We start from the raw sequence: 57,671 nt of genomic DNA on the forward strand, positions 1-57,671 counted from the left end.
CGCCCACATGCACAACCTCGCCCTCGCCGCATGATCAGGCCGGCACTAAATCCGAGTCTGACCTGCCCAGACACAGCCTTCTGCAACGCGCTTTAGCCAACTGACCAGCAGTGCTGCACCGACCCCATGCCGATGGTGAGGGGGACGGAGCGAACCCGGCGAAGGTACCGGCCCGCTGTCCTCACCCGAGTGCAGCCGTCCGGTCGGCACACATGAGCGCCGCACCCGCCCGTGTTTCCCACCCGCGCTGTGCGGGCCAGATGGTCCTCACTCACGGACCGGATGCCTCCAGCCCCGACGGGCTGGAGGCATGCGCTCGTCACCACCACACGACGAGGAACCCGTCGCCGCCCGGCTGTCCCGGGAGACCTGGTTGGCCCGGGGCTCCGCCGTCGCCACCGTCTCCGCCGTCTCCGCCGTTTCTGGGCGGGTCGATAATGCCATCGGCCGCCGCGCCGCCGGCTCCGCCAGGCCGGGCCTCTGCGTTGAAGCCGTTCTCGCCGGCCAGGGCCACGCCGGTTGTCCCGAGGCATACGACGCCTCCGCCTGCGCCTCCGGCGCCCGGTGCACCGTCGGCAGCGGTGCCTGCTCCGCCTCCCTGACCGCCCTGCCCGCCGCCTGCGTCTACGGGCACGGAGTTGTCCGGCGTGGTGAAGGTCGTGGAGGTTCCCGGATCGCCGTCGTCGCCGTCTGCTCCGACGGCTCCGCCGGTTCCGCCGGTTCCGCCGTCCCCGACATGCACGGTGTAGGTCTGCAAGGCCTTGACTGGCACGAGACACCAAGTGAAGCCGCCTGCTCCGCCCCCGCCTCCACCTCCGCCGTTGCCGGTCGCACCGCCTGCGGCGCCTCCGCCTCCGCCTCCGCCACCGCCTCCGGCTCCCCAGGCCTGAATGAAGACAGAGTTGACGCCCTTGGGCGGGGTGAAGGTTCCGTCCGAAGCGAACGTCGCGAGTCCGTGGGGGAACTGGCCCTGCTGCTTCGGAGGCTTCGGCCGGTCTGAGTGGGACGCCTGGGCGACCGGGGCCAAGGCAAGGATGTGGCCGGTAAGGGCTGCCGCCACCAGGGCGAAGGCCCTGCGGGTACGAGCCCGGTGCCGGTGCGGGGCGCTGCTGTGGCTCCTCATGATCACGCTTTCCTCTCTCCCCGTCAGGCCGTCGGCCGCCGCGGAGGGTATGGCGAGTCGATCTGCGGACTGAGCGGTCTGCGAGGCTCATTCCATCGCCGACTTGGCGGCCCGCCAGTAGCCGCGCCGCACATTGATGCGCCCGGGTGAGGCTATTTGCCGGGCCGGCCGAGTGCGCGATCGTGCCTCGCGTCGACCACGCAAGACGCTCGACTGGGAAACCCCAGCCGAGCGCCTGTCCAAACTGCTCGCGGCTTGATCAACCGACCACAGTGTTGCAACGACCCCTCGAATTCACCCCGCGGGGCCCCTTCACCGCGTGCGCGTCCGACGACGCGACTCCGTCAGTCCAGGTCGCGCCGCATCACCCAGCGATAGCGCTTGTCGCTCTTCGCTTCCGTCCTGCGCACCCGGCGGAAGCCCGCCCGCTCGAACATCTCCATCGTTCCGACATACGCCAGCGTGGGGTTCACCTTGCCGCCCTCCGGGTCGACGGGGTAACCCTCGACCGCCGGAGCGCCGTTGGCCCGGGCGTGGGCCACCGCGCCCTCCAGCAGGCCCGAGGCCACACCCTTGCCGCGGAAGTCCTTGCGTACGACGAAGCAGGTCACCGACCACACCGGCGCGTCGTCGACCGGCGTGATCGTCTTCGACGACGTGAGGCGGTCCAGATGCTTGCGCGGCGCCACATTGCACCAGCCCGCCACCTCGCCGTCGAGGTAGCCCAGCACCCCCGGCGGGGGATCGGCCGCCTCGACGAGGGAGCGCATGTGCTCGCCCCGCTCGTCCGCGGTCATCCGCCCGTAGTCGCCGGTGGACAGCCGCCAGGCCATGCACCAGCACGTGTGCGCGCTCTTCTTGGGCTGCAGAACCGACTGCAGGTCGTTCCAACGCTCGGCGGTCGCCGGCAGAACTTCCAGACTCATGCTGCTACTTCGCTCTCTTTCCATTGCTGTGTGTGCTCTGCGGCCGCGGTCCCGTTCGTTCCGCGACGGCCTTCACCCATAACGGCCGTCAGTACCTCCACGGCACGGAGGCACGCCTGTCGGCCGACATCCAGATGCGTGACCAGCCGGACAACGCCCGGGCTCGGGGCGGTCACCAGCACTCCTTCCCGCGCCGCCCTCGCCACGACGTCCTCGGCGCCGGGTGTGTCGACGAGGACGATGTTGGTCTGCCGGGGCCGTACAGGGAACCCCGCCTCCCGCAGCCCGTCCGCGAGCAGCGCTGCGCTCTCGTGGTCCTCGGCGATGCGCTCCAGGTGATGGTCGAGGGCGTGCAGTCCGGCGGCGGCGAGAATGCCCGACTGCCGCATGCTGCCCCCCAGACCATGCCGCAACGACCGTGCCCGCGGCAGGTGTTCGGCGGATGTCAGGAGTAGGGATCCCACCGGCGCGCCCAGGCCCTTCGACAGGCACACCGCGAGGGTGTCCGCGACCGGCGCCCCGTACTCGGCGAGGGGTGTGCCCGTCGCGGCGTGCGCGTTCCAGATCCGCGCGCCGTCGATGTGCAGCGCGATTCCGGACCGGGAGGTGAGCCCGCGCACCGCGCGCAGGGTCTCCAGCGGGTACACCGTCCCGCCCGCCCGGGTGTGGGTCTGTTCGAGAGCCACCGCCCGGGTGCCGACGGTGTACGCGTTGCCCGGCCGCAGGATCCCCGCCAGCGCCTCGACGCCCACCAGTCCCCGTTCGCCGGACACCGTCCGCGTCTGGATTCCGCCGTAGCGCGCGGGTGAGCCCTCCTCGTGGGCCAGGATGTGCGCCTCGGCGTCGCAGACGACCTCCTGTCCGGGCGCGGCCAGCAGCCGCAGCGCGATCTGGTTGGCCATCACGCCCGACGGGACGAACAGCGCGCCGGGGAAGCCGAACAGTCCGGCGACCCGTTCCTCCAGCGCACGGACGGTCGGGTCCTCGCCGAACAGGTCGTCGCCGACCTCCGCGGTCGCCATCGCCCTGCGCATGCCGGGTGTGGGCCGGGTGACGGTGTCGCTGCGCAGATCAACGGTCTCGGCAGTCATGACGATGCGTCAGCTCCCTTGGTCTCGGGGGTCCGGGGCCGCGGTGTCAGCCCGCGGACCGCCGCCCAGTCCAGCAGCGGCCGCACCAGCTGCCAGGTCTCCCGGACGAAGTCCGCCGCCCGGTCCGAGGACAGGTCGGGCCCCGGCCCCAGACGCCGGCCGGCGTCGATCCTGCGGTGCCGCAGCAGGTCCAGGCGGGGATGATCGGCCGGCACACCGCGCGGCCGGGACTTCAGCCGGTCGCCGCCGATCGTGAAGCCCTCCCGCTCCAGACCGGCCACGACGGCCGCCAGTTCCGTGCCGCCGTCCTCCTCGCCGACGGCGGCACGGTACCGGGCGACCTCGTCGCCGCCGTACGGGTAGTAGCGCCCGGAGGCGTACAGCCCGTCGCGGTCCAGATGGACCCAGAAGCCCAGACAGGGCAGCACATCGAGGTAGCCGCCCTGGTACGTCTTGTACGGGGACTTGTCGTGGGACATCCGGGTGTCGCGGACGGGGCCGAGCACGCGCACCCCGTCCGCACCGCCGTACTCCGCGAAATCGGCGGACAACTCAGCGGCCAGTTCGTCCATCGGCGCGCGCACGTCACGCTCGTACACCGCGCGGTGACGCCGCCGCCACGCCTCCTTGGAGTTGTCGTCCGCCAGGTCCTCGTACAGGCGCGGCGCCGACGGGGGGAAACCGCTGAACGTCACGACAGATACCCCGGCAAGGGGTAGCGGGCGCACAACTCGGTGACGCGGGCCCGCGCCGCGGCGCGCACCGCCGGGGGGAGCACCCCCGAGCCGGCCCGCAGGGCGTCGAGCACGTCGGCCACCAGGTCCGCGCAGGCGGTGGCCGCGCCGCGGTCCATGCCGCGGGCGGCCAGCGTGTTGCTGCCCAGCCGCAGGCCGCCGGTGGTGCGCACCGGTGTCGTGTCGCCGGGAACGCGGTTGCGGTTGACGACGATCCCGCAGGACTCCAGGGCCTCTTCGGCGACGTCGCCGGTCAGTCCCGTGCCGCGCAGGTCGATGAGCACCATGTGGGTGTCGGTGCCGCCGGTGACCAGCCGCATTCCCCGCTCCAGGAGCCGTTCGGCGATGGCCTGGGCACCGTCGGCGAGCCGTTTGGCCAGCTCGGCGAAGTCGGGTCCCGCCACGAAGTCGAGCGCCCGCGCCTTCGCCGCCACCGATGCCAGGTCCGGGGTTCCCTGGGTGAAGGGGAACACGGCCCGGCGCATGGTCGCCGCGAGCGTGCCGCGCTCCGGCCCGGCCTTGCGGGCGTCGCGGCCGAGCAGGATCAGCCCGCCGCGCGGCCCGTACAACTGCTTGTAGGTGCTGGTGGTGGTGATGTGGGCGTGGTCGATGGGGCTGGGGTGCAGCCCGGCCGCCACCAGGCCCGCGATGTGGGAGATGTCGGCGAGCAGGTAGGCGTTGGCCTCGTCCGCGATCTCCCGGAAGCGGGCGAAGTCGATGCTGCGCGGGTACGCGCTGGCACCGCACACGATGAGCTTCGGCCGGTGGGTGAGGGCCAGTTCGCGGATCTGGTCGTAGTCCAGCAGGCCCTCCGGCGTGACCCGGTAGCCCACGGCCCGGTAGTAGCGGCCGCTGACCGAGGCGGGGGAGCCGTGGGTGAGGTGACCGCCGCAGTCGAGGTCCAGTCCGAGCAGGGTGTCGCCGGGGCTGAGCAGCGCGGTGAGCACCGCGAGGTTCGCGGACGACCCGGAGTGCGGCTGGACGATCGCGTCCCTGGCTCCGAACGCCGCGCAGGCCCGTTCGATGGCGAGTTGCTCGATCTCGTCGGCGACGCCGCAGCCCGCGTGGTACCGGCCGCCGGGATAGCCCTCGGCGGTGAGGTTCCCGAGGGCGCTGCCGCCGCAGGCGAGTACCGACGGGTCGGCGACGCTGGAGGCGGCCACCATCATCAGGGTGTCGTTCTGGCGGGCCGACTCCCGGTTCAGCAGGTCGTACAGGGCGGGGTCGGTCCGCCGGAGCCGGGCGGCCGCACGGCCGGCGAAGTCGGCGAGGTCGGTCCCGTGGGGCGCGGGCCCTGCGGCCGGCCGGGCGCGCTCCCCGGCCGGCGCGTCGAGCGGTGCGGGCAGGGTGAAGGTCATGACTGTCCCTTCCTGGATCTCCTGGAGCCGTCCGTCAGGTCCGCGGCGGACCGGCCGGCCCGCCCGTCCCCGCGGCTTCGGATGGGTCGTCCGGGCTGTCGGTGTCGTCCGGTGACATGGCGGCCAGCGCCTCCGCGGCCGCCACCGCCCCGGCGCCGTACTCCTCGTCGGCGGCGATCTTCCCGGCGAGCTCCGCGACGACGGGGGTCTGGAACACGGTCTTGACCGGCACGGGCACGCCCAGCAGCTCCTGGAGCAGTCCGGCGAGCCGGGTGCCGCTGAGGGAGTCCCCGCCCAGTTTGAAGAAATTGTCGGCCGGGCCCACGTGGTCGAGGCCGAGGATGTCGCCGACCGCCGCGCAGAGCACGAGCGACAGCGCGTCGTCCGGCTCCCCGCCGCCGTCCGCGGCGGCCGCGTCCCCGGTGGGCTGCTGCGCGCCTGCGGTCTGCGCCAGCAGCAGCCGGTCCACCTTGCCGTTGCGGGTGAGCGGCAGCTCGTCGAGGACGGTGACCGCGGACGGGACCATGTAGGACGGCAGCTGCTCGGTGAGCCGGGCGAGGATCTGCTCGCCGGAGGCGCCGTTCCCGGCGACGACGTAGGCGTGCAGCCGGCGCACGCCGTGGGAGCTGGCCGGAGCGACCACCACGGCCGCGTCGACCCGCTCGTCCTGGCGCAGCGCGGCCTCGATCTCGCCCAGCTCGATCCGGTGGCCCTGGACCTTGACCTGGAAGTCGTCGCGGCCCAGGATCTCGATGCTGCCGTCGGGCAGGTAGCGGCCCAAGTCTCCGGTCAGATAGGCGCGTTCGCCGGTCTCGGGCAGGCGGACGAAGCGGCTGCGGGTGCGCTCCTCGTCGCCCCAGTACCCGAGTGCCAGACCCACGTCGCTGGCCACGGCCATCTCGCCGACCACGCCGAGCGGGCGCTCGTGGGCCGTGCCGTCGACGATGTAGTAGCGCTGGTTGGTGATGGGCGTTCCGTACGGGATGCTCGTCCACGCCGGGTCGATCTCGCCGATCGGCTGGAACAGCGACCAGCAGATGGTCTCCGTCGGACCGCCCGAGCCGACGACCTGGATCCGCGGGCTCTGCGCGCGCAGCCGGTCCGGCAGCGTCAGCGGGATCCAGTCGCCGGACAGCACGGACAGGCGCAGGGACTCCAGCGGACGTCCGCCGCCCCGCCGTTCGCGTACCTCCGCCTCGCCGACGAGGAGTTCCATCAGGACGGGCACCGAGTTCCAGAGGGTGACCCGCTCCGCGGCCACCAGATCGGCCCACACGTCCGGCTGCGCGTGCTCGAACGGCGGGGGGATCACGACCGTCCCGCCCTGGGTCAGCACGCCGAATACGTCGTAGATGGAGGCGTCGAAGTGCAGCCCCGAGACGGCCAGCAGCCGGTCGGACGCGTCGACGCCGAACCGTTCGGCGACATCGCGGATCAGGTTGACCACGCCGATGTGGTCGACCATGACGCCCTTGGGCTCGCCGGTCGAACCCGAGGTGAAGATGGTGTACGCGAGGTCCGCGGGGGTCTGCGCGGTGTCGGGCCTGGTGGCGTCGCCGACCTCGAAGTCCTGGTCCACACGGTAGCGCTGGGCGTTCGGCGGCCAGGCGATCCGGGTCTCCAGCGAGGACTGGGTGAGGATCTTGTCGACACCGGCGTCCGACAGCAGCCGGCGCAGCCGCTCGGGGGGCACGGAGGGGTCGAGCGGGAGGTAGGCGGCGCCGGACGCGAGAATGCCGTAGACCGCCGCGTACTGCTGCCAGCCCTTCTCCATCACGACGGCGACCAGCTCGCCGGGCTTCGCGCCGTGCTGCCGCAGCCGGTGGCCGATGCGCCAGGCGTACGCGGCGAGTTCGGCGTACGACAGCCGGCGCGTGGCGTCGACGACGGCCTCGGCGTCGGGGGTGCGCGCGGCCTGCTCGGCGAACAGCTCGTGCAGGGTGGTGTACGGGATCTGGCCCGCCGTGTCGTTGATCCGGCGGCGCAGCTCGCGCTCGGCCGGAGGGATCAGGTCGAACCGTTCGGTGCGCAGGGAGTTCGGATCGTCGACGAGGCGCTGGAGCAGCGCGACGTACACGCCGAACGCGGCCTCGGTGAAGCCGGGGGCGAAGGCCCCGTCGACGTAGTCCCAGATGATCCGCAGCTCACCGTCGAGTTCGCGCAGCTGGACGTCGAGGGACACCTGCGGGGTCTGCGAGATCGAGTAGACCTCCCGTCCCAGGTCGGTGACCGGACGGCGGACGGGGTAGTCGAGCAGGCTGGTGACGACGATGGGCATGCCGGCCTGGTCGCCCACGCCGTGCAGCCTGGTCAGCTCGCGCAGCACCCGCACGCCGTTGAAGGCGCCGTGCTCCGTGTCGCGGTGCAGCTGGTCGCGCAGGGCGTGCGCGCGGTCCAGGAACGTCCGGCCGGAGCTGTCCGCGGCGAGCAGGACGGCGTTGGTGAAGTCGCCGAGGACCTGGCCGATGTCCTCGTGCACCCGGGGCCGCTGGAAGACCGGGTAGTTGAGGGTGAAGTCCGCCTCCTGGGCCCAGCACCGCACCACCTCGGCGAACGCGGCGGTGAGCAGCACGGACGGGGTCAGCTCCGCGTCCGCGGCCACGCGCCGCAGTCGCTGCCAGTCGCCGGGGGAGAGCCGGTGCTCGTGCCGCTCGAAGCGGACGGCGCCGTCACGTGCCCCTCCGGCCGGCAGCGAGGGGGCGGGCGGCAGTTGCGGCACCCGCTCCAGCCAGTAGTCCCTGGCCGCGCGGAACGTCTCGGTGTGGGGCATGTCGTCGGCACGCCAGCGCGCGTACTCGGCGAAGGTGATGCCGGGCTCCGGCAGTTCGGCACCCGGGTTCTCGTACAGGTCGATCAGATCGGGGAAGAGCACCTGGAAGGCGCTGGACGCGTCCAGCACCTGGAGGTCGATGCCGAGATGGATACGGCTGAGGTTCCCCTCGCCGGGCAACAGGATGATCCGCAGGTCGAACAGCGGCCAGCTGCCCACCGCGAACACCTGGTGGCTCATCTCCGCCCGCAGCGCCGTAAGGCGCCGATCCGCGTCCGCCGCGTCCAGACCTCGCAGGTCCACCACCGGTATGTCGTACGGCGGCGGGTCCGTGAGCACCTGCTGGGTACCGTCGGCACGGCCGACCGCGCGGAGCATGTCGTGGCGGGCGACCACGCGGCGCCAGGCCGTCGCCAGCCGCTCCGGGTCCAGATCGGCGCGTTCCCACTCGAAGTAGCCGTAGCAGCCGATGCTGCCCAGCTCGACCCCCTCGCCCCGCCCGATCATCAGCGCCTGCTGCGTCTCGGTCATGGGGAAGGGGGCGGCGCTGTCGGCGCGGCCGTGCAAGAGCTCGGTCATGGTCCAACTCCACTCGCAGATGACGGAATTCATAAGGCCGGGGCCACAAGGGGGTGCCGCGCGCTGCTGGGCACGGCGAGGCTAGGGGCGGCTGGTTAGCCACCGGTTACGCGCCACGGGAACCTCCTCCCGGTCCGCGCTGTCGCACCGCTCCGGCAGGGAGAGGGCGAAGAGGCGTACCAAGGGGTGGAACAGGTAGCAGGGCCGGCCCCACTCGTCGGCTCCGCTGACCTCCAGCAGCGCGGCGTCGGCCATCGCCTCCAGCAGCAACTCGGCGTCCGGCTCGGGCAGGGCGAGCAGGACCGCGGCCTCCAGCGCGGAGAACGGTTCGGGGCCGAGGCCGGCCAGCGCGGGCAGCGCCCCGCGCGCCTGCGGCTCCAGCGCCCGCCAGGACGGCAGCAGCGCGCCGTGCACGTCCAGGTCGCCCGAGTGCAGTTCGCGCAGCCGGGTGGCGGGATCGGCGAGTCGCCGGGCGAGCCGGTCCGGCGTGAAGTGCGGCCGGGCGGCGATCCGGGTGCCCACGATGCGCAGCGCCAGCGGCAGCCCGGCGCAGTGCTCGACGATGACGGCCGCCGCACCGGGGGCCGCGGCGATCCGGTCGGGGCCCGCGGCGGCGGCGAGCATCTCCAGTGCAGGGCCCTCCTCCAGCGGGTCCAGGGCGACGGTGTGCGCACCGGCCACGGTGGGCAGGGCGGTGCGTCCGGTCACGAGGACCGCGGGCTCAGGGGTGTTGGGCAGCAGCGGGCCGAGCTGGGCGGCGCTCTCGGCATTGTCGAGCAGGATGAGCAGGCGTCTGCCGCCGGTTCTCTCGCGGTAGAGACGGACCAGCTCCTCCGGATCACCGGCCGCGGCGGCGCCCACGGGGCGGCCGAGGGAACGCAGCAGGTGCAGCAGGACCTGTCCGGCGGGCCGCGGGGTGCCGTCCGGGGCGCGCAGGTCGGCGTACAGCTGGCCGTCGGGGAAGTGCTGCTTGCAGCGGTGTGCCGCGTGCACGGCCAGCGTGGTCTTGCCGACCCCGGCCATGCCGGTCACCAGGACGCGGCGCGGGCGGTCGGGCGCGGCGGCGTCCGGCGCGAGCGCCCGGTGGAGCACGTCCAGCTCGCGCTCCCGGCCGGTGAAGTCCACCGTGTCCGGGGGCAGGGTGGCGGGGGCGCCGTGGGGCTCGTCCTCGGTCCGCTCCGACGGGCGGGGGACGGCGCGCGCCCGGATCCGCGGCTGCGGCAGGCGCACGAGCGAGCCGTCGAGCAGGGCCTGGTAGGTGGCCTGCAGTTCCTCGCCGGGGTCCACGCCGAGCTCCTCGGCCAGGACCTCGCGGCCGTGGTGGTACAGGTGGATCGCGTCGGCCTGCCGGCCGCTGCGGCACAGTGCGGTCATCAGCTGGCTGCGGAAGCGCTCGCGCAGGGGGAACTCCGCCACCAGACCGGTGAGTTCGACGGTGATCTGCTCGTGCCGGCCGAGCGCCAGGTCCGCCGCGATCCGGTGCTCCAGCGTCGCCGCGCGGGCCTCGGCCAGGCAGGGCGCCTCGGCGTCGAAGAGGTGCTCCGTGGTGTTCGCGAGAGGGCGGCCGTTCCAGCGCGCCAGCGCCTCGCCCAGAAAATCGCCCGCCTTGTCGAAGTCGCCCGCGAACAGAGCGTCCCGGCCTTTGCAATCAAATTCTTCGAATTCTGTCAGGTCGAGGCTGGAATTCCCGATGGACATGACATAGCCGGGGGGTCTGCGGTCGATGAGGACGCCGTCGCCGAGTATTTTCCGCAGCCGTGAAATGTAGGTGTACAGCTGTGCGTTCGCGGTGGCCGGCGGCGCCCACCCCCACAGCAGACGGCTGAGCCGCTCGTCGGACACGACCTCTTCGCGGGCCAGTAGGAGAGCAGCCAGCACCGTGTGCAGCTTGGTGCCGGACAGCGGCGCCCTGCATCCCTGGTCGCGCACCTCGACCGGCCCGAGAACTCGGAATTCCATGGGCACCCCCGTTCGTGATCCATGTGACGAATCTACGGACGAAGATATGGGCTCGCGCTGTCACCCCGTTATCGTTTTGATTTCACGAGGTCCCGGCACGGAAAACCGTAGGGACAGGACGGGAAAAGGGCGCGTCCCTACTGTCCGTCGGACCGCAGCAAGCGGCAATGAAGGTCGACGGACGAGGCGGAATCGATATGCGCATCACGATGACGGGAAAGCGGGCGACGATGGCCGGTCTGATCGTACTGGCGGGACTGATCGCGGGCTCCGGCGCGGCCGGAGCGGGCACCACGACGCACACGGACACGGTGGCGGGCGACGACGACATGCCGTGGGGCGTGGTCGAACCGGTCGCGCTGCGGACCGCCTCCGACGACGACATGCCGTGGGGCTGATCTCCCGACGGTGAAACGCCCCCGATTCCGCACGCCGATGAGTACGGGCCGGGGCCCAGTCCTGCGACGACGCGGCCGTGGGCCCGCTGCGGGCCCAGGCGGCGGGTCAGTCAGGCCGGTCCGCCAGCAGGAGTTGCAGCGCCTGCGGTGTGAGGGATCGCTCCCCCTCGCTGCCGGCAGGACCGCCGCCGTCGCCGCGTACCCGTGCGAGCAGCCGCGTCACCCGCGCCCGCCAGGGCTGGGCCCCCACCTCGCCCAGCGCCGCATGGGCCCGCTCGAACCTTTCCGCCGCGGCCGCGTGGTGGCCGCCGATCGCCTCGACGCAGCCGAGGTCGGTCTCCACGCGCGCGTAGAGAAAGCGGTCGGCCAGCTCCTCGGTGATCTCCAGTGCCTCGTTCAGCGTGCGCTCGGCCGCCGGGAGCAGACCCTGGGTCCACTGCGTCTCGCCGAGCCCGCGCAGCGCATGGGCCTCCCCGATCCGGTCGCCCTCCCTGCGGGACAGCTGCAGCACCTCGTGGAAGGACTCGGCGGCCAGGTCCAGATCGCCCGCCCGCAACCGCACTTCGGCCAGCCGGTAGATGCTCTGCGTCTCGGCACGCACCGACCCGGTCCGCCGGCTCAGCGCCAGCGCCTCGACGGCCAGCGGCAGCGCCCGCTCCACCTCACCGCGGTCCAGTTCGATCTGGGCGAGGTAGCCGAGCAGATGGGCCTCGTTGCCGGTGTCGCCGGCCTCGTGGAAGCCCTGGAGCGCCGCCCTGCAGTACTCGAGCGCCCGGTCCCAGTCGCCCTGGAAACGGGCGCACATGGCCAGGTTCCGCTGGGCGAGCGCCGCTCCGGGGACGTCGTCGCTCTCCGCGAGCAGCCGCAGCGCGGCGAGGTTCCAGCCCTCGGCCTGCTCGTAGCGCCGCTGGTAGATGGCGAGCGAGCCCAGCACCCGCAGCATGGTGGCCTCCCCCGTCCGGTCGCCGGTGCGCCGGGCCGACGACAGCGCGGCCTCGGCGCAGCGCTGCCAGTCCTCCAGGTAGTTCCTGGTCTCGAAGTGGGGCACGGCGCTCTCGGTCAGCGCCCAGGCGTACCGCGCCCGGCCCGTCTCGGCCGCGTGCACCACCATGTCCGTGACGGTGGCGCGCTCGGAGTCGAACCACTCCAGCGGTGCGGCCAGCAGTTCGTCCGCCGTGCCCCGCAGGAAGCGTGGTGCCGGCTCCGGCGCATGGCCGACGGGGAACTGCCGCCCATCCAGCCGGCGGTGGGCCTCCTGCGCGAGCCAGAGCCAGGCGGCGAAGATCCGGTCCAGCGCCGCGTCGCACTCCGCCTCCGTCTCGTCGGCCTCGGCGCGCTCGCGGGCGAACAGCTGGAGAAGATCCTGGAAACGGTAGCGGGCCGCGCGGCCGGGCACCGGTTCGACCGTCTCCAGCAGCTGGGCGTCGACGAGCTGGTCGAGAAGCTGCTCGGCGTGCCACACGTCGGTCCCCAGTGCCGCCGCCCCGACCCAGGCCGCGAAGTCCACGGTGCGCAGCAGCCCCAGCCTGCGGTACATCCGGGCCGCCTCGGGGGACAGATCGCGGTACGTCAGCCGGAAACCGGCCCGCACCCCGCCCTCCGAGGGGCTCAGCTCGTCCAGCCGCCGGCGCTGGTCGCTCAGCCGTTCCACCAGCCCGCGCACGGTCAGGCCGGGCTTGGTGGCGAGCCGCGCCCCCGCGATCCGCAGCGCCAGCGGCAGACAGTCGCACAGCGCGCTCAACTGCTCCAGCGCCACCGGGTCGCTGCCGAACCGGTCGGCGCCGGCGATCCTCGTGAGCAGCGTCGTGGCCTCGGCCGGCGGGAGGACGCGCAGCCTGATCCGCAGGGCCGTGTAGTCGCCGGTCACATCGTCCAGGGCCTCGCGTCCCGTGGCCAGCACGACACTGCGGCCACCGCCCGGCAGGAGGGGTCTGAGCTGGGCGAAGGACCGCACGTTGTCGAGGACGACAAGCGCCTTCCTGGTGCTGAGCAGACTGCGGAACAGCGCCGCGCGCTCGTCCGGTTCCGCGGGGATCTGCGGGCCCGGCGTCCCGAGGGCGCGCAGAAAGCGGTCCAGCACCACCGCGGGGGAGACCGGCGGGTTCTCCTCGTCGTAGCCGCGCAGGTCGGCGAAGAGCTGGCCGTCGGGGAAGCGGTCGGCGGCCTGGCTCGCCCAGTGGACGGCGAGGGCCGTCTTGCCCACCCCGCCGACGCCGACGATCGTCGCCAGGGCGGGTGCGTGCGGCTGGTACGGCTCCTTCAACAGCCGGTCCAGCAGTGCCAGTTCCTCCTGGCGGCCGGTGAACCGCATGACATCCGCGGGCAGTTGGGCCGGGGTGGTCTGGACGGCGACCGGGGCGGCGGGCGCGGCGGCGACCGGCCTGGTCAGCTCCGGCGAGTCGTGCAGGATCAGTTCGTGCAGGTGCTGGAGCGCGGGACCGGGCTCGATGCCCAGCTCCTCGTTCATCAGCGAGCGGCCCTGCCGGAACACCTCCAGGGCCTCGGCACGCTGCCCCGAACGGTAGAGCGCCAGCATCAGGTGTTCGCGCGACTGCTCGCGCAGCGGGTGCCGGGCCACCAGCTCGCCCAGTTCGCCGGTCAGGAGCCGGTGCCGCCCCAGCTCCAGCATCAGCCCGGCGCGCTCCTCGATCAGGTCGAGCCGCAGGAGTTCCAGCCGGGCCGCCTCCGCCTCGATCCGCGCCCCGGACAGTTCGTCGAGGGCCGCGCCGCGCCACTTGCTCAGCGCCTCCTCCAGCAGGGCGCACGCCTCCTCGGCCCGGCCGTGCCGTGCGGCGTCCCGCCCGCGCTCGGCCTCGTGCAGGAACTCGACGACGTCGATGCGGTGCGTGCCCCGGGCGAGGACGTAACCCGGGGGAGAGGTGAGCAGGATGTCGCTCCCGCCGGCCTCCTTGAACGTCTTGCGCAGCGTCGCCACGCATATCGCGATCTGGTTGCGGGCGGTGGCGGGAGGGGACTCGGGCCACACGGCGTCGACGAGCGTGTCGACGGACACGATCCGGTCCGCCGAGAGCAACAGCATCGCGAGAACGGTGGACTGGCGCCTGCCCTTGATGCGCAGGGGCTGCCCGTCGGCCTGTACGAGCAGCGGCCCCAGCATTCTGAAGACGAACTGATTCACTGGTCCCCCCGGCCTGTGACCTCTAGGCAGGTCGGTAACGGTACAACAAGGAAGTGGCCCCGATCAGCGGGGAGTCGCCGCGTGAGCGGGGCGGACGCCGTGCCGAGGGCGGGCCGTCGGGGGGTGGTCCGGACGCCGCGTGGTGGTGCGCGGGCGAGCTCAGGACCGGGCCTGGGGGACGACGGAGCCGAGGGCGAGCGACAGCTCGCGCAACACGTCGGTGGTCCGGCCGAACTCCTCCTCCCCGCCCAGCTCCCGGCACAGCCGGCGGGCCAGTTCGGCGTGACCGGCGTCGACCTCGCGGAGCACCGCCTCGCCCCGCTCGGTGGCCGCCAGCAGCCGGGCGCGCCGGTGCGCGGGATTGGCACGGTAGTCGGCGAGCCCCTGCTCCACCAGCAGGTCGGCGATGCGCTGCACGCTCTGCCGGGTGACGCCCAGCATGCGCGCTATGCCCGACACGGACCGCGGTTCGTCCTCGACCGCGCCGAGGACCTGCCACTGCGCCGCGCTGAGGCCGGACGGCACGGTCAACTGGTCGAGCAGCGCCCCGAATCTGCCGTTCAGGTGGAAGACGGCCAGGGCGGTGCGGCTGAACGCGTCGACGGAACTCATGCCGTCGCGGACGTGCTCCCCGGATGTCGCGACACGCACTACGGCCCCCTCCGTCGGCAGTCGACGTCCGTGGCCGGTGACGAACCCGGCCATGCGTCGCTGCACCGTACAACCGTGCGACACGGCTGTCCATGAGGGGGAACCTGGCTGCCGGCCGGGCCCCGGGGCACCGGCCCGGGGCCGCGGCGTCCGCCTTCCGCGCCGGTCCGGTCCGCGCCGCCCTCGACACGCCGGGGACGGCGTGGCTACGGTTCCGGGGCGGCGGAGGATCCGCGGTACTCGGGGGAGTGAAGTGACGGCTGTGAGTGGGCGGTTCCGCTGCCTCGTGTCCGCGTACGCCGTCTCCTGCTACGGCAACTACCTCAGCCTCATCGCCCTGAGCCTGTTCACCTACGAGGTGACGGGCAGCGCGTTCGGCATCGGCGCGCTCATGGCACTGCGTCTGTTCTCCGGCATGCTCGCGGGCCTCGCCGCCGGAGCGCTGGCCGAGAAGGCGGGCCGCCGGGCCCTGATGCTCTTGGCCGACATCGCCCAGGCGTCGGCCATGGCCGTGCTCGCGCTGACCGCGCCGGGCACCCGCGTGCCGCTGCTCGCCTGTGCGGTCGTGGTGCTCGGCGCGGGGAACACCCTGTTCACCGTCGCCCTGCGCAGCGCGGTGCCGGTGATGGTCGGCCACGAGGAGCGCGTACGGGCGAACGGCATGCTCGTCACGGTGCGGTCGTTCGCCACCGTGCTCGGCTTCGCGTCGGCGGCCCCCGTCATCGCATACGGCGGCTACGCGGCCGCCTTCGCGATCAACGGCGCCAGTTTCCTCGTGTCCGCGGCGGCGCTGCTCGTGCTGCGGCCCCGCACCGACGGCGAGGAGGCGGACGGGCCCGCCGCACCCGGGGACGCCGGTGAGGCGGGCGGGCCGCGCGGGCTGCGCGGCCTGTCCGCGCTGCTGATCGGGATGATCCTCCTCAGGGGCGCCGACGCCCTGGCGTCGTCCTCGCACAACGTGGCCCTGCCGGTCGCCGCCGGCGCCGCGTCGCCGGACCATCCCGCCCTGTTCATGACCCAGTTCTGGGCCGCCTGGGCCGTCGGCACCCTGCTCGCCCACCAAGTGGTCAAGCGCCGTATGAGCGGAGGCCGGGCCGCGGGGGACCGTGCCTTCGCGATCGGCACCTGCGCCATGTCCCTGTTCTTCGTCCTCGCGTTCACCGGACTGCCCGCCCCCGCGCTGGTGGCCGTGGCCCTGGGCGCGGGTCTGGCGGACGGCTGCACCGAGATCGTCTACACCTCCCGGCTGCAGGCCGTCCCCGACCGGCGGCGCAGCCGGCTGTTCGGCCTGTCGGCCACGGCGGAGACGTCCGGATTCACGCTCGGGACCGTCGTCGCCGCCGCGGCGCTCGAGGCCCTGCCCGCCCTCGCCGTCGTGGGGGCGTTCCACGGAACAGCCGTATGCGGGGCGCTGGCCCTGCTGGTCCTGACGGCGCGGGGCGGTACGGCCCCGCGGCGGACACGACCCACACAAGGTGCGACACGAGGAGAAGGGACCACGCATGCAGCGCGGACGGGGACAGGCGATACGCCGGGGGCCTGAGCCGGAGTTCACCGATGACGATCCGAAAGACGCGGTCCAGGCACTGCTGCGCGCCGCGGACGGCGCTCCCGGCGCGGCCGTCGTCACCGTCGGACCGGACGGCGCCACGACCCGGCAGACCTACCCCGAACTCCTGTCACGCGCCCGCCACCTGCTCACCGGCCTGCGCGGCAACGGCCTGCGCCCCGGCGACGCGCTCGTGCTCTGCGGACTTCCCCTCGACCAGTTCTTCCCCGCCTTCTGGGCCGCCGTCCTCGGCGGCGCCCGGCCCGTGGCCGTCTCGGAACGCCCCGGCGACGGCACCGCGGCCCTCGAACGCCTGCGCCACACCTGCGACCTGCTGGACGGGCCGCTGGTGCTCGGCGACGCCGCCGGAGCCGCGACACTCGCCCGCACCGCCGGCGAACTGCGGGTCGCGGTTGCGAAGGACTGCCTGCGCGGGGCTCCCGCGTACGGCCACGCGGAACCGGCGGGGAGCGACGTCGCCCTGCTGATGCTCTCGTCCGGCAGCACGGGCGTGCCCAAGGCGGCGCAGCTCACCCACCGCGGACTCGCGGACTTCGCCGCCAGCAGCCGGCGCATCCTCGACGTGCGCCCCGGACACACGATGCTCAACTGGCTGCCCGTGGACCACAGCGGGGCCTTCCTGCTCTACCACGTGCTCGCGGTGTTCACCGGCTGCACCAACGTGCACGCCCCCACCGGACACGTCGTCGCGGAGCCCCTGCGCTGGCTCGACCTCCTCGAGGAACACCGCGCCCAGCACAGCTGGGCGCCCACCTTCGCCTACCAGTTGGTCTCCGACGCGCTCGCCGAGCGGCCCGGCGGCGGCAGGCGTCTCGACCACCTCAGGACCCTGGTCTGCGGCGGCGAGCAGATCGCGCTGCCGGTGCTCCGCCGCTTCCTCGCGGCCACGGCCGCGTACGGCGTCCGGGAGGAGCACATCGTGCCGGCGTGGGGGATGGCCGAGACGGTCACCGGCATCACGTACGGCAGACTCGACCGGCCCGGAACCGTGCAGCGCATCCTCAGGAGCAGCCTCGGCGGTCCGCTGGTGGCAGCCGCAGAGCACACCCCCGACGAGGACTGCGTCACCTTCGTCGCGGTCGGTTCGCCTGCGCACGGCACCACGCTGCGCCTCGTCGACGACGCGGGGGAGCCCGTCGCCGAGAACAGGATCGGCAGGCTGCAGGTGCGGTCCCAGGCTCGCGTCACACCTGGCTACGTCCGCGACCCGGAGGCCGACGCGGCCGCCTTCCCCGGGGAACCCGGCTGGCTCGACACCGGTGACCTCGCCTTCTTCGCGGAAGACCAGCTGGTGATCACCGGCAGGCGCAAGGACCTGATCATTCTCAACGGTCACAACATCTCCTGTCACGAGGTGGAGGACGCCGCGACCGCCGTCACCGGCGTCCGCACGGGCGACGTGGCCGCGTGCGGAGTCCCCGACCCGGACAGCGGGACCGAGACCCTGGCGGTGTTCTTCGTGAGCCGCGGCGCCCGCGAGGACGCGCGCATCGAGAAGGAGCTCAAGTCGGTGCTGTACGCCCGGCTCCGGCTCACCGCGTCCCATGTCGTGCCGGTTCCGCCGGACGCGTTCCCGAGGACTCCGGCCGGCAAGGTGCGCCGAGGCGACCTGCGCGACCGGCTGGCCGCCGGCGGGACCATCGCCCCGGCTCCCGCCCTCCCGCACCCGGACGAGGTGTCCTCCGCCGTGCAGGAGGAGCTCACGGCTGTGCTCGGGCGCCCGGCGCCCGCGCACGTCCCGTTCTACGAACTGGGCCTGAACTCCGTGAAGCTGGTACGGCTGCGCGTCCGTCTCGAGGAGCGCCTCGGCAGGGAGATCGCGCAGACCGTGCTCTTCGAGCACCCCACGGCCGCCGATCTGGCGGCCCACCTGGCCGCGGTCCCCGGGCCGCCGGCAGGGACGGCCGCCGACGCCGCGCCACGGGCAGCAGCGGGTGCGGGTGCGGGTACGGGCGCGGACGCGGCTACGCGTCGGCAGCCCGGTGGGGATCCGGGTACGCGTCGGACCCCCGGCGCGGACGCGGGTGGCGATCCGGCTGCGGGGGCGGACCACCGCATCGCCGTCATCGGCATGTCCGTCCGCTTCCCCGGGGCGCGCTCGACGGCGCGGTTCTGGGCGAATCTGCGGGACGGCGTGGACAGCGTCCGCCGCTTCACGCCCGACGACCTGGTGTCCGCCGGGCTGTCCGCCGAAGAGGCGCGGGCCACGGACCGGGTACCGGTCGCCGGTGTCCTCGAGGGCGTCGAGGAGTTCGACGCGGACTTCTTCGGCGTGAGCCCCAAGGAGGCCGGACTCACCCACCCGGCCCACCGGTTGTTCCTCGAATGCTGCCACGAGGCACTGGAGGACGGCGGCTACGCGGCGACCGGTCCCGGGACCCGCGTCGGGGTGTTCGCCGGCTCCGGAATGAACCTCTACGGCCACCAGCAGCCGCCCGCGTCCGCCCCCGACGACGGCGATCCCGCCACCGGCATGCAGACGGCCATCGGACAGCAGCCGGACTTCCTCGCCTCCCGGGTCGCCTACCGGCTCGGCCTCACCGGCCCCGCCATCGGCGTCCAGACCGCGTGCTCGACCTCGCTGGTCGCCGTCCACCTCGCCGTCCAGGCCCTGCTGAGCGGTGACACGGACCTGGCCCTGGCGGGCGCCGCGGCCGTGCACACCCCCCAGGAGACGGGTTACCGCAGCCACCCCGGGTCGATCCTGTCGCCCACCGGGCGCTGCCGCGCCTTCGACGCGGACGCCGACGGCACCGTGGGCGGCAACGGCGTGGCCGCCGTCCTCCTCAAGCGGCTCGACCGGGCCCTCGCCGACGGGGACACCGTGCACGCCGTGATCCTCGGCTCGGCGGTCAACAACGACGGAGCCGGCAAGGTCGGGTTCAGCGCGCCCGGCGTCGCGGGCCAGGTCGAGGTCGTACGGCAGGCACTGCGCCGGACGGCTGTCCCCGCGGACACCGTGTCGTACGTCGAGGCGCACGGCACGGGCACACGGCTCGGCGACCCGGTGGAGTTCGAGGCACTCGCCCGGGCTCTCGGCGAGGACACCGACCGGACGGGCTTCTGCACCGTGGGCTCGGTGAAACCCGCCATCGGGCACCTCGACAGCTGCGCGGGCATGGCCGGTCTCGTCAAGACCGTGCTCATGCTCGAACACCGCACCCTGGTGCCGACGCTCAACCTCGACCGGCCCAACCCCGAACTGCGCCTGTCCGGTGGCCCCTTGGTGCTCGGCACGGCGACCGGACCCTGGCGGACGCGGGAGGGTGTGCCGCGCAGGGCGGGCGTCAGCGCACTGGGGGTCGGCGGCACCAACGCCCATGTGATCCTGGAAGAGGCCCCCGAGCGCCCGGAGCCCGCCGGCCCCGGTTCCGCGGACGAGCCGGTCCTCGTACCGCTGTCCGCGCGCGACCCCCAGGCACTGGACGAGTACGCCACCCGGCTGCGCGAGCACCTGCTCGCACACCCCGGGCTCGCGGCCGCCGACGTGGCCGCGACGCTCGCGCTCGGCCGCCCGCACCGCGCGGCACGCACGAGTGTCGTCGGAAGGACGGCCCGCGACCTGGCCCGCGCCCTGGAAAGCCCGCCCGGCCCGGTGACACCCCTCGGTCCCGTCGCCTTCGCCTGCAGCGGGCAGGGCAGCGCCCGGCGCGGCATGGCACGCGGCATCTGGGACGCGTACCCCGAGGCCCGCCGGATCCTCGAACGCTGTGAGCGCGTCCACGCCGACGAGTTCGGTGGCACCCTGCTGCCGTTGCTCATGGGCGCCGACGGGGACGACGGGGACGACGGCGTCTGGCCCACCGATACCGCCCAACCGGCCCTGTTCGCCCACCACATGGCGCTCATCGAGGTCTGGCGCGCGTTCGGTGTACGCCCCGACCTGCTGCTCGGGCACAGCCTCGGCGAGTACGCGGCCCTGTGCGCGGGCGGCGCCCTCTCCCTGGAGGACGGCCTGCGGCTCACCGCACGGCGCGGCGGACTGATGCGGGAGGCCGCCGCTCCGGGCGGGATGCTCGCGGTGCGTACCGACGCCGCGACCGCCGAACGGATCGCCTGCGCGGCGGGCGCCGAGCCCGCGGCCTGCAACGGGCCGCGGTCCCAGGTGATATCAGGGTCGGAGCGGGCCCTGGAGGAGGCGGCACGCCTGCTCGCCGACGAGGACATACCGTGGCGTGCGCTGCCGGTGGACCGGGCGTTCCACTCGGCCGCGCTGGACGAGGCGCTCCGCGCCTTCCGCGTGTACGCCGAGAAGGCGACGTACGCGCCGCTGCACACCCCGCTCGCCTCGGGACTCGACGGCGCGCTGCGCCCCGCGGGCTGGACCGTCGACTCCGAGTACCTCTGCCGCCAGGCGAGGCAGCCGGTCCGGTTCGACCGGGCGGTGGCGGCCGCGTCGGCGCAGGGGTGCGCGGACTTCCTGGAGATCGGGGCGGGCAGCACGCTCGCGGGCCTGGGCAGGCACTGCGCCCCGGAGAGCCGCTGGTACAGCGGCCAGGGAGAGGGCGCCGAGCAGCCGGCCGGGATCACGCGGACGCTCGGTGAGCTGTACCGCGCGGGGGCCGCACTCGACTGGCGGGCCGTCGTCGGGAGCGGGGGCAGGGTCCCCCTGCCCGGGCATCCGCTGCGGCGCCGCAGCGTCACCACCACCGTGCCCGCGCGGGCCGCGACCGGTCCTGCCGCGGGACCCGGGCCGGTCGCGGTGCCCGAACCGGCGCCCGCACCCGTGCCCGTACCCGCGCGGACAGGCCACGGGCCCGTACCCGCGCAGACAGGCCACGGGCCCGTGCCGTCCGGCGAACTGCTCGACGACATCAGGCGGTTGACCGCGCAGAAGCTCGGGACCGACATCGCCGACACCTCACCCGACGCCTCGTTCTTCGCCCTGGGCGCCGACTCGCTCGCCCTGATGGGCATGGTGGCCGAACTGGAGAGCCGCCACGGGGTGCGCGTCCGGGTCCGCGATCTGTTCTCGGACGCGGACACCCCGCGGAAACTGGCGGCCCATGTGGCGGACCTGCGGGGTGATGGGGCCGCCGAGCCCTCCGTACAGCCTGCCGCCGCGTCCCCGGCAGAGCCCGTCGCAGCGGCGGCTTCACCGCCGCCTGCTTCCGAACCCACCGCACCGCCCGCGTCCGTGACCGCCGCGCAGCCCGCGGCCGTGCCGGTAGTGGCCGGGCCCGACGGGCGGGGCGCCGCGCATCCGGCCGTCGACGAGAGCCTGCACCAGCTGTTCACGCAGCAGATCCGGCTCGCCGAGAACCTCGTGGAGCAGGTAACGGGTCTGCTCACCCGCCAACTGGACGCCCTCCCCGGCGCCCAGCCGACCCCACCAGCCTCACCGACCTCACCGACCCCACCGACCCCACCGGCCCAGCCGGTCGCGCCGCCCCGCCCGGCGCCTCTCGCGCCGCCCGCCGCCGCGACGCCGCAGGCCGTGCGTCCGGAGGCGCCGCCGCGGCCGGAGCCGGCACGGTCGTCGTCCGGCACGCTTCCCCACGCGGCGCACTGCGACGTCAGCCTGTACTTCTTCGGCGACTACCCGCAGGATGCCGACGGCGACAAGTACGCGCTGATCATGGAAGCGGCCGAATTCGCCGACCGGCACGGCTTCCACGCCCTGTGGTTCCCCGAACGGCACTTCAACTCCTTCGGCGCGCTGTTCCCCAACCCCTCCGTGCTCGCCGCCGCTCTGGCCGCCCGCACCGACCGGATCCGGCTGCACGCGGGCTCGGTGGTCCTTCCGCTGCACCACCCGGTCCGGGTCGCCGAGGAGTGGTCGGTCGTCGACAACCTCTCGCGCGGCCGTGCGGGTCTGTGTTTCGCGAGCGGCTGGCACGCCACGGACTTCACCCTGGCTCCGGAGAACTTCGGCCGGCACCGCGACGTGATGTACGAGCGCCTGGAGGACGTCCGGCGTCTGTGGTCGGGGCAGCCGCTCCCGGTGACCGCCGGGGACGGCACACGGACCGAGGTCCACCTGCACCCGCGCCCCGTCCAGGCCGAACCGCCCCTGTACGTCGCGGTCGTGGGCAACCCGGACAGCTACCGGCAGGCGGCCGCGCGCGACCTCGGTGTGGTCACCAACCTGATGGCGCAGACGGTCGAGCAGCTCGCCGAGAACATCGCCCTGTACCGCCGTACCCGTGCCGAGCACGGCCTCGACCCGGACGCGGGGCGTGTGGTCGTGCTCGTGCACACGTACCTCGGCGAGGACGCGGAACGGGCGCGCGCCGAGGCCTACGGGCCCTTCGTGTCGTACCTGCGTTCCTCGCTGTCCCTCTTCGACCAGGTCACCAACAGCCTCGGGTTCGAGGTGGACCTGGAGAACACGCCCGAGGACGATGTGGAGTTCCTGCTCGGCCGTGCCTACGAGCGGTACTGCGACTCCCGGGCCCTGATCGGCGACGAGGACACGGCGGCCGCGACGGTTCGCCGCCTCGTGGACGCGGGCGCCGACGAGATCGCCTGCTTCGTCGACTTCGGTGTCCCGGCCGAGCGGGTGCTGGCCGCGCTGCCGGTGCTCGACCGGCTCCGGCAGCGGCGGATCGGGCGCGCAGGCACCGGAACGGCACCGGGAGGAGGGAGTACGGGCCCCACGGGGCAGGAGGGACGGCGGACACCGCTGTCACCGGCACAGCGACGCATCTGGTTCCTCGAACAGCTGCACCCGGGCACCAGCATGTACCACGAGCCCAAGGCCGTACGGCTGGAGGGACCGCTGAACACCGAGGCGCTGCGGTGGGCGCTCCAGCAGGTCTGCGACCGCCACTCCGCGCTGCGCACCGTCTTCCGGGAAGCCGACGGCGTCCCGTACCAGGAGGTCCTCCCGCACGTCCGGCTCGACTGCCCGGTGGCCGACCACACCGGGGACACCGAGGAGGCCGCGCTGCGGGCCGCCATGGAGAGCGAGGGCCGGCGGATCTTCGACCTGAGCGAAGGACCCCTGGTCTCGGCCCGGCTGCTGCGACTGGCGCACGACCGGCACCTGCTGTTCCTGCTCGCCCACCACATCGTCTTCGACTCGTCCTCCACCGCCGTGCTCACCCGCGATCTCGGCGCCTTCTACCGGGCCTGGCCGCACTACGACGACACCGCCGCCCCGCCCGTGCTGCCGTCCCTGCCCGCCCTGCCCGCCGTTCCGCCGGACCCCGCCCGGACGGCGGAGGCCCTCGGCCACTGGCGGCGCGAGCTGGGCGACGCCCCGGAACTGGCCCTGCCCACCGACCGTCCCCGGCCCGCGGCCAGGTCCGGCGAGGGCGCGAGCCTCACGTACGAACTCGACGCCGAACTCACCGAGGGCCTGCGCCGGTTGGCGGCAGAGCACCGCGCCACCCTGTTCATGGTGCTGACGAGCGCCATCGGCGCCGTGCTCGGCCGGTTCAGCGGACAGCGGGACGTCGTGATCGGCACCGCCGTCGCCGCGAGGCCCGCCGGCGCCGAACACCACATCGGCCTCTTCCTCGACACCGTGCCGCTGCGCCTGGACCTGTCCGGCGACCCGGACTTCGGCGAACTGCTGCGCCGGGTACGGGAGAGCAGCACGGCGGCGTTCGAGTACCGCGACGTGCCCTTCGACGAGCTCGTCGGCGCGCTCAACCCGCATCGCGACGCCAGCCGCAATCCCCTCTTCCAGATACTGGTGGAGTACGAGACCGAGGGGCAGGCGGAGTTCGACCCGCCTCGGCTGACCGCCACCCTGCTCGACATGCCCAGTGAGCGTGCGCCGTTCGACCTCACCCTGTACCTGACGCACCACCGCGAGGGAGTGCGGTGCGTGGTCGAGTACGACACCGTCCTCTTCGACGCGTCCACGGTGAGACGGCTCCTCGCCTACGTGGAGAGCGTGCTGCGCCGGGCGCTCGAGACGGCGACCGCCACCCTGCCCGAGCTGACGGCGCTCACCGACGCGGACCGCGCCGCCCTGTCCCGCCTCGGTCGCCTGGACGAGCCTGCGCCGGTGCACGACGACACGCTGCACGGGCTGTTCGAGGCACAGGCGCGGCGGACCCCGGAGGCGACCGCGCTCGTCCACGGCGATGAACGGATCGGCTACGCGGAGCTCGACCGGCGGGCCGAGCGGCTCGCCCGGCAGCTGCGGGGCCGGGGAGCGGAACGCGGCGAGCGGGTCGCGGTGCTGCTGCCCCGCGGGCCCGAGCTGATCACGGCGCTGCTCGGTGTGCTCAAGAGCGGCGCCGCGTACCTGCCGCTCGACGTCTCCCTGCCCACGGCCCGGCTCGAGCTGCTTCTCGACGACGGGACTCCGGCTCTGCTGCTCACCACGCCCGCCCTGCTCGACCGCAACCCGTCCCTCGCGGCGCGCCCCGTGCACCTGATGGGCGGACCGGAGACGGCGGCGGGGGACGGCATCGAGGGCGGGGCGGACACCTCCGGCCCGCTCGACGGCCCGCAGCCGCAGGACCCCGCGTACTGCATCTACACCTCCGGCTCCACCGGCCGCCCGAAGGGCGTCGTCGTGCCGCACCGCGGGCCGGTCGGCCTCGTGCGCGGCCATCTGGAACGGCACCCCGCGCTGCGCACCCTCCAGTGGACCTCGCCCGCCTTCGACGTCAGCGTGCAGGAGATCTTCACCACCCTGGCGGCCGGGGCGGAGCTCGTCCTCGTCGACGACGACGTGCGGCTCGACCCGGCCGCCGTCGCCGAGGCCGTGCGCCGCCACGCCGTCGAGCGGGTCTTCATGCCCTGCACCCCGCTCCGGTACCTGATGGAGACCGGTCCCGAACTGCCCTCCCTGCGCGAGCTGTTCTCGGCCGGTGAGGCACTGGAGCTCACTGCCGGATTCCGCCGGTTCCTCGCCGCGCATCCCCGCTGCACGCTGTTCAACCAGTACGGGCCCACCGAGACCTCGGTCATCGTCACCTCGCACCGGGTCGACGGCGCGGAGGAACGGCCGCCCATCGGCACCCCGGTCCCCGGAGCGGGCATCCGGCTCCTGGACACGGAGGGCCGGCCGGTGCCGCTGGGCGCGGTAGGCGAGATCCACGTGAGCGGGACGCCGGTCGCGTACGGATACCACGCACGTCCCGAGGAGACGGCGGCGGCGTTCGTCACCGACGACATGGGCGCGCTCCAGTACCGGACCGGCGATCTCGCGCGCTGGCGCTCCGACGGCACCCTCGCCTACCTCGGCCGCGCCGACGACCAGGTCAAGATCCGGGGCCACCGGGTCGAGCCGGGCGAGATCCAGGTCGTGCTGAACGCCCGGCCGGAGGTCGCCGAGGCCGCCGTCGTCGCCCGGCGCGACCGGGCCGGGGAGGCCGAACTCGTCGCCTATGCGGTCACCGTGGAACCGGGCACCGACCTCGGGCGGCTGCGCAGCGCCCTCGCCGCGGAACTCCCCGATCACCTGGTGCCGCGCCACTGGGTCCGCATGGACCGGCTGCCCGTCAACGCGTCCGGCAAGCTGGACCGGGAACGGCTGCCCGCGCCGGACGCGGGAGCTCCGCAGGAGAGCGCCGAACCCGTCACCCCGCTGGAGAAGGACCTGCACGAACTGTGGTGCGCCGAACTCGGGCTGCCGCACGCGTCCGTGACGCGTTCCTTCTTCGAACTGGGCGGACACTCCCTGAGCGCGATCCGGCTGCTGAACCGGATGTCGGCGCTGCTCGGCGCCGAGCTCGGCATGGCGGAGTTCTTCCGCGCCCCCACCATCCGGGCGGTCGCGGCACGGTGCGAGGAACACCGCTCGCCGGTGCCCGGCACCGACCCGGACCCCGTACCTGCTGCCGGGGTCGCCGTCAGGGTGCCCATGACCTCCAGCCTGCGCCGGCTGTGGCGGCGTCACCACGAGCACACCGATCCCGGCGTCTACAACGTCGCCCATCGCATCGACCTGCACGGCGCCCTCGACGCGGACGCGCTGAAGCGCGCGCTGCGGGACCTGGTGGCACGGCACGAGGCGCTGCGCAGCAGGGCCGTGCACCGCGACGGCGATCATCTCGTCGAGGTGCTCGCCGAGGTGCCGGTGGACGTCGGGGTCACCGACCTGACGGCGTACGCGGACGACGGGACCCGCATCGAGCGCTGGTGCCAGGACCACGCGTGCGAGCCGTTCACGCTGGATCGCGCACCGCTGTTCCGTTTCCGGCTCGGCCGGCTCGGCGCGGACCGCTGGGTCCTGGTGACCGTCCTGCACCACGCCGTCTGCGACGGCTGGTCGATGGGCATCATCCGGCACGACCTGCAAGAGCTCTACAACGCCCACAGCGAGGGCTCGACCCCGGCGCTCGCGCCGCCGCCGGCGCAGTTCACGGACGTCGCCCGGGCGGAACACCGGCTCACCGACAGCCGCCGGGCCGCACTCGAACGCTTCTGGCGCACCGAGCTCGCCGGCGTGCAGCTGCGGCCCGCCCTGCCCTGCGACCGCCCGCGCCCTGATGTGCCGTCCGGCCGGGGCGCCCTGCACACATGGGTCATCGGCGGCACCGTGCCCGCCGACGCGGCCGAGACGGCGGAGCGTCTCGGGGTCACTCCCTACGCGGTCCTCGCCGCGGCCTTCGCCACCTGGACGGCCCGGCTGTGCGGGCGCACCGACGACATCGTCCTCGCGGCCTCCAGCGCCAACCGCGCCCGGCCGGAGCGGGAGGGCGTGGTCGGGCTGCTGGGCGACGCCGTGCTGCTGCGCGCCCGCCTGTCCGAGGCACCGGCGTTCGCGGACCTGGTGACGCGGCTCGGCTCGACGCTGTTCACCGCCATCGACCACCAGGACCTGCCGCTGACCGAGGTCGTCCGGCTCGTCTCGCCCGAGACGGCCGACGGACTGTTCCCCACCGTGCTGTTCACGGTGGTCACGACGCCGCCGCCGACGCTGGACCTGCGAGCGGTCTCCACCACGGTCCGCGGCCTGCCCACCCGAGCGGTGGCCCGCAACGAGCTCTACGCGGTGCTCGTCCCCCGAGGCGACACCATCGACGTCACCTTCGAGTACGCCACCGACCTCTTCGACGCGGCGACGGTCCGGGCCTGGAGCGAGGACTTCACCGCACTGCTCGCGCAGGTCACGGCGGAGCCGTCGACCCCCGTCGCGGAGCTGCTGCGCCCGCAGGAGGAGGCGGGCCCCCGCTGACCGAGCCGCCGTCCGACGCCTGACCACGTCCGCGCCGCACCCCGATAGGCGCCTACACTGAGCGCATCGGGGTGCTTTGCGACAGACCGGACCCGACCGTGTGCCATCAGCGGTTGTTCACAGCGGCACTCGTCCTGTTCCTCACGGCCCTGTCGGCGGCCGGCACAGCGGCCGCGGACAGCGCCCGGGGCGAGGAGGTCCCGCACGGCCCCGGGTTCGGGGCCCGGGCGCTGCAGGCACTGATCGACGGCATCCAGTTCGGTGTCATCATCGCGATCACCGCCGTCGGTCTCTCCCTGATCTTCGGGACCATCCATCTGATCAACTTCGCACACGGCGAGCTCGTCACCATCGGCGCCGTGTCCGCCTTCTTCCTGAACGTCTCCCCGGCGGGCCCCGGCTGGCATCTGATCCCCGCGGCCCTTGCCGCCGTGGTCCTCGGGGCGCTGCTGGGTGCGGCGATCGACCGCGGCGTCTGGCGCCCACTGCGGTCCCGCGGCACCGGGCTGATCAACATGTTCATCGTCACGATCGGCCTGTCCCTGCTGCTGCGGCACATCGTGCTCGTGCTGTACGGAACCCGCCCCGCCTCCTACGCCCAGTACGACATCCAGAGCACCATCGAAGTCGGCCCGGCCGGCATCACCCCGCGCGACCTCACCGTCACCCTCCTCTCGGTGCTGACGCTGCTCGGTGTCGCGGCACTGCTGCAACGGACCAGGACCGGCACCGCGATCCGCGCGGTCTCCGGCAACCGCGACCTCGCCGAGGCGTCGGGCATCGACGTGCAGCGCATCGTGCTCGTCGTCTGGATGCTCGGCGGCGCGCTCGCCGCCCTGGGCGGAGTCTTCCTCGGACTGGTCGAGGTCGTGACCTGGGACATGGGATTCAAGCTGCTGCTGCTCATGTTCGCCGGAGTGATCCTCGGCGGTCTCGGCTCCGCGTACGGCGCGATGGCCGGCAGCCTCGTCATCGGCGTCGTGGCCCAGATGTCCACCCTGTGGTTCCCGGTCGACCTGCAGTACGCATGGGCGCTGCTCGCCCTGATCGTCGTCCTGCTGGTGCGGCCGCAGGGCATCCTCGGCCGGCGCGAACGCGTCGGATGAGGAGGTGCCATGGACTGGTCGGTCATCCTCTCCGACGCCATCCGGTCGGGCATCGGTCCCATCGCCGCCGTCTACGCGATCGCCGCCCTGGGCCTCAACCTGCACTTCGGCTACACGGGGCTGCTCAACTTCGGCCAGGTCGGCTTCATGCTCGTCGGCGGCTACGGGCTCGCGATCACCGTGGCGACCTGGGGCGGTTCCCTGTGGCTCGGCGTACTCGTCGGGCTGGCCTCCGCGGTCGTGCTCGCGCTGCTGCTCGGCCTGCCCACCCTGCGGCTGCGCGCCGACTATCTCGCGATCACCACCATCGCGGCGGGGGAGACACTACGGCTGTTCTACCGGTCCAGCTGGGCCGAGCCGACCACCGGCGGAGTGTTCGGGCTCCAGCGGTTCGCAGGCGACTTCTACGACCTGAACCCCATTCCCCGCGGCTCGTACGGCGTATGGCTGGTCGAGTTCAGCTCCCGGGACCTGTTCGTGCTGATCGTCGCCTGGGCGCTCGTGGTGATCGTCGCGGTGCTGCTCGCCCTGCTGGTGCACAGCCCGTGGGGGCGTGTCATCCGGTCCATCCGTGACGACGAGACCGCCGTGCGCAGCCTCGGGAAGAACGTGTACGCGTACAAGATGACGAGCCTCGTCCTGGGCGGCGTGCTCGGTGCCGTCGCCGGCATGCTGCAGGCCATCCAGGTGCAGTCGGTGAGCGCGGACAGCTTCGATCCGGCCGTCACCTTCTTCCTCTACACCCTGCTCGTGCTGGGTGGTGCCGGGAGGATCCTCGGCCCGGTCGTGGGCTCGGTCCTGTTCTGGTTCGTCCTCACCTTCCTCGACAGCGCACTGCGGCAGGCCATCGACACCGGCGTCGTCCCGTCCGACGTGATCAGCACGTCGGAGATCGGCGCCGTGCGCTTCGCTCTGGTCGGGCTCGCCCTGATCCTGCTCGTGGCGTTCAGACCGCAGGGAATCCTCGGCAGCCGGAAGGAGATGTTGCTCAGTGGCCGCTGACACGCAGCCCCCGCCCGGCGACGCGCCCACTCCCGCGCCCACTCCCGCGTCCGCGCCCCGGCCTGCGCCCGTGCCCGAGGCCGTGCCCGGCGTGGCCAAGCCCGACCCGCTGCTCGTCCTCGACGAGGTGACCCGCCGCTTCGGCGGACTCGTCGCCGTACAGGTCGATCACCTGGAAGTGCAGCGCGGCACCATCACGGCCCTCATCGGGCCCAACGGCGCCGGCAAGACCACACTGTTCAACGTCGTGAGCGGGTTCGACCGGGCCGACGACGGCGAGTGGTCGTTCGACGGGCAGCCGCTCACCGGGCAGCCGCCGCACCGGATCGCGCGGCGCGGCCTTGTCCGTACGTTCCAGCTCACCCGGACACCCGCCCGGCTCACCGTGCTGGAGAACATGCTCCTCGCGGCGACCGCACAGCGCGGCGAGCGGCTGCTGACCGCGCTGCTGCGGCCGCTGTGGCGCGAACAGGAGCGGGAGATCGTGGCCAGGGCCGACGAACTGCTGGACCGCTTCCGCCTCACCGAGCTGCGCGACGACTACGCGGGCACCCTCTCCGGCGGCCAGCGCAAGCTGCTGGAACTGGCCCGCGCGCTGATGGCCCGCCCGGTCATGCTCCTGCTCGACGAGCCGATGGCCGGGGTGAACCCCGCACTGACCCAGTCACTGCTCGGACACATCACCGCCCTGCGCGACGAGGGGCTGACGGTGTGCTTCGTCGAGCACGACATGGACGTGGTGATGGGCATCAGCGACTGGGTGGCCGTCATGGCCGGCGGCCGCCTGGTGGCCGAGGGCCCGCCGTCCACGATCGGCCGCAACCGCGCGGTCGTGGACGCCTACCTCGGCAAGCGGCACGACGAACCGGAAGCGACCGGCGAGGAGGCGCAGCCGTCATGACAGGGGTGCCCGAGAACGGAAAGGGACCTGTGGGACAGGAGCCTGTGCTGGTGGCCGACGCGATCGTCGCCGGATACCTGCCGGGAGTCGATGTGCTGCGCGGCTGCAGCGTCGAGGTCCGCCCGGGCGAGCTGGTCGGCGTGATCGGCCCCAACGGAGCCGGCAAGTCCACCCTGGCCAAGGCGGTCTTCGGCCTGCTGCGCGTCCGTAAGGGGACGGTACGGCTGCACGGCGAGGACGTCACCAACCGGCCCGCGCACGAGCTGGTCCGCCGCGGTGTCGGATACGTACCGCAGCTGCAGAACGTCTTCCCCGCGCTCACCGTCGAGGAGAACCTGCGGATGGGCACCTATCTGCGGCCGAAGTCCTACGAGGAGCGGGCCGCCGCGGTCGAGGAGATCTTCCCCGTCCTGGCCGCCCGCCGGAAACAGAAGGCGGGTTCGATGTCCGGCGGCGAACGGCAGATGCTCGCGATGGCCCGCGCGCTGATGACGGAACCGCAGGTGCTGCTGCTCGACGAGCCGTCGGCCGGACTGTCCCCGATCTTCCAGGACCAGGTGTTCGACCGGGTGAAGGAGATCAACGGCGCGGGCGTCGCCGTGCTCATGGTCGAGCAGAACGCCCGCAGGTGCCTGCAGATCTGCGCCCGTGGTTACGTACTCGACCAGGGCCGCAACGCCCACACCGGCGCAGGCATGGACCTGCTTCAGGACGAGAAGGTGATCGAGCTCTACCTCGGCACGCTCGCCCGCGTCCGCTGAACCTCTCGTGTCCCTCTCACTCCTGACCCTTGCTCATCTCGGTGCGCAGGGTCTGCAGCTGACCCTTCTCGTTGTACGTGTACACCTCGATCGTCGCCTCGCCGGGCTCACCGGCGTCGGTGAAGTCGAGCGGACCGCTGACGCCGTCGTAGTCGATGTTCCTGCCGTCCGCCAGCAGCTCCTTGCAGGCGGCGAACGACGTGCACTTGTCGCCGTCCTTGGTGACCGCGGCCATCTCCTCGACGAACGTGCCCGGGTCGTCCGATCCGGCCGCCTCCGCGGCGAGCGCGATGGTCGTCACGCAGTCGAACGTCTGCGGCGCGAACTGCAGCTCCTTCAGGTCGAGTGCGAACGCCTTCAGGGCCTTCACGTACTCCGGGTTGGACTCCGACGACGGAGCCGTCCCCTTCATTCCGGCGAGCGTGGCGGGCTTGCCGGGAGCGACGAGGCCGGGCAGTTCCTCACTGCGCAGCCCGTCGGTTCCGTACACACCGATCTGCTCGGGGCCGAGTCCTGCCTCGATCATGCCCTGCAGAATCTGCGTGCCCTCCTCGAAGGCGATCACCACGGCGGCATCCGGATTCGCGTTCCTGACCTGCTGCACGAGCTGGTCGTAGTTCGTGGCCTTCGGGTCGTAGGTCTCGGCGACCGACACGGTCGCACCGCCGTCCTCCAGTGCCTTCTTCGTGGAGTCCAGCAGGCCTCGCCCGTAGTCGTCGGCGCGTGCGACCAGGGCCACCCGGTCATGGCCGTCGTCCAGGATGGTCTTCGCCAGGATCGGCGCCTGCAGGTTGTCGCTCGGGGCGGTACGGAAGTAGAAGCCGCCGTCGTCGTAGTCGGTGAAGGTGGCTGCCGTGTTCGACCCCGAGCACTGGACGACACCCTCACCGGTGACGCGGTCGATGATCGCCAGCGACATCCCGGAGGCTGCCGCTCCGATGATGGCATCCACCCCGGACGCCAGTACACGGTCCGCCGACTGTGCCGCGACGGCCTCCTGATTCGCCTCGTCACCGGAGACCACGGCCGGTACCGGCTTGCCGAGGACACCACCCGCGTCGTTGATCACCTTGATCGCGAATTTCGTCGACTCGATCATCGGAGGCCCGAGGAAGGCCAGCTGACCGGTCTCCGGCAGGACGTATCCGAGTTTCAGTTCGCCGTCCTCGTCGCGGGCCACCGCTGCCGAAGCGCCCCCACCGCCGCTCGAGCCGTAGGCGGCCGCCAGAAGTACGGCCGCGCCCAGGAAGATCGCGGACCGCCGTTTCGACGTGTGCATGTCCGCCTCCTCAGTAGAGGCTGTGTTCTGTTCTGTAAAGAGAGTAAACCGGCCGGACAGGGCGCGGAGCGGGCCGAACGGCGATCGTCGGGCCCGCGGAAAACCCGTCGCCCGGAAGCGGAACCGCTGGCTGGGCTCCCGGCGCCGTGACGCGGACACGCGCGTCACGCACCCGTCCGTCCCGGCCGAGGAGGGCCATGTCCGGCGTGAGGATGCATGCCGACGAGGTCGACATCGACGCGTCGCTCGTCGGCCGCCTGGTCACGGCGCAGTTCCCGCACTGGGCGCATCTGCCTGTCAGGAAGGTCCTTCCGCGGGCACCGACAACGCCATGTACCGGCTGGGGGACGACCTGGTGGTCCGTCTGCCGCGCGTCCCCGGGGCCGCGCGCCAGGTCGACAAGGAGCAGCGCCGGCTCCCGCTGCTCGCCCCGCACCTTCCGCTGCCCGTGCCCGTGCCCGTCGGCAAGGGCGTCCCCGGTGAGGGGTACGAGCTGCCCTGGTCGGTGTACGGATGGCTCGACGGCGCGAACGCGTTCGACGAGCCCGTCGCCGATCTCGCGCACACCGCCGTGGAGTTGGGCCGGTTCGGCGCTGCCCTGCGCACGGTCGACTCCGCAGGCGGGCCACCGTCCTTCCGCGGCGGCCCCGTCCGTACCCGCGAGGACGACGTCCGGGCGGCGATCCGGGACCTGGGCGCGGACGGCACCGTGGACGCGGACGCCGCTACGGCGGCGTGGGAGGAGGCCCTGCGGCTGCCCCAGTGGCAGGACGACCCGGTGTGGGTCCACAGCGACCTGCTGCCGGGTAACGTGCTGGTCAGGGACGGCAGGCTGAGCGCCGTCATCGACTTCGGCTGCGTGGGCGTCGGGGATCCCGCCTGCGACATGATGGCCGCCTGGACACTGCTCACGTCCGGGACCCGGGACCTGTTCCGCGAGACGGCCGAGGTGGACGACGCCACGTGGGCGCGCGGCCGCGGCTGGGCACTGGCCTGGGGGCTGACGACCGAGCACTGCTACCGCGTCAGGAATCCGGTGCTCGCCACCGTCGCCCGCCGCGCGATGCGGGAGGCCCTCGCGGAGTACGAGACCGCCGCGGGCTGACTCCGCGCCAGGCGGCAGGGGCCCGTCCCGCAGGTGCGTACCGTGCCGCGGAAACTGCTGCGGCCCGGGTCCCGGCACCGCACGGATGAAAGCCGGCCGGCGGAGGGCGTCTCACTCCGCCGGCCGGCCGAACAGCGTGCCCGCGTCCTACGGGGCCACCGCCATGTCGAACAGATGGACGTTGGCATTCGCCGGCAGGACGACCACCTCGACCGTCTTCGCCGGATCGAGCGGGATCGAGTTGGCGAACACCCGGTAGGCGATGCCCGCGTTGCCGTAACCGTCGGGCCGGTTGCGGCCGTCCGTCGACCTGATCAGCGTCGCGCCGTGCTCCGTGGCGTCCTGGAACGACCAGTTGGGGAAGCCCACCGCGCCAGTGGTGCTGGTGCCGTCGGTGTAGATCACCGTCGCGGTGCCGGTGGCCCCGGTGGTGACGCCCGAGCCGAGGAAGACCAGACGGCTTCCCTTGGCGTCGAACCGCACGGCCTGCCCCGTGCTCGCCACGTTGTTCTTCGTGCCCGGCGCGGCGGACGGCCAGGTCAGCCGCGCCCCCAGGGCGGTCACGGGCGCTCCCGGCGTGAGCCCGACGGCCGCCAGCTTCTGTGCGGAGAAGCTGTTGCCCTCGCCGTCGTAGTCACCGGGCCCGGTGTTGTTCTCGTCGGTGATGCCGACGTTGTTGTACGCGTCCGAGAGGCGGGCCAGGACCGGACCCGAGCGCTGCACGCGCGTGCCGGTGGCGGTGCCCCGGCCGTCACCGCCCTCATAGGTGGCGGTGGCCGTGAACGTGCGCATCGTGAACCCGGGGCGCGGCTCCGGCACCTGGATCCTGAACTCCGCCGTGGCGTCCGCGCCCGGCGCGTACGAACCGTCGACGCTGCGCACGGCGGGCTGCACCGCCCACCCGGCGGGGCCCTCGAAGGCGACCTCGAGGCGGCGCATGCGCTCCGGCCCCGCGCTGGTGACGGTGACCTTGACCGCCGAGACGGCCGGACCGTCCAGATCGACGGGGGAGATCGCCACCTCGGTGCGTGCCGCGGGCGCGGGCTCCTCGGCGGCCTGTGCGGCGACCGCGGGGGCGCCGGTGAACGCCAGGGCGGCCACCGACAGGGCCGCCACGGCTCTTCGTGGCGCGGTCAGAAGGACGGACATCGCTGCTCGCTCCTTGTCTCAGGGGGACGGGGAAGGGAGAGTGCCGGCGTCACACCGGCGGCATCTCGGTCATGCGGGAGTCGAGCCCGCCGCGCAGGTTCACCCACGCGCCCCGCGTGAAGTCGGGCACCGCCACGGGCTTCCCCTTGCGGTCGAGGGACATGACGCTCAGCGGAACCGGGGAGCACCAGGTGGCCGAGTCGTACACGTCGATGTCCGGCACCAGACCGGCCCGCATCTGCTGCACCGTGCGCCACTGGAGGACGTAGTCCATGCCGCCGTGGCCGCCGTTGTTCGCCGCGTCGTCGCCGATCTTCTTCCAGAGCCAGTGGTCGAACTCCTTGCGGTACGGCTCGAAGTCCCGCCAGGCGTGGCCGCCGTGGTCCGGCTCGAAGTAGACGCGCCCGCCGGTCCGGGACGTTCCCGCGTAGTCCTCGAAGATGCCCCGGCTGCCGGCGAGGGAGTTGATGCGGCTGTACGGACGCGGCGAACTGACGTCGTGCTCGGCCCTGATGACGCGGCCGTTCGCCGTCTCGATCAGGCAGGTGACGAGGTCGCCGTTGATGTACGTCTCGTTCCAGGAGGGGTGCCCCTTGGGAACGAAGCGCTCGCGGTAGTCGGCCAGTCCCTTGGGGGCGGTGGCGGTGGCGCGCAGCGTCGTCATCCGGTCGCCGCGGTTGATGTCCATCGCCGCGGCGACCGGGGCGAGCCCGTGCATCGCGTAGAAGGAGGCCGTGCTGCGGGTGTGCCACAGACGGCGCCAGGAGTCCGTGTAGTACGTGTTCGAGAACAGCAGCGCGCGCAGGTCGTGCAGGTAGCCGCCGTGCCCGTTGGTGACGTCGCCGAACACGCCCTCGTGCGCCATCTTGAGCATCGCCAGCTCGTTGCGCCCGTACGAACAGTTCTCCGCGAGCATCAGGTGGCGGCGGGTCCGCTCGGAGGTGTCGACCAGGTCCCACAGCTCGTCGAGCTCGGTGGCGATGGGGAGTTCGACGATGACGTGCTTGCCGGCCAGCAGGGCGGCCCTGCCCTGCTCGTAGTGGAACTCCCACGGCGTCGCGATGTACACGAGGTCGATGTCGTCGCGCCTGAGCATCTCGGCGTACGACTCGGCGGAGCCGCCGAACTCGGCGGGGCGCGGCTTGCCCGCCTTGACCAGGTCGTCCGCGACGCGCTTCGCGCGGTCGGCGCGGATGTCGCAGACGGCGGTCACCTGGCAACCGGGAACGACGGACCAGCCCTTGGTCATCCCGTTGCCGCGGTTGCCGAGGCCGATGGTGGCGACGCGGACTGTCCGGTGCGCCTCGTACGGCACATTGATCATGGACGTCTGACCGGCCCGGCGACTCGGCGCGGCGGCTCCGGCCGCGACGTCGGCGTCGGCGCCCGGTGCGGCGAACGCCGGAGAGGCGGCGCCGGCCCCCAGACCGACGGCGAGCGCACCGGCGGCGGCGCCTCCGAGCACCGAACGCCGTGAGACTTCGGGGACTTCAGGCATGACGAGCTCCAGACATGGGGTCGGCATCACTGGCGGGACGACTCTGACGGGACCGCCGCAGGCGTGTCAATAGTTGCTCGCAAGAACGGACTTACAAACAGAAACGCACAAGTGGCTTGCGGGGTGCGACCTGCGCGGTCGCCGTGCCGGCCGACGGTCCTGCGTCCGCCGCGCGCCCTCCGGAGCCGGCTGCGGTGGGCGGCGCACCGGCGGCCTGCCACCGGGCAATGGTCCGGGCCCCGGGCCGTAGGTCGCCTGCGGGCGGTCTGCTGTGCCGGGACGGCGCCCGCGGGGGCGCGCAGGCCGCGTCCGGTAGTCCCCGCGGGTGGTGAGCGGGAGTCCGGCCTCGCCGCAACACACCGCGTGCGCGGCGTCCCGGTGCACGCACGGGCGCAACGTGCCTGTCTCATTGGGGGCTTGGAGCTGTGCGCAGGCCGGTTGCCCCGCCGCCGCGCTGTGCGGAGGGGCCCTGCCCGCGCGCTGCCGGGTGCACAAGGCGCCCGTCCTGGGTGCCAACCGAGTGCCCCGTCCCCGGGTACCCGGCACGGTCCGGCCCCGTCGGGCTCGGGCTCTTGCGCGGGGGACGACGCTCCTCGGCGCACCCGGCGCTGCGGGTCCCCCTGGGGTTGCCGGCCGGGCGCCCCTGCCCCGCGTGCTCGCCACGCTTCGGTCCCGCCGGGCCCCGGGCCGGACCGCGCCTGCCGGCGGGCCTTTTCACCAGGACGGAGCCCGAGGGCCCCGGGAGCGCACGCCCGCCCCGGGGGGCGACGGGGAGGCGTCAGGCAGTCGTGCCGCGGGCGTGGGTCGTGCTCGTACGGACGATCAGTTTCGGTTCCACGGAAGCCGGTTCGGGCGCGGCCTCCGGGTCGTCGATGTGCCGCAGCAGATGGCCCACCGCCAGCGCGCCCAGGGGCCTTCTCGCGTCCGCCGGCCGCAGTGCCCCGGACGCACGACGGGAGGGGACCGCACCAGCGGCCCGCTCCCGTCGCCCTCCTCCCGCCTCGCGGGTCTCAGACCCCCGCGAGGACGTCCAGCAGCCTCGCGACCTCCGACGCCACCGCGTCACGGGCCGGGCCGAGGTACTTGCGGGGGTCCGCGACGCCGGGGGACGCCTCCAGACGCTCCCGCACGGTGCGGGTGAAGAGCTTGTTGAGGTGAGTGGAGATGTTCACCTTCGTCATCCCCGCCGTGACGGCCTTCCCCAGGTCCGTGTCACCGACACCCGACGAACCGTGCAGCACCAGCGGCACGGGGACGGCCTCGCGCAGCCGCGCGATGAGCTCGAAGTCGAGGACCGCGTCCCGGGTGAGCATGGCGTGCGAACTTCCCACGGCGACGGCCAGCGCGTCGACGCCGGTCGCCGCGGCGAAGGCACGGGCCTCGTCCGGATCGGTGCGGACGCCGGGCGCGTGCGCGCCGTCCTTGCCGCCGACCTCGCCCAGCTCGGCCTCCACCCACACGCCGGCGCTGTGGCAGTGGTCGGCGATCTCCCGCGTGGCGGCCACGTTCTCGTCGTAGGGGAGCCTGGAGGCGTCGAACATGACGGAGGTGAAGCCGAGGTCGACGGCCTCGCGGACGAGGCCGGGGGACTCGGCGTGGTCGAGATGGACCGCCACCGGGACATCGGCCGCCCGCGCCACGGCGAGGGAGGCGAGCCCGATCGGGGCGAGCCCACCGTGGTAGCGGACGGTGTTCTCGCTGACCTGGAGGATCACCGGCAGCTGGGCGAGCTCCGCGCCGGCGACGATCGCCTCTGCGTGTTCGAGCTGCACGACGTTGAACGCGCCGACACCCGAGGTGTTCGCGCGGGCCGGACCGACGATGTCGTCAGTGGACGTGAGAGGCATGGGTGTTCTCCACGGAAACGGTGGTACGGAACTGGTCGTAGAGGTCCGCATCGACATCGCCCGCCACGGGGCAGCGGACCGCGGCGGCCGAGAGCGCCACGGCCTCGCGCAGCCGCACGGGCCACGGATCGCCGTGCGCGAGCGAGGCGGCGAGCGCGGCGACACAGGCGTCCCCCGCGCCCGTCGGGTTCCCGGACAGCCGGTGCGGGGGAGTGGCGCGCCACGCACCCTGCGGGGTCACCGCGTACAGCCCCTCCGGCCCTCGCGAGGCCACCACGGCCTGTGCTCCGAGCGCGCGCAGGGCCTCCGCGGCGGCCACGACGTCCTGGTGACCGGTGACTTCGGCGATCTCGGCCGCGTTGGGCTTGACCACGTCCGGCCCGGCGGCCAGCGCCGCGAGCAGGGCAGGACCACTGGTGTCGAGGACGGTCGCCGCCCCCGCCCCGGCGGCCGACCGGACGAGCTGCGCGTACGCGTCGGACGGCAGTCCGGGCGGCAGGCTGCCGGACAGGACCACGACCGCGGCCTCGCGGACCAGGCGGGCGAAGCGGGCGGTGAAGTCCGCCCAGGAGACCGGATCCACCGGAGGGCCGGGCTGGTTGAAGACGGTGGCGTCGCCGTCCTCGCGGGAGACGACGGTGACCGTGCGGCGCGAGTCGCCCGCCACGGGCACCAGCTCGTCCCGCAGTCCGGCCGCGCGCAGCTCGTCCCGGATGAGCTGCCCCGTCGGGCCGCCCGCGAGCCCGGTCACCGTCGCCGGTGTGCCCAGGGCCGACAGGACGCGCGCGACGTTGACGCCCTTGCCGCCGGCCCGTTCGTAGGCGGCGCGCACACGGTGGGAGCCGTGCGGCACCAGGGCGTCGACCTCGTAGGTGACGTCGAGCGCCGCGTTCAGGGTCACGGTGAGGATCACGGTGCCGCGGCTCCCGCGGTCACGGGCTCGCGGAAAGCCGGCTCACGGAAGACCGGCTCGACCCCCGCCGCCTGCCAGGCCAGGATCCCGGCGCCCAGGCAGCCCGCCTCGTCGCCCAGTTCGGCGCGGACCACTTCGGGCCGGCGCTGGAACGTGAGCCGTTCGCCGAGGCGCGCCCGCAGCGGATCGAGCAGCAGGCCGCCCGCTTGCGCGAGACCGCCGCCGACCACGATCAGACCAGGGGCCAGGAGCGTCGTGAACGTCGCCAACGCCGCGGCCAGCGCGTCGACCGCGCGGTCCCACACGGCCACGGCCACGGGATCGCCCTGCGCCACCAGGCGCGCCACTCCGGCGGCGCCGTCGACGGCGCGCCCGGAACGCGCCGCGTACGCGGCCTCGATCGCCGCGGCGGACGCCACGGTCTCCAGGCAGCCGCGGCCGCCGCAGGCGCACGGATCGCCGTCCGGCTCCACCACTGCATGACCGAGCTCTCCGGCGTACCCGAGGCCGCGCACCACCCGGCCCTCGCACAGGACGGCCGCCGAGATGCCGGTGCCGACGGGCACGAAGAGCGCGTCCCGCGCGCCGTGCGCGGCACCGGTACGGCACTCGGCGAGCCCACCGGCGCGCACGTCGTGCCCGAGCGTGACGGGCAGGTCCGACGCGTCCCGCAGCAGTGCCGCGAGCGGCAGGTCGGACCAGCCGATGTTGGCGGAGTACACCGCCCGTCCGGCCGCCTCGTCGACGATGCCGGGGACCACCGTGCCCGCATGGCGGACCGTCAGGCGCCGGTCGGCGGCCTGGGCCGCGAGGTCGCGCAGTGCGCCGCTGATCGCGGCCACCACCGCGTCGGGGCCGTCCCGGCGGGGCGTCGGCCTGCGCAGCACGGCCAGGGGCGTCAGCGCCCGGTCGAGCAGCGCCCCTTTCATACCGGTGCCGCCGACGTCCAGCGCCACGACGCAGTCGCGCGTGCCGTGCGGATCAGGCATGGCTGTTCTCGAGGATCACGGACCGGGTGAGGTTGCGGGGACGGTCGGGGTCGAACCCGCGCGCCTCGGCGAGCAGGACGGCCAGCCGCTGCACCCGGATCAGGTCCGCCAGCGGGTCGAGCTCGCCGGCCGCGTCCCCCGACCCGGCGACGAAGGTGCCGCCGACCCGCGCGACGTCGTCGGCCAGACCGGCAGGCGTCGGACCGAAGAGCCACGCCACGCGGCCGGGTCCGGTGATGCTGATCGGCCCGTGCCGGTACTCCATGGCCGGGTACGACTCGGTCCACGCGCCCGCCGCCTCCCGCATCTTGAGGCCCGCCTCCAGGGCGAGGCCGTAGGTCCAGCCCGTGCCGAGGAACGTGAACTGCTCGGCGGCGCGCACCTGGGCGCTGAGCGGCTCGGCGAGGGCACGCTCGGCGTCCTCGACGGCCCGTGCCAGCGGACGCACCCCTGCGGGCAGCGCGTCCTCGGCCTCCAGATGCGCGCGCAGCAGGGCGAGCGCGGTGGTGGCGAAGCGGGTCTGGACGACCGACTGCTCGTCGGCGTAGTCCAGGACGGCGACGGCGTCGGCGGCGTCCATGACGGGGGTGGCGGGGTCGGCGGTGAGGGCCGCGGTCGCGACGGTGCCCTTCACCTCGGCCAGCAGGCCGAGGACCTCGGTGGTGGTGCCGGACCGGGTGATGGCGAGGATACGGTCGTAGCCGCGGTCGGCGGGGAACTCGGAGGCGGCGAAGGCGTCGGTCTCCCCGTGGCCGCCCGCCTCGCGGAGCCGGGCGTAGGCGAGGGCCATGAACCAGGAGGTGCCGCAGCCGACGACGGCGACACGCTCGCCGCGGCGCGGCAGGACGCCTTCGAGCGAACCGACGGACTCGGCCGCTCGCCTCCATGTGTCCGGTTGGGAGGCGATCTCGACCGAGGTGCGGGAGGCGTCCGGGGCGGTCATGGGCTGAACTCCTTGCTCAGAAGGGTCGATTGACGAATGAGGGGCGCCGGCCCGCTATTTGACGGATCCGGAGGTCAGACCGGAGACCACCTTGCGCTCGATGAAAGCGAACAGCACGACGACGGGCACGATGGCGATGACCGAGCCGGCGAAGAGATAGTTCCACTGCACGGTGTAATTGCCGATGAAGCTGTTGATGCCGACGGTCAGCGGCTGGCTCTCGGGGATCGTCGACAGGGTCAGGCCCATGACGAACTCGTTCCACGCGGCGATGAACGTGAAGATCATCGCGGTGACGACCCCGGGCAGCGCCAGCGGCAGGGTGACCCGTACGAGTGCCCCCATGCGCCCGAGGCCGTCGATCATCGCCGACTCCTCCAGGGCCACCGGGATGGAGCCGATGTACGCGGTGAGGATCCAGATGGCGAAGGCCAGGTTGAACGCGGCGTTGCACAGGATCAGCGTCCACACCGAGTTGAGCATGTCCAGCTGGTAGAACTCGCGGTAGAGGCCCACCAGGAGCGACGTCGGCTGGAACATCTGGGTGACCAGCACGAGCAGCAGGAACAGCTTGCGGCCCCGGTACTTCGTGCGCGCCGTGTAGTAGGCGGCGGGGAGGGCGACCAGCAGGACGAGCAGCGTGGACCCGCCGGCCACCAGGAGGGTGACCCGCAGGTTGGCGCCCAGGTTCGAGTCGCGCCACACGCCGACGAAGTTCGACCAGGCGAACTCGCCGGGCAGGTAGGTCGCGTCGCGCAGTTCACCGGCCGGCCGCAGTGCGGTGATCACCATCTCCGCGTACGGCAGGAGGAAGACCACCGCGATCATCCAGGCGGCCGCGGCGGCGACGACCGTGCGCGGCCGCAGGCTGCCGCCCGGCCGCACGGTGTCCGTGCGCGGCCCGGCAGGAGGCCGGGTGACGGCGGGGGAGAGCGTCTGCTGGGCCATCAGGACTCCTCCTGGTTCCACCGGCCGGCCTTGAGGAAGACGGCGACCATGACCACGACCAGGGCGAAGTTGACGACGGACATGGCGGCGGACTCGCCGATGTCGGAGTTCTTGAGCTGGTACATGAAGACGGTGGTGGTGGCCGTGTCGCTGTCCGGGCCGCCGTGCGTCATGCTCCAGATGATCGGGAACGAGTTGAAGACGTTGATCAGGTTGATGACGACGCCGACCAGGAAGGCCGGCCGCAGCAGGGGCAGCGTGATCCGCCAGTACGTCTGCCACGGACCGCTGCCGTCGACCCTCGCCGCCTCGTACACCTCGCCCGGCACGGTCTGCAGACCGGCGAGCAGCGTGTAGGTGGTGAACGGCAGAGAGACGAAGACCGCGACGAACATCATCCACGGCCAGGCGGTGGACGCCGTGCCGAGCCAGTCCTTCGGTCCGTCGATCAGACGCAGGTCCGTCATCAGGGTGTTGAGGACGCCCGCGGTCTGGTTCAGCATCCACTTGAAGCCGATGGCGGTCATCACCACCGACGCGGCCCAGGGCGCTATGAGCGCCCAGCGGGTCACACGCCGGCCCGGGAACCTCTGGTTGAACAGCTGCGCGAGCGCCAGGGAGATCACCATCGTGGCGGTCACCACGACCACGGTCCACACGACCGTGGCGAGGAGGACCGAGGGCAGCGCGGGCTCGTCGAACAGCTGCTTGTACTTGTCGAATCCCGCCGAGCCGCGGACGAAACCGCTGCTGCTGATCTTGAGGAACGAGGTGCGGACCATCTCGTAGACGGGCCAGACCACGACGAGCACGATGAGCAGGACGGCGGGGCCGATCCAGGGCAGCGGCCCGAGGCGGGCGAGCCCGCCGCCCCGGCCGGAGCGGCGCGTCGTGGGGGAGGTGGTGGACACGAGGGTGCCTTCCGTGTCGGTGCGGGACGGGCCGTCGGCTACTGGTCGGCGACCGCGTCCTCGGCCTTCTTCTGCAGCTCACCCAGCACCTTCGCCGGATCGCCGCTCACCGCGGTGCCGCCGCTCTTCTTGATCTCGGCCGAGACGATGTCCCAGGTGGTGTCGCCGAGCGGGTAGAACACCGCGTTCGGCAGCAGCTCGAAGAACGGCTCCAGGTCCTTGTGCTTCCCGTTGCCGGTCATCTCCTTCAGGGTCTCCTCGGTGACCGGCATGAGGTTGTAGGTCTCGTCGAACTTCAGCGTGTTCTCCTTGGAGTACGCGAAGTCGAGGAACTTCCTGATCTCTTCCTGGTGGCCGTTGTCCTTGAAGGCCATCATCCAGTCGGCGACGCCCAGAGTGGACTTCAGCGCCCCCGACTTGCCAGGGATCGGGGCGACGCCGTAGTCGACCTTGCCGTCCTTCGCCATCTGGATCAGCGAGGGATGGCCGTTGAGCATGGCGGCCTTGCCTGCGGCGAAGTCCGCGAAGGCGGTCTTGCGGTCCGTCGTCGCCGGGTTGGCGTAGGTGAGGCCCGGTTCGACGAGGTGGGACTTCAGCCAGGAGAACGCCTCGACGTTGGCCTTGCTGTCCAGGGTGTACGTGCCGCCGGTGTCGGTGTAGCCGCCGCTGTTGCCGAGCTCCCAGATCAGCGACTCGCCCTGTGCCTCCTCGGGCCCGAGCGGCAGTGCGTACGGGGTGACGCCGGGAGCCTTGGCCTTGATCTTCTCGGCGGCGGCCTTCACCTCGTCCCATGTCGTGGGAGCCTCGGTGATGCCCGCCTTCGCGAAGACGTCCTTGTTGTAGAACAGGGCGCGGGCCGAGGAGACGAACGGGATGCCGTACTGCGTCCCGTCGACCTCTCCCGCCTTCGCGAAGCTGTCGATGAGGTTGGCGCGGGTCTTCTCGGAGAGGACCTCGTCCGCCGTGTAGAGCAGGTCGTCGGCGACCTTGTCGGCATAGCCGCCGGTCTGGAGGACGTCGGGGACGTTCCCGCTCTGGATCATGGTCTTGACCTGGGCGTCGATGTCGTTCCAGTTGATGACCTGGACATCGACCTTGATCTTGGGGTTGGCGGCGGTGAACCTCTTGGCCACGTCCTCCCAGTAGGCCGTCGAGCTGTTGGACGCCTTGTCCCCGTAGTCGGCGGCGACGAGCTTCAGCGTCACCTCTCCGTCGGCCGAACCGCCGCCGCCTCCGCATGCCGTGAGCGTGAGCGCGCCGATCGCGCAGGCCGCGGAGAGAGCGAGTATGCGCTTGATCACTGCCAAGACCGCCTTTGTCACAAGACCTCGACCCTGCACGGGGTCCCTTGCGCTGAGCACGCTGTCGCATTGTCGGCACTCTTGTCAAGAGTTGCTCATTTCCCGTGAGTTTCAAGCAGAAGTGAGCGAAAACGTTGAGGGGGGGCGACCGTCGGGCACCGGCCCGGACCGGTCGGAAGGCGTCCCCAGTACGATCAGTGGCAGCTCAGGGGCGGCTGCACAGGCGACAAGGAGTCCGAGGATGTCCAAGCACGAGCGCTGGAACGCGCTGCTGGAGCTGCTGGCCGCCGAGGGGCGCCTGGACGTCGAGGAGGCCGCGAGCGCGCTGGACGTTTCCAGCGCGACCATCCGCCGGGACCTCGACGAGCTGGCGGAGCAGCAGATGCTCGTCCGCACCCGCGGCGGTGCGATCGCGCACGGCGTCTCCTACGAACTGCCGCTGCGCTACAAGTCCTCGCGGCACGCCCCGGAGAAACAGCGGATCGCCGCGGCGGCCGCCGACCTCATCGGGGACGGCGAGGTGGTGGGACTCAACGGCGGGACGACCACGACCGAGGTCGCCCGGGTGCTCGCGCTGCGGGCGAGCGGCGGGCAGCGGGAGACCACCGGCGCGCCCTCGCCCGCCTTCACCGTGGTGACCAACGCGCTCAACATCGCGGGGGAGCTCGCGGTGCGCCCCCAGATCAAGATCGTGACCACCGGCGGTGTGGCCCGCCCGCAGACGTACGAGCTCGTCGGACCGCTGACCATGGGCGTTCTCAACGAGGTCGTGCTGGACGCGGTCGTCCTCGGTGTCGACGGCGTGGACCCGCAGCTGGGGATCATGGCGCACCACGAGGACGAGGCCGGCGTCAGCAGGCTCTTCGCCGAGCGGGCGCACCGGGTGATCGTCGTGACCGACTCGTCCAAGCTGGGCAGGCGCGCCTTCGCCCGGATCTGCGGACTCGACCGCATCGACGTCCTCGTGACCGACGCCAACGTCTCCGCGGAGACCTCGGCCCGCCTGGTCGAGGCGGGCGTCAAGGTCATCGCCGTCTGACACCGCGCGGCGCACCGGGAGGCCCGCCCCGCGGGCGGCCGGCGCCGGTCAGCCGGGCAGCGCCCGGAAGGGCATCGCCTACCTGCCTGCGCTACGACCCCGCCACCGTGCAGCGCGCTCTCGCCGAACTCCTCCAGGTCGCGCCCGCGCTGCGCGGCACGGACGCCTACCGCTACGGCCTGGTGGGCGTCGCCTGCCCGTGAAGTCGGGCCGGTGTCTGCACGTCGAGGGTGGCAGTGCCGACGGCGCGAAGCTCCTGATCCGGGCCTGCACCGCCGGAGCCGAGCAGCAAGGGAAGCTGCCCGGCTGATCGGGACCGCGGCGGCCGCACTCTAGCCGTGTGTTTGCAGTTGCGCTAAACACACCTCATGCAATCACTAACGCGCATACGAGTGGCAGCGGTCGTCGCTGTGCTCGGTCTCTTCTCGGTCTTCGCGGGGGCCGGGCGGTGCGGCGGCCGCCCCCGCGGAACCGCCCGGCACGACGGTCGGCGACATCACGGACTTCGAAGCCTCGGGAGCCGTCTACCGGATCGGTGCCGGCAGCGCCGCGGCGAGGGTCACCTTCGTCTCCGACGGCGTTCCGCATCGAACTCGCGCCGGACGGCAGGTTCACCGACCCGACGGGCGACGACATCGTGCTGCCGCAGGGCCCGACGCCCGCGACGTACTGGAAGGAGCGGCCCGACCGCTACGAGCTGAGCACGCCGAGGATCACGCTGCGCGCCTACAAGTCGCCGCTGCGCTTCGCCCTCCATCGCGCGGACGGCAGCCGGGTCTGGTCCGAGACCACCGGACTGACCTGGAACCGCCGACAGCACCACCCAGAGCCTCGCGCGCGGCGCCGACGAGCAGTTCTACGCCACCGGCATGCAGAACGGCCGCGGCAACACCTCGCACCGGGGCAAGAAGGTGGAGGTCGGCGTCGACTACAACTGGAACGACGGGGGACACCCCAACTCCGTTCCGTTCTACCTCTCCTCGGGCGGCTACGGCGTCTTCCGCAACACGTACGCGCCCAACACCTACACCTTCGGCGACCCGGTGACGGCCGCCGCGCGCGAGAAGCGCTTCGACGCCTACTACTTCACCGGTGACGCCAAGGACGTCATCGGCCAGTACACCGAGCTCACCGGCAAGCCGTTCCTGCCGCCGATCTACGGCATGGAGATCGGCGACGCGGACTGCTACCTGCACAACGCCAACCGCGGCGAACGGCACACGCTCGACGCCCTGAGGCCGCCGACGGGTACCTCCAGCACGACATGCCGAACGGCTGGATGCTCGTCAACGACGGCTACGGCTGCGGCTACGAGAACCTCGCCGAGACGGCCAAGGGCCTGCAGGACCGCGGCATGCAGCTCGGGTTGTGACCGAGGACGGCATCGAGAAGATCGCCGACCAGGTGAAGGCGGGGCAGCGGGTCGCCAAGCTGGACGTGGCCTGGGTCGGCGGCGGCTACAAGTTCGCGCTCGACGGCTGCAAGGACGCGTACCGGGGCATCGAGGACAACAGCGACGCCCGCGGATTCACCTGGGCGCCGGAGAGCTGGGCCGGTGCGCAGCGCTGTGGGGTGCAGTGGTCCGGCGACCAGTCCGGCAGCTGGGAGTACATCCGCTGGCAGATCCCCACCTACGCGGGCGCCACCATGTCCGGCCTCGCCTGCACCACGGGCGACGTCGACGGGATCTTCGGCGGCAGCGCCAAGACGTACACCCGCGACCTCCAGTGGAAGATGTTCCTCGGCACCACGATGACGATGGACGGATGGGCCGCGAGCGACAAGCAGCCGTTCCGGTACGGCGAGCCGTACACCTCCGTCGCCGTCGGCGGCAGGAACCCGGCGGCGGCGGCGACCGTCTCCGCCCCGGCGGGGCAGGAACTCGGAGCCGGTACTGCCGGTTCCGTGGCCGTCGACATCACCGCGGGCGCCGCGGACGTGACGGACGCGGACCTCACTCTGCGGACGCCGGAGGGCTGGCAGGCCGCGCCCGCGGGCACGGTGGGCCGCATTCCCGCGGGCACGACGAAGAGGGTCGAGGTCACCGTCACTCCCGCTCAGGGGGCCAAGGCCGGTGAGGAGACGCTCGAAGCGCTGGTGCGGTACCGGTCGGACGGCGAGTCCCGCACGTCCACCGGACGGTTCGCCACCGCCGTGATGCCCCCGCCGCCCACGGCCGACGCATGGGCGAGCGATCTCGTGTGGCTGCGGTCCGTCAACGGGTACGGCCCCGCCGAGCGCGACCGGTCGAACGGCGAGTCCGGCGCGAGCGACGGGCGCACCCTGACGCTGGCGGGCAAGACGTACGCGAAGGGCATCGGCGTGCACGCCGACTCCGGCATCGAGGTCTACACGGGAGGCCGGTGCACGGCCTTCACGGCGGATGTCGGCATCGACGACGAGATCAACGGCTATGGCGAAGTGGCCTTCTCCGTCGAGGCGGACGGCAAGGTGCTGTGGACGTCCCCGAAGGTGACCGGGGCGTCGGCCACCGTGCCCGTCGACGTGCCGCTCGCCGGCGCCCGGCACGTGCGGCTCAAGGTCACGGACACCAACGGGTCCAAGACCGGGGACCACGGTGACTGGGCCGCGGCGATGTTCCACTGCGGGGCACAGCGCCGGACATTGGCCGGAGGTCCCTCCGTCCGGTGTCCGGCGCTGCCCAACTCCCGTTCCGTACAAGGGCATCACGCTGCACCACAACCCAACGGACCGATCGCACGGACCCCACGCAACCCCTTCACCACTCCAGCCCCTCGCGAGACTCCGACGGCCCCAACTGGTTCAGACGGGGCTCCAGGCGCCGTACGACCTCGGCATCCGCGCCTTCTCCGTCCCGCTCGACCACATCAGCTGAACCCGTTGGAACTGCGAGGCGGACAGGGCCGCTTACGGCGCGCACGGACGGCAGTCCGCCGCCAAGGCGCAGGTCGACCTCCTCAACGACGTGTCAGCGCACCTTCGTGGCCACCCTTCGCCCGCATGAAGAGCTGGAAGCTCCTCCGCGACTGCCGCTTGAAGAGAGACGGCGTCCATCACGCCATGGTTGGCATAGCCCACCTCGACAACCTCGCGCTCGCCGGACAGACCGGCCCAAGGTTGGCATCCCCGATGCTGACGTGTCGGGTCAGTTGATCATTGCGGGACACCCCTGAGCAGGGGGCCGTTCTACCTTTACCTGTTGCCAGGTGGGGAGTTGTGGTGGCGGTGCCTTGTCAGTGGGGCCGGCGCCGCGGAATGGGTCGACTGGTTCAACAACCAGCGCCTCCACAACGCGATCGGAGACATCCCACCCCACGAGCACGAGACCAACCCCTGCGCTCGACATCAGCCCCAATGGCGGCTGGAGTCAGCGCATAGAGCCTCCACCGGCCCCGGAGCGGCTCACCCCGAACGTGTCCTGTCTCCTCACGGGTGAGCCCCCATGAGCTGGGCGACGTTCTCGGCGGGCTGCCGGCCTGTGTGCTACCGGCGCCGCCGGGTCCGGCGTCACTGACGCGGCGCTGCTCGGCTGCGCGGTGCTCACCGGAGAGGGCGCCGTCCACCACTCCGCGCGCGTCCGCGAAGCGGAGGCCCTCGCGGTGTTCGGCGTGGGGCCGGCCACGCTGCAGGCCGCCCGGATCGCCGGCGAAGGAGGAGTTCGTCCGCCGGGCGGGCGCAACCGACGATGTCCTGCGGTGCCCTCCTGTGGTCGTCTCCGGCTCCGGCCCGGTGTCCCATGACGCCGGCCCACAGTGCTGTCCTGGCCGGAACCACCGGTACCGCATAGGCGAAAGAACTGCTGCACAACCCGTTGACGTACATACCGTCCGGTCAGTACGTTCCCCGCAGTCGCGATGCCGCCCCCCTGCTCCGCCCATATCCCCCCTGCCCTCCCCCCACCCATCGGAGTGTGCACTCATGGACACGGCGCCTGCCGTAGCACCCGCTCACCCCCCTCCCCACCACGGCCGCGGCCGACGACGCAAGGAGACGGCGCAAGGTGGCCACGGCCGCCGCCCTCACCTCGACCGTCGAGCGGTCCGCCCCGGTCCGTACGGTGATCGCCTCGGCACCCGACCCGGCGAGCCGACTGGCCGCCGTCGTACCGACGCGCCTGTGTCGTTGTGGACGCCGGCACCGCTGGCCACCGCAGTGCGGCGACGCCTTCTGCCACCACGGAACGATCGACGGCCACTCCCCGTACCGGCCGCCCTGCGCGCCATGGAAATCCTTGTCGCATTCGACCTGAAGAAGGTCCGCGACAACCACGCCCGCATCGCCGAGCTCTACCGGCGCGCAGACCCCGACCTGGCGATCAGCTGTGCCTACGAGCCGGCACCGTACGAAAAGATGTCGCAGGCGTGTAACTGACGCCATGGTGGGCGCCGTACGCAGCGCGCCCACTCATGCTCGACGGCCGTGTCGACCAGGTGCGTATGTCAATTCCGGGTGCACGTCGCCCGCAAGACGCCGACTGGCCCGGTGCGACCTCGATGCGGGTGCGCGCTGGATGTCGTCAGTGAGGCCAGACTTCTGGGTCGCCTCCGTGACCCGGTGTTCCTCGATGCCCACGGGCGCGGCGTGCTCCCTCGAGTCGTGGGAGACCGAAATCGGGCTCTTGCCGGCCCCCAAGCAATTCAGTCCAACAGGGCAGTTGGACTAGCCAAGGAGAAAGATGTCTACTCCCAGCAGTCTCGGTGCCGGGTTCGCCGCGTCGTGCGCCGTGATCCTGAGTGCGGCCGCACCGGTCAACGCGGCATCCGCCGTTGAGCCGGGCCCCTCCATCGGAGGAAAAGTTTATCAGGCGGGTTGGTGGTGGAAGAGCAACGACGAGAACGAGGTCGATAAATCAGGCCTCATCGCTCGGCCTGAGCCGACGCCGCCGAATGTGCCTGCCGGTGCGATGACCGTGGCGGCGGCCAATGGTGCGGAGGAGATGGTCGCGGCCGTCGAGTTCGCCCTGGAGTACGGCCCTGGCGCGGATGTGACCTCGTTCGATGTGATGCTGAGGGAATCGTCCGCCCCCGAGTCGAACGTGAACTCCGACGGCGAGGGCGTCAAGGTCGTGGCGTGCCCTGTCACGGATGCGTTCTGGACCAAGGCCGAGGGTGGAAAGTGGTCGTCGCGGCCGGCTTACGACTGTGAAAGCGCCGCTGCTGCCGGTAAACGCGGCAAGGACGGGATCTGGCACTTCGACCTCACGTCGATCGCGCGGCTCTGGCTGGCGCAGGACAGTCAGCTACCCACCTCGATCGCCCTCGTGGAGCAGGTCGAGGCGCCGATGAGTTTCCAGGTGACCTGGGACGGGCCGTCGGACAAGGGCATCGGCATGAAGCTGGTGGCGACCGGGGGAGCGACCCCCCAACCGCCGGCTGACATACCGGCGGACAGCGGGACGACGGGCGATTCGGGTGCGGTCGGCACAGGTGCCGGTACGGACGTCTCCGGGGAAGTACCGGCGGATGCAGGAACCATGCCGGATGAAGCCACGGCGCCGGCCGCCACGGAAGCCCGGGACGTGGCCCGCAACAGCGGGCTGCAGTTGCCGGCTGCGGCCACCCCGGTGACGCACGTGGGCTCAATGCTGGAGGACATCCCCGGCGGAGTTCTCTTCCTGATCCCGGTCGGGCTCGGGCTCGCCTATGCGGTGATGTTCGCGCTCGGCCCGAACGGTGAGCCGGTGCTGTCCGGTGCGCGTCACGGTGTGGGCCGCGCGCTCGACCAACTCCGGGTGGTCAAGACGCTTTTCAAGGAGGCGAAGTGATCCGGCGACGGTCGAGGCAGATCGGTGTCGCAGCGGTGGCGCTGGCGTTTGCGGTGGTCTCGGGCTGCGGGCAGAAGCCGGGCGTGAGCGGGCTTTACGCCGGGCCGGGTGGACCGAGTGGACAGGGCACCGCTGCAGGTGCGCTCGGAGGGGTTGGTACGGACGGTCAGCCGGTTGATCCAGGCGCCCTGGACACCGGCGCGCAGGATGTGAGTGCGGGCGCCGGCACAGACGCCGCCGGCACCGGGACCGGGACGGGGACCGGGACCGGGACGGGCACTGGCGGTACCGGTGACAAGGGCGGCAGCGGTGGCGGCACCAGCGGGCCGGTGCCGCCGGGTATCGGCGATCCCACGCCGCTGAAGCCGGGCGAGCCGATCAAGATCGGCGTGCACGCACCGGTGACGGGCGCGGCGGCGATCCCCCAGAACTCGATCGAGCGCGCGGTGGGCGTGTACGCCGACTACATCAACAAGAAGGGCGGGATCAACGGGCGGAAGCTCCAGGTCAAGCTCGAGAACGACAACTTCGACCCGTCGACCGCGGTATCGAAGTGCAAGAGCTTCATCGAACAGAAGTACTTCCTGGTCATCGGTTCCGCCGGTGCCGACCAGATAGACGCCTGCGCGCGCTACGCGAACTCCCGGCAGTGGCCCTACATCTCGGGCGGTGTGCATGAGTCCAATCCGCGTCTCGGATCGCTGAACGCGCTGCAGACCTACTTCGCGGCCTACCTCACCTACGAGCAGCAGGCGCCGCTGATCACACGTGAGATGAGGGCGGCCTTCTCCGGGCAGAAAGTCGGGCTGATCGTGGCGGAGAACGATAATCTGGACAACTACGCGAAGATACAGGGCAATTCACTGAAGCAGGCGTTCGGAACCAAACTCGTGCTGAACGAGCGCGCTCCGAAGAAGATCCAGGCCGAAGCAACCTCGATCGCGGCGAAGATTTGCAACAGCGGTGCGAAGGCGCTCGTGTGGAACGCGAGCCCTGGCGGCCTGGTGAATGTATCCAAGGCGCTGACGTGCAGCGTGAAATTCTACGGTCCCGGGAACACGAGCGGGCTCAACGTGGTTGCCACGGGTGGCTGCCCGCAGATCGACGGCGCCCGGTTCTTCTCGTCGTTCCCGCAATTGGACAGGATAGACTCGATCGACTCCGAGTTCCGGAAAGCGTATAAGGCAAAGAACGGCGGAGCTGATCCGGACGATATCGCCATCAATGCCTGGGGTCTTGAGAAGCTGGTCGGTCAGATGCTCCAGGCGGCCGGCAAGAACCTCAGCCACCGCACGTTCATGGCGACGCTCAACAGTGGCAAGACCTTCGACGCCGGGGTGTTCCCGTCGGTCAAGTTCGCACCGAACAAGAGGTTCGGTGGCAGCGCGATGTACCTGCTGGAAGCCGACTGTGGTTCGCGGCAGTACAAGACCCGGCCCGGGAGGTACAAGCCGTGAGCCAGGAGCTGGTCGTCGCCCTGGCCAATGGGTTGTTCCGGGGCAGTGTGTACGCGTTGGTAGCTCTGGGCATCGTGCTGGTGTACCGCGCGACCGGTGTGTTCAACTTCGCGCAGACGGAGTTCGGCACCACCGGCTTGTTCGCAGCCTTCGTGGCCGTGGAAATGTGGCACTGGGACTACGCGCTGGGCCTGCTGTTCGGCATATCCGTGGCCGTCGTCATGGGGCTGGTGACGGAGCGAGTGGTGATCCGTCCGTTGCGGCACAGCTCGAAGGTGACGCTGCTGGTAGGTACCGCCGGTGTCGCGACGACGGCGATCGGCATCCAGTTCTGGCTCACCAACGAGCAGCCGATCCGGGAGATGCCGCCGATCGTCGAGGGCTCGATCGCCACGGTTCTGGGAGTCGCCATCACCTACCAGAAGGTGATCACGGTGTTGGTACTGATCGTGGTGGCGCTGGCGCTGGCGGCGTTCTTCCGGTCGCCGTCCGGGCTGGCGATACAGGCCGCGCAGCAGGAGGCCACCGCCGCCGAACTGGTGGGCATCAGCGTGCGCCGGGTGTCGATGATGACATGGGGAATCGCCGCGGCCCTCGGTGGGCTCGCGGGGATCCTGTCGGGTCCCAACGACACCTTCACCGCGGCGTTCCTCACCTTCGGCGGCGGTGCGGCGCTGCTGCCCGGCCTCATGGCCGCGGTGCTCGCCGGGATGCGCAGCATGCCCGGGGCGCTGGCCGGCGGCCTTCTGGTGGGCTTCGTGGAGCAGTTGGGTGCGCTCAGCGCGCTGGCCGGCCTGCCCGGGCCGAAGGCGACGATTCTCTTCGTGTTCCTGCTGGTAGTCCTGCTGCTTCGCCCAGAGGGCCTGTTCACGCGAAAGGTGGTCGGCGCATGAGTGCGGTACAGGCATCGCCCGGCAAGGAGGCGTCCGCCGAGAGCACGCTCGTTCTGCCCAGCGTGGTGGGGAAGCCCGAGTCACGGTTCCGGCCGACCACCGCCGGGTGGTTCGCCCGCGGCTTGGCATGGGCGGCCCTGGCGTGGTTCGTGTTCGCGGTTCCCGGCAACTTCCTGTCGCCCTTCGACCTCCATGGCGAGGACATCGGACATCTGATCACCGCTGCCGTGTTCGTGATCACCGGGCTCTCGCTCAACATCCTGATCGGATACACCGGCACCATCTCGCTCGGCCACCAGGCGTTCGTGGGAATCGGGGCGTTCATGGCGGCCTACATGGAGGTCGACCTAGGTATCGACTTCTGGTTGGCGGTGCCGATCGCGGCGATCGTGGGTGGCATGCAGGCAGCGGTGCTCGGCGCGATCTCGCTGCGGCTCACCGGGTTGTACTTCGCGCTGGTCACCTTCGCCTATGGCGTGTTCACCGAGGAGAGCATCTTCGGAATCATCAGCTTCACGGGCGGTGACGCCGGTAAGGCGGTCACGCGGCCGATGGGGTTCCAGAGCCCCACGGCCTATTACTACCTGTGCCTCGGGTTCGTGGTCGTGGTGCTGTGGCTGGATTGGCGTTTGACCAGAACCAAGGGCGGACGGGCGCTGCAGGCCCTGCGGGAGAACCCGAGGGTGGCGTCCTCCTATGGGATCAACGTCAAGGCCTACACGTTGCTCGCGTTCGTCACCTCGGGAGTGTTCGCGGCCGTGGCCGGAGCGCTGTTCGCGCACGGCAAGGACCTGATCGTCCCGCAGAACTTCGGCTTCGAGCTGGCGCTGTCGTTCATCTTGATGACCGTCGTGGGCGGCTTGCGGAACCGTGCGGGAGTGGTGATCGGCTCGGCGTTCTTCGCACTCATGGAGGGCGGCTGGCTGTTCAAGACCTGGCTGTTCGACACCGTCGGCGTGGACTGGCTGATCGAGGACGGCATCGGGCTGCCGCTGAGCTTCGTGCCCCATGTCCTCGGCCCCATCCTGCTGATCCTGACGCTGACCACCCACCCCGGCGGTATCGGGCAGCAGATCGCACCGATCAAGGAATGGATGCTCGGCCGGAAGTTCGACATCCACACCGGGAAGGTGCGGGACGTGGAGGTAACCGATGTCCGTGCTTGAGGTCGACAACGTCAGCATCCACTTCGGCGGCGTGAAGGCGCTGCAGCACATTGACCTGAAGGTGGGGGAGTGGGAGATCGTCGGCATCATCGGCCCGAACGGGGCCGGCAAGACGACGCTGTTCAACTGCATCACCGGGTTCTACAGCCCCACCAGCGGTGGCGTCCGCTACCGGGGCACGAACATCACCGGCAAGCCGGTGCACGAGCGCACCAAGCTCGGGATCGGCCGCACGTTCCAGAACGTCGGCCTGGTGAAGAACACCACCGTGCTGGAGAACCTGGTGACCGCCCAGCACCTGGAGACCGATTACGACCCGTTCGCCGGCATCCTCGGTGGACCGGCCACTTTCGCCGAGGAGCGCAGGCTCGCCGACCGGGCACACCAGATCCTCGAGCTGATGAACCTCGAGGGAGTCGCGCAGGCCCGAGTGGCCGATCTGCCCTACGGCTTGCTCAAGAAGGTGGAGATCGCCGCGGTGCTGGCCACCGACCCCGACCTGCTGCTTCTGGACGAGCCGGGTTCGGGCATGGGACCGGAGGAAGCCCACCAGCTCGGCGACACGCTGCTCGAACTGCGCAAGGAGTTCGGCGTGACGATCGTGATGATCGACCACCATGTGCCGCTCGTCACCAGGGTGTCCGACTACGTCTACTGCCTCAACTTCGGCCAGGTGCTGGCGGAAGGCAAACCGGACGAGGTGCGGCGGCATCCCGAGGTCGTGCGCGCCTACCTGGGCGAGGACCCGGAGGAACCTGAGGCACCCACGGTCACCGCGGCCGACGCGCCGGCCACCGAGCGGGCGAGAGAGGAGTACGTCTGATGGCGCTGCTCGAAGTGCGCGACCTCGTGGTCGGCTACGACCAGTACCCGGTGCTGCACGGCGTCAGCTTCGACGTCGAGCAGGGCGAGTGCTGCGTGCTGCTCGGCCTCAACGGCGCGGGCAAGACCACCACGGTCACCACAGTCGCGGGGATGCTGCAGCCGCAGTCCGGCTCCATCACCTTCGACGGCAAGGAGCTGCGCAAGGGCTCGCCGTCACAGCGGGTGGCCGGCGGCATCTCGCTCAGTCCGGAGGGCCGGCGGCTGTTCCCCCGGCTGACGGTGAGTCAGAACCTCAAGCTCGGCGCGTGGTCCCGCCGCCGCGACTCCAAGACGCTCAAGCGGCAGATGGACCTCGTGCTGGACTACTTCCCGCGCCTGGCCGAGCGGGAGAACCAGATCGCCGGCACGCTGTCCGGCGGCGAGCAGCAGATGCTGGCGGTGGGGCGCGCGATGATGTCCCGTCCCAAGCTGCTACTGATCGACGAAGCCTCCCTCGGTCTGTCGCCCACCGTGGCGCGCACCGTTTGGGAGGTCACCTCGCGGATCAAGGCCGACGGCACCACGGTGCTGATGGTGGAACAGAACGCCGGCGCGCTGCCGTTCGCGGACCGCGCGCTGATCATGGAAAAGGGAACGTTGGTGTACACCGGCGTGGGAGACGAGTTGCGGACCGTCAACCTGCGCGAGGCGTACCTCGGATCAGGTGCATAGGAGTCATACATCATGCAGATCAACTTCGGTCGGCTGGGCGGGCAGCTCGGTGTGCTGCTGTGCCTGATCGGTTTCGTCCTGATGTCCCTCGGCTGGAACGGGGCGGCGAGCTACAACTCACTTCCGGCGCAGTTCCCCTACCTGATCTCGGGCGGCGTCATCGGCCTGGCGGTCGTGGTGGTGGGCGCCGCGATGCTCATCGTGCAGAACCACCGGGTGGACCGGGTGCGTTTGGAGGCGGCGATCGACCGTCTCGCCGTCGCCGCAGAGAAGCAGGGGCTCGGCGGTCCCGGCGCGCAGGGTCCGGGCTTCAGCGGCTACGTGGTGGCCGGTGCCGCGTCCTACCACCGCGTCGATTGCCAGCTGTCGGAGGCGCGGGACGAGTCCGAGCTGCTCGGCATCGAGGCGGCGATCGATCGCAACCTCGCGCCCTGCCGGGTCTGCGCGCCGCCGCGCGTTGCGATACCCGCCCGGCAGGGTTGAGGCGGGCCCTGCCACAACTGCGCAACACGATAGCCTCGTGAGGAGAGACGCTGACGTGCTTCTGACCAAGTGGCCGTGGCTGCGGATCAAGGTCACCCCCGCGGTGGCCGGGGCGGTCGCCGCGACCACCGCGGCGACCGGTGTGGCGGTGTACCAGGTCGCCCAGCCGGCCGAAGCCAGCCAGGTCATGGCCGGCGCGGTTGACGGCGGAAGACCGCTGTATCCTGAGCCGCCACCGGTGGGCGCCCTGTGGCTGGAGCCCTCGCCGGCTCCGGCGGCGATGCACGCCGACGAGCGTGATCGTACGGATCGGATGCGGCTGGTAGGGGCCGTCGCGATCCCCGCGCGGGTGCTGGCCGCCTACCGGAATGCGGTGGCCGTCCTGAACGAGCGGCGACCTGGTTGTGGGCTCAGATGGCCGCTGCTGGCGGCGATCGGCCGCGTGGAATCGGGTCACGCCCGCGGTGGCCGGGTCAATGCGGACGGCAGCACCATCACCCCCATCCTCGGCCCCCGACTGGACGGCGGCCCCGGTGTGGCGGCGATCCGCGACACGGACAACGGGGTCTATGACCATGACACCGCATGGGACCACGCCGTCGGTCCTATGCAGTTCATTCCCTCGACGTGGCAGCGTTGGGGAGCCGATGGCAACGGCGACGGCACCGCCGACCCGCACAACGTGGGCGATTCCACGCTCGCGGCGGCCCACTACCTGTGCGCCGCGGGAGGAGACGTGAGCCGGGACGGCGGCCTGCGCCGAGCCGTGCTCGCGTACAACCACTCCGAGCAGTACCTGGACCTGGTGCTCGCGTGGATGCGCGTCTACGCGGGCGAGGCGGCGGCGGTCGAGACCTCGCCGGCCACGCAACCGACGCACACTGCGCCGACGGAACCGCGCCCCAGCGACGAGCCCTCACGGCGGGACAAGGAACCACCACGACAGCCTCCACGGCAAGGCAAGGAGGAGAGCCCGTCCCCGAGCCCAGACGGACCACCTGAGCGACAGGAGCCGGACGCGCCCGCTCCGTCGGATCAGCCATCCGAACCGGAGGTACCGGATCTGCCGCTGACCACTGATCAGTAGCCGGTATGAAGCCACCCGGCGGCTCCGCCGCCGGGCCGGCCCTGGCAAGAAGAGGGTGCCCGCTCTCCCCGGCCGCGTCGACGCCGAGCCGCCTAACGGCTGCTGCGCGAGCGATGACCCGACCGGCTCGACTGGAACAGCGGGTCACCACGAGACGACCTACCTCGCCGACCCGCACGTGCAGATCGGGCTGGTCACGGCCTACGGCGGCCTGCTCACCTCACCCT

General features: G+C 71.9%; 35 protein-coding genes and 5 pseudogenes. 21 read left to right on the top strand and 19 right to left on the bottom strand.

All coding sequences use genetic code 11. The features are described from left to right. Positions 1 to 1,467: 1,467 nt before the first annotated feature. The 6 genes from ACWD0A_RS06185 to ACWD0A_RS06210 form a co-directional block, all read right to left on the bottom strand. Positions 1,468 to 2,049 carry a GNAT family N-acetyltransferase gene (locus ACWD0A_RS06185; RefSeq protein ID WP_451295083.1) on the bottom strand — a complete coding sequence of 194 codons (582 nt, stop codon included), beginning with the start codon at positions 2,047 to 2,049 and terminating at the stop codon, positions 1,468 to 1,470. After that, the gene (locus tag ACWD0A_RS06190; protein ID WP_451295085.1) at positions 2,046 to 3,140 is read right to left on the bottom strand and encodes a threonine aldolase family protein; all 1,095 of its coding nucleotides are present in this window, start codon (positions 3,138 to 3,140) and stop codon (positions 2,046 to 2,048) included. Before ACWD0A_RS06190 ends, ACWD0A_RS06185 begins: the two co-directional genes overlap by 4 nt. After that, positions 3,137 to 3,835 (bottom strand): DUF2461 domain-containing protein, encoded by a 699-nt coding sequence (locus tag ACWD0A_RS06195; RefSeq protein ID WP_451295087.1) that lies wholly within the window; start codon positions 3,833 to 3,835, stop codon positions 3,137 to 3,139. The genes ACWD0A_RS06190 and ACWD0A_RS06195 overlap by 4 nt, the downstream gene beginning before the upstream one ends. Beyond that, positions 3,832 to 5,232 carry a serine hydroxymethyltransferase gene (locus ACWD0A_RS06200; protein WP_451295089.1) on the bottom strand — a complete coding sequence of 467 codons (1,401 nt, stop codon included), beginning with the start codon at positions 5,230 to 5,232 and terminating at the stop codon, positions 3,832 to 3,834. The genes ACWD0A_RS06195 and ACWD0A_RS06200 overlap by 4 nt, the downstream gene beginning before the upstream one ends. A gap of 34 nt (positions 5,233 to 5,266) precedes the next feature. After that, positions 5,267 to 8,581 (bottom strand): non-ribosomal peptide synthetase, encoded by a 3,315-nt coding sequence (locus ACWD0A_RS06205; protein ID WP_451295091.1) that lies wholly within the window; start codon positions 8,579 to 8,581, stop codon positions 5,267 to 5,269. Between the two features lie 81 nt (positions 8,582 to 8,662). After that, a complete protein-coding gene (locus ACWD0A_RS06210; protein WP_451295093.1) occupies positions 8,663 to 10,540 on the bottom strand; it encodes a BTAD domain-containing putative transcriptional regulator in 1,878 nt (625 codons plus the stop codon). A gap of 209 nt (positions 10,541 to 10,749) precedes the next feature. Between ACWD0A_RS06210 and ACWD0A_RS06215 the strand changes: the two genes are divergently transcribed. Further along, on the top strand, positions 10,750 to 10,938 hold the full coding sequence (locus ACWD0A_RS06215; RefSeq protein WP_451295095.1) for a hypothetical protein: 189 nt from the start codon (positions 10,750 to 10,752) through the stop codon (positions 10,936 to 10,938). Between the two features lie 106 nt (positions 10,939 to 11,044). Here ACWD0A_RS06215 and ACWD0A_RS06220 read toward each other — a convergent pair whose 3' ends face one another. After that, positions 11,045 to 14,077, bottom strand: a complete 3,033-nt coding sequence (locus ACWD0A_RS06220) for a BTAD domain-containing putative transcriptional regulator (protein ID WP_451295097.1) — start codon at positions 14,075 to 14,077, stop codon at positions 11,045 to 11,047. A gap of 159 nt (positions 14,078 to 14,236) precedes the next feature. Beyond that, complete coding sequence (locus ACWD0A_RS06225; RefSeq protein WP_451295099.1) at positions 14,237 to 14,728, bottom strand: MarR family winged helix-turn-helix transcriptional regulator; 492 nt, start codon at positions 14,726 to 14,728, stop codon at positions 14,237 to 14,239. Between the two features lie 253 nt (positions 14,729 to 14,981). On the opposite strand from ACWD0A_RS06225, the gene ACWD0A_RS06230 reads away from it, so the two are divergent. From ACWD0A_RS06230 to ACWD0A_RS06255, 6 genes are all read left to right on the top strand, one after another. Beyond that, positions 14,982 to 16,271, top strand: a complete 1,290-nt coding sequence (locus ACWD0A_RS06230) for an MFS transporter (protein WP_451295101.1) — start codon at positions 14,982 to 14,984, stop codon at positions 16,269 to 16,271. Then, complete coding sequence (locus ACWD0A_RS06235; RefSeq protein ID WP_451295103.1) at positions 16,231 to 27,384, top strand: amino acid adenylation domain-containing protein; 11,154 nt, start codon at positions 16,231 to 16,233, stop codon at positions 27,382 to 27,384. The genes ACWD0A_RS06230 and ACWD0A_RS06235 overlap by 41 nt, the downstream gene beginning before the upstream one ends. A 113-nt stretch (positions 27,385 to 27,497) precedes the next feature. Beyond that, positions 27,498 to 28,490: a branched-chain amino acid ABC transporter permease gene (locus tag ACWD0A_RS06240; RefSeq protein WP_451295105.1), complete on the top strand. Its 993-nt coding sequence runs from the start codon at positions 27,498 to 27,500 to the stop codon at positions 28,488 to 28,490. Positions 28,491 to 28,499: 9 nt separating this feature from the next. After that, on the top strand, positions 28,500 to 29,492 hold the full coding sequence (locus ACWD0A_RS06245; protein ID WP_451295107.1) for a branched-chain amino acid ABC transporter permease: 993 nt from the start codon (positions 28,500 to 28,502) through the stop codon (positions 29,490 to 29,492). Beyond that, a complete protein-coding gene (locus ACWD0A_RS06250) occupies positions 29,482 to 30,393 on the top strand; it encodes an ATP-binding cassette domain-containing protein (RefSeq protein ID WP_451295109.1) in 912 nt (303 codons plus the stop codon). The genes ACWD0A_RS06245 and ACWD0A_RS06250 overlap by 11 nt, the downstream gene beginning before the upstream one ends. Before the next feature lie 29 nt (positions 30,394 to 30,422). Beyond that, positions 30,423 to 31,154 (top strand): ABC transporter ATP-binding protein, encoded by a 732-nt coding sequence (locus ACWD0A_RS06255; RefSeq protein WP_451295111.1) that lies wholly within the window; start codon positions 30,423 to 30,425, stop codon positions 31,152 to 31,154. Positions 31,155 to 31,170: 16 nt separating this feature from the next. Here ACWD0A_RS06255 and ACWD0A_RS06260 read toward each other — a convergent pair whose 3' ends face one another. Then, positions 31,171 to 32,433, bottom strand: a complete 1,263-nt coding sequence (locus ACWD0A_RS06260; RefSeq protein WP_451295113.1) for an ABC transporter substrate-binding protein — start codon at positions 32,431 to 32,433, stop codon at positions 31,171 to 31,173. Between the two features lie 197 nt (positions 32,434 to 32,630). Between ACWD0A_RS06260 and ACWD0A_RS06265 the strand changes: the two are divergent. Further along, a pseudogene (locus ACWD0A_RS06265) lies at positions 32,631 to 33,538 on the top strand (aminoglycoside phosphotransferase family protein). Positions 33,539 to 33,685: 147 nt separating this feature from the next. Here ACWD0A_RS06265 and ACWD0A_RS06270 read toward each other — a convergent pair. The 10 genes and pseudogenes from ACWD0A_RS06270 to ACWD0A_RS06315 form a co-directional block, all read right to left on the bottom strand. Continuing rightward, positions 33,686 to 34,687 (bottom strand): NEW3 domain-containing protein, encoded by a 1,002-nt coding sequence (locus tag ACWD0A_RS06270; protein ID WP_451295115.1) that lies wholly within the window; start codon positions 34,685 to 34,687, stop codon positions 33,686 to 33,688. A gap of 49 nt (positions 34,688 to 34,736) precedes the next feature. Further along, positions 34,737 to 36,185 carry a Gfo/Idh/MocA family protein gene (locus ACWD0A_RS06275; RefSeq protein ID WP_451295117.1) on the bottom strand — a complete coding sequence of 483 codons (1,449 nt, stop codon included), beginning with the start codon at positions 36,183 to 36,185 and terminating at the stop codon, positions 34,737 to 34,739. A 778-nt stretch (positions 36,186 to 36,963) separates the two neighbouring features. Next, positions 36,964 to 37,095, bottom strand: a pseudogene (locus ACWD0A_RS06280) (LacI family transcriptional regulator); the annotation flags it as partial. A 100-nt stretch (positions 37,096 to 37,195) separates the two neighbouring features. Further along, positions 37,196 to 38,032: a class II fructose-bisphosphate aldolase gene (locus tag ACWD0A_RS06285; RefSeq protein WP_451295119.1), complete on the bottom strand. Its 837-nt coding sequence runs from the start codon at positions 38,030 to 38,032 to the stop codon at positions 37,196 to 37,198. Next, positions 38,013 to 38,945, bottom strand: coding sequence for a 1-phosphofructokinase family hexose kinase (locus ACWD0A_RS06290; RefSeq protein ID WP_451295121.1), 933 nt, complete (start codon positions 38,943 to 38,945; stop codon positions 38,013 to 38,015). The genes ACWD0A_RS06285 and ACWD0A_RS06290 overlap by 20 nt, the downstream gene beginning before the upstream one ends. Continuing rightward, entirely contained in the window at positions 38,942 to 39,934 is a 993-nt protein-coding gene (locus ACWD0A_RS06295) for an ROK family protein (protein WP_451295123.1), read from the bottom strand. The genes ACWD0A_RS06290 and ACWD0A_RS06295 overlap by 4 nt, the downstream gene beginning before the upstream one ends. Further along, positions 39,927 to 40,877 carry an SIS domain-containing protein gene (locus ACWD0A_RS06300; protein ID WP_451295125.1) on the bottom strand — a complete coding sequence of 317 codons (951 nt, stop codon included), beginning with the start codon at positions 40,875 to 40,877 and terminating at the stop codon, positions 39,927 to 39,929. The genes ACWD0A_RS06295 and ACWD0A_RS06300 overlap by 8 nt, the downstream gene beginning before the upstream one ends. Before the next feature lie 54 nt (positions 40,878 to 40,931). After that, a complete protein-coding gene (locus ACWD0A_RS06305) occupies positions 40,932 to 41,825 on the bottom strand; it encodes a carbohydrate ABC transporter permease (RefSeq protein ID WP_451295127.1) in 894 nt (297 codons plus the stop codon). Next, positions 41,825 to 42,736 (bottom strand): carbohydrate ABC transporter permease, encoded by a 912-nt coding sequence (locus tag ACWD0A_RS06310; protein ID WP_451295129.1) that lies wholly within the window; start codon positions 42,734 to 42,736, stop codon positions 41,825 to 41,827. Before ACWD0A_RS06310 ends, ACWD0A_RS06305 begins: the two co-directional genes overlap by 1 nt. 38 nt (positions 42,737 to 42,774) lie before the next feature. Next, positions 42,775 to 44,037 (bottom strand): extracellular solute-binding protein, encoded by a 1,263-nt coding sequence (locus tag ACWD0A_RS06315; protein WP_451295131.1) that lies wholly within the window; start codon positions 44,035 to 44,037, stop codon positions 42,775 to 42,777. A gap of 241 nt (positions 44,038 to 44,278) precedes the next feature. Here ACWD0A_RS06315 and ACWD0A_RS06320 point away from each other — a divergent pair, with 241 nt between their 5' ends. From ACWD0A_RS06320 to ACWD0A_RS06380, 13 genes and pseudogenes are all read left to right on the top strand, one after another. Continuing rightward, the gene (locus tag ACWD0A_RS06320) at positions 44,279 to 45,076 is read left to right on the top strand and encodes a DeoR/GlpR family DNA-binding transcription regulator (RefSeq protein ID WP_451295133.1); all 798 of its coding nucleotides are present in this window, start codon (positions 44,279 to 44,281) and stop codon (positions 45,074 to 45,076) included. Between the two features lie 368 nt (positions 45,077 to 45,444). Beyond that, a pseudogene (locus ACWD0A_RS06325) lies at positions 45,445 to 47,617 on the top strand (NPCBM/NEW2 domain-containing protein); the annotation flags it as partial. A gap of 253 nt (positions 47,618 to 47,870) precedes the next feature. Next, a pseudogene (locus tag ACWD0A_RS06330) lies at positions 47,871 to 48,081 on the top strand (beta-N-acetylglucosaminidase domain-containing protein); the annotation flags it as partial. Positions 48,082 to 48,532: 451 nt separating this feature from the next. Next, positions 48,533 to 48,751, top strand: a pseudogene (locus ACWD0A_RS06335) (alcohol dehydrogenase); the annotation flags it as partial. Positions 48,752 to 49,279: 528 nt separating this feature from the next. Continuing rightward, positions 49,280 to 49,429 (top strand): hypothetical protein, encoded by a 150-nt coding sequence (locus ACWD0A_RS06340; RefSeq protein WP_451295565.1) that lies wholly within the window; start codon positions 49,280 to 49,282, stop codon positions 49,427 to 49,429. A 304-nt stretch (positions 49,430 to 49,733) separates the two neighbouring features. Beyond that, positions 49,734 to 50,822, top strand: coding sequence for a hypothetical protein (locus ACWD0A_RS06345; protein WP_451295135.1), 1,089 nt, complete (start codon positions 49,734 to 49,736; stop codon positions 50,820 to 50,822). After that, positions 50,819 to 52,279 (top strand): ABC transporter substrate-binding protein, encoded by a 1,461-nt coding sequence (locus ACWD0A_RS06350; protein WP_451295137.1) that lies wholly within the window; start codon positions 50,819 to 50,821, stop codon positions 52,277 to 52,279. Before ACWD0A_RS06345 ends, ACWD0A_RS06350 begins: the two co-directional genes overlap by 4 nt. Next, positions 52,276 to 53,172, top strand: coding sequence for a branched-chain amino acid ABC transporter permease (locus ACWD0A_RS06355; protein ID WP_451295139.1), 897 nt, complete (start codon positions 52,276 to 52,278; stop codon positions 53,170 to 53,172). Before ACWD0A_RS06350 ends, ACWD0A_RS06355 begins: the two co-directional genes overlap by 4 nt. 65 nt (positions 53,173 to 53,237) lie before the next feature. Beyond that, complete coding sequence (locus ACWD0A_RS06360; protein ID WP_451295141.1) at positions 53,238 to 54,338, top strand: branched-chain amino acid ABC transporter permease; 1,101 nt, start codon at positions 53,238 to 53,240, stop codon at positions 54,336 to 54,338. Next, the gene (locus ACWD0A_RS06365) at positions 54,325 to 55,161 is read left to right on the top strand and encodes an ABC transporter ATP-binding protein (RefSeq protein WP_451295143.1); all 837 of its coding nucleotides are present in this window, start codon (positions 54,325 to 54,327) and stop codon (positions 55,159 to 55,161) included. Before ACWD0A_RS06360 ends, ACWD0A_RS06365 begins: the two co-directional genes overlap by 14 nt. Continuing rightward, positions 55,158 to 55,874, top strand: coding sequence for an ABC transporter ATP-binding protein (locus ACWD0A_RS06370; RefSeq protein WP_451295535.1), 717 nt, complete (start codon positions 55,158 to 55,160; stop codon positions 55,872 to 55,874). Before ACWD0A_RS06365 ends, ACWD0A_RS06370 begins: the two co-directional genes overlap by 4 nt. A 12-nt stretch (positions 55,875 to 55,886) precedes the next feature. Then, positions 55,887 to 56,357 carry a hypothetical protein gene (locus ACWD0A_RS06375; RefSeq protein ID WP_451295145.1) on the top strand — a complete coding sequence of 157 codons (471 nt, stop codon included), beginning with the start codon at positions 55,887 to 55,889 and terminating at the stop codon, positions 56,355 to 56,357. Between the two features lie 55 nt (positions 56,358 to 56,412). Further along, positions 56,413 to 57,444 (top strand): lytic transglycosylase domain-containing protein, encoded by a 1,032-nt coding sequence (locus tag ACWD0A_RS06380; protein ID WP_451295147.1) that lies wholly within the window; start codon positions 56,413 to 56,415, stop codon positions 57,442 to 57,444. Positions 57,445 to 57,671 lie beyond the last annotated feature (227 nt).

The organism is Streptomyces sp. NPDC002867 (assembly GCF_053591895.1).

Bases quoted from the DNA above. Each gene is read 5' to 3' on its own strand.
- ACWD0A_RS06305 (WP_451295127.1), bottom strand. From the start codon at position 41,825: ATGGCCCAGCAGACGCTCTCCCCCGCCGTCACCCGGCCTCCTGCCGGG.
- ACWD0A_RS06215 (WP_451295095.1), top strand. From the start codon at position 10,750: ATGACGGGAAAGCGGGCGACGATGGCCGGTCTGATCGTACTGGCGGGA.
- ACWD0A_RS06210 (WP_451295093.1), bottom strand. From the start codon at position 10,540: ATGGAATTCCGAGTTCTCGGGCCGGTCGAGGTGCGCGACCAGGGATGC.
- ACWD0A_RS06190 (WP_451295085.1), bottom strand. From the start codon at position 3,140: ATGACTGCCGAGACCGTTGATCTGCGCAGCGACACCGTCACCCGGCCC.
- ACWD0A_RS06270 (WP_451295115.1), bottom strand. From the start codon at position 34,687: ATGTCCGTCCTTCTGACCGCGCCACGAAGAGCCGTGGCGGCCCTGTCG.
- ACWD0A_RS06295 (WP_451295123.1), bottom strand. From the start codon at position 39,934: ATGCCTGATCCGCACGGCACGCGCGACTGCGTCGTGGCGCTGGACGTC.
- ACWD0A_RS06345 (WP_451295135.1), top strand. From the start codon at position 49,734: ATGTCTACTCCCAGCAGTCTCGGTGCCGGGTTCGCCGCGTCGTGCGCC.
- ACWD0A_RS06245 (WP_451295107.1), top strand. From the start codon at position 28,500: ATGGACTGGTCGGTCATCCTCTCCGACGCCATCCGGTCGGGCATCGGT.
- ACWD0A_RS06365 (WP_451295143.1), top strand. From the start codon at position 54,325: ATGTCCGTGCTTGAGGTCGACAACGTCAGCATCCACTTCGGCGGCGTG.
- ACWD0A_RS06235 (WP_451295103.1), top strand. From the start codon at position 16,231: ATGCAGCGCGGACGGGGACAGGCGATACGCCGGGGGCCTGAGCCGGAG.
- ACWD0A_RS06275 (WP_451295117.1), bottom strand. From the start codon at position 36,185: ATGCCTGAAGTCCCCGAAGTCTCACGGCGTTCGGTGCTCGGAGGCGCC.
- ACWD0A_RS06205 (WP_451295091.1), bottom strand. From the start codon at position 8,581: ATGACCGAGCTCTTGCACGGCCGCGCCGACAGCGCCGCCCCCTTCCCC.
- ACWD0A_RS06300 (WP_451295125.1), bottom strand. From the start codon at position 40,877: ATGACCGCCCCGGACGCCTCCCGCACCTCGGTCGAGATCGCCTCCCAA.
- ACWD0A_RS06285 (WP_451295119.1), bottom strand. From the start codon at position 38,032: ATGCCTCTCACGTCCACTGACGACATCGTCGGTCCGGCCCGCGCGAAC.
- ACWD0A_RS06185 (WP_451295083.1), bottom strand. From the start codon at position 2,049: ATGAGTCTGGAAGTTCTGCCGGCGACCGCCGAGCGTTGGAACGACCTG.
- ACWD0A_RS06340 (WP_451295565.1), top strand. From the start codon at position 49,280: ATGGAAATCCTTGTCGCATTCGACCTGAAGAAGGTCCGCGACAACCAC.
- ACWD0A_RS06200 (WP_451295089.1), bottom strand. From the start codon at position 5,232: ATGACCTTCACCCTGCCCGCACCGCTCGACGCGCCGGCCGGGGAGCGC.
- ACWD0A_RS06320 (WP_451295133.1), top strand. From the start codon at position 44,279: ATGTCCAAGCACGAGCGCTGGAACGCGCTGCTGGAGCTGCTGGCCGCC.
- ACWD0A_RS06375 (WP_451295145.1), top strand. From the start codon at position 55,887: ATGCAGATCAACTTCGGTCGGCTGGGCGGGCAGCTCGGTGTGCTGCTG.
- ACWD0A_RS06260 (WP_451295113.1), bottom strand. From the start codon at position 32,433: ATGCACACGTCGAAACGGCGGTCCGCGATCTTCCTGGGCGCGGCCGTA.